Genomic DNA, 57,177 nt, shown 5'->3' on the forward strand with positions numbered 1-57,177 from the left:
GATCTCCGCCGTTGGCGTTCAGGGCAATATCGAAAATCTCGGCCTCGAAGCGCTCGGCATCAAGACCGACCGCGGCTGCGTCGTCGCCGACGGTTACGGCAAGACCAATGTCGCCGGCATCTATGCGATCGGCGACGTTGCCGGCCCGCCGATGCTGGCGCACAAGGCCGAGCATGAGGGCGTCGTCTGCGTCGAGAAGATCGCCGGCCTGCCGAACGTTCATCCCACAGACAAGGGCAAGGTCCCGGGCTGCACCTATTGCAACCCGCAGGTCGCCTCCGTCGGTCTCACCGAAGCCAAGGCCAAGGAGCTGGGCCGTGACATCCGCGTCGGCCGCTTCTCCTTCGCCGCCAACGGCAAGGCGATCGCACTCGGCGAAGACCAGGGCATGGTCAAGGTGATCTTCGACAAGAAGACCGGCGAGCTGCTCGGCGCCCATATGGTCGGCGCCGAAGTCACCGAGCTCATCCAGGGTTTTGTCGTCGCGATGAACCTCGAAACGACAGAGGAAGAACTGATGCACACGATCTTCCCGCATCCCACAGTCTCCGAAACGATGAAGGAAGCGGTGCTCGATGCCTATGGCCGCGTGCTGAACGCTTGATAATTTCCAAGGCCGCCCTTTATCCCGGGTGGCGTATGCCATCCCCCAGGGCGGCTAAGCCATCTTCCGGGGTGGCCTAGGCCATCCCTCGGGGGCTGGAAAAAACGAAAGGAAATCATCATGTCTATGGAGACGCAGGCGTTGCTGGTGTTTTTGCTGATCGGCCTGGTCGCAGGCTTCCTCGCCAGTCTGGTCGTCGGTGGCGGCGGTTTGATCAGATGCCTGCTGAGCGGCATCATCGGCGCCTTCGTCGGCGGTTATCTGTTCAGCGCCCTCGGCATTTCGCTGGGCATCGACAATGCGCTGGTGGTGCAGATCATCCACGCCACCGTCGGCGCCATTATCGTGGTGCTGATCGCCAGGGCGGTCGCTTAAGGGTAGGGCAGGCATGGAAGGCGTGGGCTTAATTTCGTCAATCATCATCGGCGGCCTTGCGGGCTGGCTCGCCGGCAAGCTGATGGAGGCGCGATACGGGATTTTCCTGAACATCGTGCTCGGCATCGTCGGCTCGGTCGTCGCCACCGCCATCCTCGCCCAATTCCATGTCCAGCTCGCCGGCGGACGGCTCGGTTATTTCGTCACGGGTTTCCTTGGCGCCTGCCTGCTGATATTCCTTGCGCGGCTGGTGCGGCGCTAGATCAAGAGATGATGCCGCTTTAAGGGCGGCGGAAGGCTGATACTGCAATGGTGACTATCCTCGACACGATCAATCCCGACGCCAAGCGCGTACGCCATCCCGAGAAGGCGCATCGGCCGGATACGGAAGTCATGCGCAAGCCGGACTGGATTCGCGTCAAGGCGCCGACCTCCAAGGGTTATGCCGAGACGCGCGCGATTGTGAAGGAGCACAAGCTCGTCACCGTCTGCGAGGAGGCCGGCTGCCCGAATATCGGCGAGTGCTGGGACAAGAAGCACGCCACCTTCATGATCATGGGCGAGATCTGTACCCGCGCCTGCGCCTTCTGCAATGTCGCCACCGGCAAGCCGAACGCCCTCGATATGGCCGAGCCCGAGAACGTCGCCAAAGCGGTCAAGGAAATGGGCCTCAGCCACGTCGTCATCACCTCGGTCGACCGCGACGACCTGGAGGATGGCGGCGCCGAACATTTCGAAAAGGTGATCTGGGCGATCCGCGCCGCTTCGCCGGCAACGACAATCGAAATCCTGACGCCGGACTTCCTGAAGAAGCCGGGCGCCTTGGAGCGTGTCGTCGCCGCCAAGCCCGACGTCTTCAACCACAATATGGAGACGGTCCCCGGCAATTATCTGACGGTTCGCCCCGGCGCCCGCTATTTCCACTCCATCCGTCTGCTGCAGCGGGTGAAGGAACTCGATCCGACCATGTTCACCAAGTCGGGCATCATGGTCGGCCTCGGCGAGGAGCGCAACGAGGTGCTGCAGCTGATGGACGACCTGCGGACCGCCGATGTCGACTTCCTGACGATCGGCCAGTACCTGCAGCCGACCCGCAAGCACCACAAGGTCGAAAGCTTCGTCACCCCGGACGAGTTCAAGTCCTACGAGACGGTCGCCTACAGCAAGGGCTTCCTGATGGTCGCCTCCAGCCCGCTGACCCGCTCCTCCCACCATGCCGGCGATGATTTTGCCCGGCTGCGTGCGGCGCGCGAAAAGAAGCTGGTGATGGCGGCTGAGTAAGGGTTCGCAACCTTTTGCTGCACGTCAGACTGCTCCAATCTCCCTTTCGTCATGCTCGGGCTTGTCCCGAGCATCTGCGACGGGTGATGCGCAGCAGATCCTCGGCACAAGGCCGAGGACGCCGCCGAGTAGGGCGCGACGTTCGTTAACAAACTGACCGCAGTGGTTTTCATCGCGGTTTTCTTTGGGCTGCCGGCGATGAAAGGCACATCCGGTTTGAAATCGATGCGTGCGGCCGACCGCATCCTGGTGATCGGCTGCCCCGGCAGCGGCAAGAGCACGCTCGCAAAGCGGCTTTCGCGAGCGCTCGGACTTCGCTACATCTCCATGGACCGTGACTTCTACTGGCTGCCCGGCTGGAGAAAGAGGCCGCGCGATGAGATCGATCGCCTTATCGCCAAGGTCGTGGAGGAAGAGCGCTGGATCATGGACGGAACCGGCCTCAGTTCTTTCCATCTTCGCCTGCCGCGCGCTCAGGCGGTCATTTGGCTTCGCCCGCCAAGATATGCCTGCCTGTCCGGTGCCATCTCAAGAGCATTGCGTTATTTCGGGCGTAACCGTCCCGAATTGCCTGCCGGCTGCCCTGAAAGCCTCTCGCTGGATGCGCTTTCCTATATCTGGAACTTCGAGCGCCATGTCGTCCCCTTAATCCAGGCGGCACTTCGGGATCATGCCGGCGGGATCGCCGAGCGCGGCTCTGACATACCGGTACTCCAACTAAAATCCCGTCGTGAGATGCGCGAGCTTCTTGATCTTCTCGGCCGGCCCGCTTAATTGCCGCCTATGCCGCAATTCGAAACCCATCGTCCCGTCCCGCACACGCCCGAACAGATGTTTGACCTCGTTGCCGATGTCGAGCGCTATCCCGAATTTCTGCCGCTCTGCGAGGCGCTTGCCATCAGGAGCCGCAAGGAGCGCGACGGCAAGATCCTTCTCGTCGCCGATATGACTGTGGGATACAAGGCGATCCGCGAGACCTTTACGACCCAGGTGCTGCTGAACCGCGCCGAGCGCGTCATCGAGGTCAAATATATCGACGGGCCGTTCAGATATCTCGACAACCGCTGGCATTTCACGGAGACGCCGACCGGCGGCTGCACCGTCGATTTCTTCATCGACTACGAGTTCAAGAGCCGCATTTTGGGCGCGCTGATGGGCTCGATGTTCGACCGCGCCTTCCGCATGTTCACGGAAGCCTTCGAGACGCGCGCGAGCAAGATCTACGCTGCCGCGTGACGGGCGGCTGCAGGCACCATCAGTGCGTGAGGAGCGAGCGCACCATCTCCAGTGCCGTCCGGACCGTTGCCAGCCGAACCTCGCTGCGGCCGATGTCGCCATAGAGCATTTTACGATGGAGGAGCGCGCCGCTGCGTGATTTGGCGGCGAGATGCACGAGGCCGACCGGTTTCTCCGCCGATCCGCCGCCGGGGCCGGCAATGCCGGTGACGGCGATGGCGATGTCGGCGCGCGAGCGGAAGAGGGCGCCATGCACCATCTGCCGCGCCGTTTCCTCGGAGACCGCCCCGAAACCCAGCAGCGTTGCCTCCTGCACGCCAAGCAGCTCGATCTTGGCGGTATTGGTATAGGTGACGAAGCCGCGGTCGACGACCGCCGACGATCCCGATATCTCGGTCAGCGCGCCTGATATCAGCCCGCCGGTGCAGGATTCTGCGGTCGAGATCAGCAGCCCCGCGGACGTGAAGTCACCGATGATTGTCTGCGCCGCCGACTGAATGTCCTCGGGAAAAAGGCTCATCGTTTCCCCCCGCGATAGACGACGGTCGCCGTGGCGATCGCAGCGATGCCTTCGCGCCGGCCGACGAAGCCGATCGTCTCGTTGGTCGTCGCCTTGACCGAGCAGCGCTCGATCTCGATGCCGAGATACTCCGACAATTTCGCCCGCATGGCCTCGCGATGCGGGCCGACCTTCGGCGCCTCGGCGATCAGCGAGACATCGGCATTCATGATCGTGCCGCCGCGCTCTCGCACGATCCGCGCGGCATGCTCGATGAAGATGCGCGACGCCGCCCCCTTCCATTGCGGATCGGAGGGCGGGAAATGGTCACCGATATCGCCGGCGCCGCAGGTGGCGAGCAACGCATCTGTCAGCGCATGCAGCGCTACGTCGGCATCCGAATGGCCTTTCAGCTTTTGGTCGTGCGGAATGAACACGCCGCAGAGCGTCACGCCATCGCCTGCTACGAGCTGATGCACGTCGTAGCCATTGCCGGTGCGCACATCGGGAAGCAGCGACGTCGACAGTTTGTCGTCGGCCATGGCGATATCCTTCTTCACCGTCAGTTTGACATTATCGGCCGTGCCCTCGACGATCGTCACCGGAATGCCCGCCCATTCCGCGATCGAGGCATCGTCGGTGAAATCGCTGCGCCCGCTCGCCGCTGCCTTTTCATGCGCGTCGAGGATCGTTTCGAAAGCGAAGGATTGCGGCGTCTGCGCGGCATAGAGGTGCTCGCGCGACACCGTCGTCAACACGGCGCCGATGCTGTCGGCGCGTTTCAGCGTGTCGGTCACGGGTGTCGCCGGCAGGACAGCGGCCGCGCCGTCGCCAAGGTTCTCGGCGATGCGGTCGAGAAGCACATGGTCGAAGAACGGCCGCACAGCGTCATGGATCAGCACATGGCTGATTTGCTTGTCCTTGAGATGTCGCAGCCCCGCCAGCACGGATTGCTGCCGGGTCGCGCCGCCATGCACCGTTTCGATCGGCGTTGCCGAGACGATGTGGCGCAACGCCTTTGCAAACAGTGCCTCGTCATCAGGATGAATAACGACGACGATATCGGTCGCCGGCCCCCACGTCATGAAGTTTTCAAGCGTATGGGCGATAACCGGCTTGCCGCCGATCAGGCGATATTGCTTCGGGCCTTCCTCGGAGGAGCCTGCACGCTCGCCGCGGCCGGCGGCGACGATGACAATTCCAGCCGATATCGGTTGCTTAGAAGGCATTTGCAGCATAAATCCCCTAAATTATGCGGAATTGACCCGAGTGCTCTAACGTCTTGCTTTGGCCTTTTCCAGCATCTGCCCGAAAAATATCGATTTCGATCTGAGCCCCCTTGGCAAGCCGGGGAACAATGGCTAAAAATCATGCAGTTCCACAGTGTGCCCGAAAGATAATCATTTGATTTCCAAGGACCTCGCAGCGCCTTTCCGAATAGGACCTGTATCGGTGCGCAACCGTGTCGTGCTGGCGCCGATGTCCGGCGTCACGGACATGCCTTTCCGCGAGCTCGCCTGGCGCTTCGGCGCCGGCCTCGTCGTCACCGAAATGGTGGCGAGCCGCGAATTGGTCAACGACACGGCCGAATCCTGGTCGCGGCTCAAGGCCGCAGGCTTCCGTCCGCATATGGTGCAGCTCGCCGGCCGCGAGGCGCACTGGATGGCGGAGGCGGCGAAGATCGCTGCCGATCATGGCGCCGATATCATCGACATCAACATGGGCTGCCCGGCAAAGAAGGTGATCGGCGGTTACTCCGGCTCAGCACTGATGCGCGATCCCGATCACGCGCTCGGCCTCATCGAGGCGACGGTCAAGGCCGTCGATATTCCCGTGACGCTGAAGATGCGCCTCGGCTGGGACGAGAATTCGATCAACGCGCCCGAGATTGCGCGCCGCGCCGAGGCGGCCGGCATTCAGCTGGTGACCATTCATGGGCGCACCCGCATGCAGTTTTATGAAGGCCGTGCCGATTGGGACGCGATCCGTCCCGTTCGCGAGGTAATCTCGGTTCCGCTGATCGCCAATGGCGATGTCGAAACTTCAGAGGACGCGCAGGAAATATTGCGCCGTTCCGGCGCCGATGCCGTGATGATCGGCCGGGGCTGCCAGGGCAGGCCGTGGCATGCCGGCGTCATATCAGGTGCCGCCGCGCCGCGCCGCGAGGCGATCGCCGATATCGCTGTCGAACATTACGCGATGATGCTGGATTTCTACGGCGAGGCCGTGGCGATCCGCCATGCTCGCAAGCATCTCGGCTGGTATCTCGAGCGTTTCGCCCCTGATCTCGCCGGCGGTGATAAAGCTGCGATCATGACCTCCCGCGATCCACGCGAGGTGGCCGCACGCCTTTATCAGGCCCTTTATCAGGCATTGGCATCGGGTGTTGTCGACAGCCGGGAGGCGGCATGACGAAGGATACGACTTCTCCGCCCGATCCTGCCGGCGGAACCGTCGCCATGGCCGTGCTCAACGCCATCCAGAACCCCGTCGTCATGGTCGACGAATCCGGCTTCGTCGTTTTCGCCAATTGGGAGGCGGAGGCCTTCTTCGGCGCCAGCGCCCCGCATCTGGCGCGTTATCGCATCTCGACGTTCATTCCCTTCGGCAGCCCGCTGCTCGCCCTGATCGACCAGGTGCGCGAGCGCAAGGCGCCGGTCAACGAATATCGCGTCGACCTGAGTTCGCCCCGCCTCGGCCAGGACAAGCTCGTCGATCTCTACGTCGCCCCGGTGCTCAGCGAGCCCGGCGCCGTCGTCATCGTCTTTCAGGAACGCTCGATGGCCGACAAGATCGACCGGCAGCTGACGCATCGCGCCGCCGCCCGCTCGGTCACCGGTCTCGCCTCGATGCTGGCGCATGAGATCAAGAACCCGCTCTCCGGAATCCGCGGCGCCGCCCAGCTGCTCGAACAATCCGCGGTCGACGACGACCGGGCGCTGACCCGGCTGATCTGCGACGAGACCGACCGCATCGTCTCGCTGGTCGATCGCATGGAAGTCTTTTCCGACGAGCGCCCGGTCGACCGCATGCCGGTCAACATCCATTCCGTGCTCGATCACGTGAAGGCCGTCGCCAAGGCGGGTTTTGCCCGCAACATCCGCGTGACCGAGAGTTACGATCCGTCGCTGCCGGCCGTATATGCCAATCGCGACCAGCTCGTGCAGGTCTTCCTCAATCTGGTCAAGAACGCCGCCGAAGCGGTCGGCGATCGGCCGGACGGCGAGATTCTGCTGACCACGGCCTATCGCCCCGGCATCCGTCTCTCCGTCGCCGGCACCCGTGAAAAAATCTCGCTGCCGCTGGAATTCTGCGTCCACGACAACGGCCCCGGCGTTCCCACCGATCTGCTGCCGCATCTCTTCGATCCCTTCATCACCACCAAGACCAACGGCAGCGGCCTCGGCCTGGCGCTGGTCGCCAAGATCATCGGCGATCACGGCGGCATCATCGAATGCGACAGCCAGAACAGCCGCACGACATTCCGCGTTCTCATGCCGGCGTCGAAGGACGCCTCGCTTGAAGACGCCTCTTCCGCAAGCTCGACAGGACCTTCTCGATGACAGCTACGATCCTCGTTGCAGATGATGATGCGGCCATCCGGACCGTGCTCAACCAGGCTTTGAGCCGCGCCGGTTATGACGTTCGCATCACCTCCAACGCCGCTACTCTCTGGCGCTGGATCTCGGCGGGCGAGGGCGATCTTGTCGTCACCGACGTGGTGATGCCGGATGAAAACGCCTTCGACCTCTTGCCGCGCATCAAGAAGGCGCGCCCCGATCTGCCGGTTCTTGTCATGAGCGCGCAGAACACCTTCATGACCGCCATCAAGGCCTCCGAGAAGGGCGCCTACGATTATCTGCCGAAGCCCTTCGACCTGACCGAGCTGATAGGCATCATCGGCCGCGCGCTTGCCGAGCCGAAGCGCAAACCGGCCAAGCTCGAAGAGGACATGCAGGACGGCATGCCGCTCGTCGGCCGCTCGGCGGCGATGCAGGAAATCTACCGCGTGCTCGCCCGCTTGATGCAGACGGACCTGACGCTGATGATCACCGGCGAATCCGGCACCGGCAAGGAGCTCGTCGCCCGGGCGCTGCATGATTACGGCAAGCGCCGCAACGGCCCGTTCGTCGCCATCAACATGGCGGCGATTCCGCGCGACCTGATCGAATCGGAACTCTTTGGCCACGAGAAGGGCGCCTTCACCGGCGCGCAGACCCGCTCGACCGGCCGCTTCGAACAGGCCGAAGGCGGCACGCTCTTCCTCGACGAGATCGGCGATATGCCGATGGACGCCCAGACCCGGCTTCTGCGCGTGCTGCAGCAGGGCGAATACACAACCGTTGGCGGCCGCACGCCGATCCGCACGGATGTGCGCATCGTCGCCGCCACCAACAAGGATCTGAAGCAGGCGATCAACCAGGGCCTGTTCCGCGAGGATCTCTATTATCGCCTCAACGTCGTGCCGCTGCGCCTGCCGCCGCTGCGCGACCGCGCCGAGGACATTCCCGATCTCGTGCGCCATTTCATCCAGCAGGCCGAAAAGGAAGGCCTCGGCTCCAAGCGCTTCGATCAGGAAGCGCTGGAACTGATGAAGGCCTATGCCTGGCCGGGCAATGTCCGCGAGCTGGAAAATCTCATCCGCCGGCTGATGGCGCTCTATCCGCAGGATGTCATCACCCGCGAGATCATCGACGCGGAACTGCGCTCCGACGTGCCCGACAGCCCGATCGACAAGGGTCCGGTCCGCAGCGGCTCGATGACGATCGCGCAAGCGGTCGAGGAGAACATGCGCACCTATTTCTCAGGCTTCGGCGAAAACCTGCCGCCGCCCGGCCTCTATGACCGCGTGCTGACGGAAATGGAATATCCGCTGATCCTCGCGGCGCTCACGGCAACGCGCGGCAACCAGATCAAGGCGGCCGATCTTCTCGGCCTCAACCGCAACACCCTGCGCAAGAAGATCAGGGAACTCGGTGTCTCGGTCTATAGAAGCTCCCGCACTGCCTGAATCAGAACTGGCTGAATGAAAAGAGAGCGGCGGGCCCTCATGTTGCCCACCGCCCACTTCCTCCCGGCGTCCGCCGCCACGGTCGGGAAGAGCATTGAATCTAGCCGAGCCGGGTTGCGGTTTATATCCGGGCGGACAAACAAAAGCGCAGTGTCATTCAACGGTCACATCGCGTTTGCGCGGTGCGGTTTGCCGCCGGGCGAATGTCATTGAAGTTGCTGCGGTCGCCGCCACCGCGCCTGTGGATAAGCTGTGGATAACAGGTGGATGGCGCGCGGTGATCGGCGGGCGATAACGTCCCGCTTCCGCTCGGATGTTGCTAATCCGTTCCAAATCGCGTGATCGGCCGTTGCTTCTTTCGGCTAATGGCAGGGTGCCATTTGGGGGCGATACCAAGCATCGAGTTAGGAAATATTGCGACGATCTCGCAAGTGACCAGCACTTAGCTAGCCAGCATTGGAATTAACGTCTTCAGTCACCTCGGTTTCTAAGTTTCGTACAATGCATCGAAAACCCAAGTGGCTCGTCGACGTGTCGACCGGCTCAGGATGTCGTGCGGCGGGACGATAACGGCGGCAATAGTTGGGCGCGCAAAGGTGCGATCCGCCCTTAATGACTTTCCGGGGAATTCTGATTTCGGGCATGCAAGGATCATAGCTGTCACTTTCAGATGCACCGCGCGGATTTTGTGGAATGCAGCAGGCTTTGGACGCGTCGCCCTTATTCCGTGTTGAATACCAATCGGTTGTCCATTCCCACACATTGCCGATCATGTCGTACACGCCATAGCCATTCGCCGGAAATGCCCTGACTGGAGACGTCCGCTCGAAGCCGTCGTCCGCACTATTTTCGTGTGGGAATTGTCCTTGCCAGGTGTTTGCCATGTGTCTGCCTCCAGGGGTGAGTTCGTCACCCCAGGCATATTCGGCACCATCAAGGCCGCCACGGGCCGCGAACTCCCATTCAGCTTCCGTCGGAAGCGATTTGCCGGCCCAGGCCGCATAGGCTGCGGCGTCCTGATACGCGACATGCACGACAGGGTGATCGTCCAGTTTACGGATCGAACTGCCCTTTCCATACGGATGACGCCAGTTCGCGCCGAAAGCGAATGTCCACCACTTCGAAATGTCACGAAGGTCAACCGGGTGGTTCGGAGGCAAGAATACTGCGGAGCCGGCCTTGAGAAGATGTGGGGGTGCGCCAGGATAATCTCTTGGATCAGGAGCGATCTCGGCAAAAGTCACCGGTGGCTTCGACGAATTCTCGAAATTGGCGGTTTGTAACCGGTGTCCGATCTACCCAAAAGCCATCGACGGTCACGCGATGCATGGGCGCTTCCTCAGGATAATACTTGTCTGAGCCCATCCGAAATGTGCCGCCGGGAATGTAGGCCATAGTCAATTCCTGGAGATGCGCAGCCCTCACGGCTGGCTTGCTCAAGGGCGTCTCGCCTCGTTGAAGCATCGAAGCCTTGGATCTTTTTTGCCTTGGAAACTCGTGCTTTGTTGCTCGCAGCACCGCGACCTCCAATCGTCCGCCGATTGCTCCTTGGCCTTTGGTGCCAGCGCATACTGTCGCCGGAGCCGAAAGGCCGACTTGAGCATCCATTCACAGCCACTGCGGAAAGTCTCCGGCGAAGATCTCGCACAGCCTTGGATTGTTGATTCGAAACCGCGAAGTCAATCAGAGGTCACGGCTTCACGCCTTGACCGAAGTTTATTTTCGAATCATACCATTGAATGGTAAGATGATGCTAATATAATTATCGGCGACCGGCTGCGGCGGGGGGCTCGTATTATCTCGGTTAAGTACCTGATCAGCATATATTTCCGAACTACAGCTGTCGCGGCCACAGGCCGTGCTGAATGGCTTTACGCTCCGCGATAGTCGCTGAGCGAATGATAGCTCTATGCAAGCATGATCTGAAATCGCCGCGAAGGGGCGGCGGATCTCTTGGGGGGATAAGAACATGAAATACTACGTTGGGTATGCCGCCATCCTTTTAGGCGCAATGACAGTTTGCGGCTCACTCGAGGCGGCGGATATGACGTCGCTCTTGAACCCGGAGGCAAAACCTATAGAGACCCGGAGTGGATGGACTTTTACGTCTGCCCCTTATTTCTGGGGTGCTAGCATGTCCGGAGACATGGCGCAGTTTGGCCTTCCTCAGGTTCATGTCGACGCAAGCTTCGGCGACATCTTTGAGAACCTCGATTTTGCGATGATGGCCATTGGCGAAGCGCGCTACGATCGCTTCAGCATCTTCGGCGACATCATGTACACCAAGCTCTCCAATGACGCCGACACGCCAAAGGGTATCATCGTGAACAACGTCGAGGTTACCTCCAAGACTTTTGCCGGTCTGCTTGGCGTGGGCTATTCGGTCCTTGACGGTCCCGACGGCCGTCTCGATGTCGTGGGTGGTGCCAGGCTCTGGTCCGTTGACACCAACATATCTTTCAACGGCGGCATTCTTGACGGGGTCTCCGAGGACGACAGCGCCACATGGGTGGATGCCCTGGCCGGCATCAAAGGCACCTACTTTTTCACACCGAAAGTCTACCTGACGGGCTGGGGACTTGTCGGCGGCGGCGGTGCAGACATCGATTGGGACGTTATGGCAGGGCTCGGCTACAAGTTTAACGAAACCATCTCCGCCGTCGCGGGCTATCGCGCCCTCGGCGTCAACTATCGCAATGACGGCTTCGTATTCGATGCCGTCCAGCAAGGCCCGATTCTGGGCCTTGCGATCCGGTTCTAGCGGGTTTCCTCTGACAGGAGAGATCCATCCGGAATTTCTTTGGCTGCAGTTTTCGAATCAGTCGGCTATTGCGCCGCCAGAGGAGATGCTGTGCTTGCCTTGGTGACCGGCGGTGGGTTCCATCTGCCGGTCAGAGCATCGGGCTTTGGTGCATAGAGCCGCATTGTCAGGTTGTACCGCCCTTGGGGTGCTGGCAACCAGTTCCATTCCATGTCCTTGCCGGGGCTCTCGTTCTGGAAATAGAGATCGAGCGAGCCGTCGGCGTTGTACTTGAACGGCATCCAACTGCTGACTGCGAAGCGGTTGAGGGAATTGGCAACCTGGAATCCTTCGTCGTCATATAACGTCACAGACCAGAAGGCTTGGACCGGTGGAATTTGATCCTTGTCAAAGTGGATCGCGTAGTTGTTTCCGCCATCAAGCGGCTGACCGTTTTCGTCGGCAAGATTAAGCGGATAGATGGCGTCTTCGGGCAGGTTGGCGCCGAGACCTTGCTGTGCAATGATGGCGCGTTTTAGATAGTAATTGCCATATACGCCCATCGTGTCGGTATTCATCGACCAGCCGTTGGCGACGCGTGCCAGTGTCTTCACCTTCCAAGCCATCAGCGCCTGAGCGTCCTGTGGAACTGTCTCGAGCGCCTTTTGGACGACCGCGTCTGCTTTGGAAAGATCGAAACTCTTGCCTGGTTCAATGCCGATCCTTTGCATTCGGGCAAGTAAGGGCTGATCGGTAATGTGCGGCGGATGAAGTTTCAGGAGCTCAGCAGCATAGGCGAAATAAGCTCCGGCCGAGGCGGTATCGACCTGGGTCTTGGGTGGGGTCTTCATATCCACCGACGGGTCGATTTTCACCGGTACCGGTTTTGCCTCCTTTCCCCACTCCGAAAGCAATGTGACGGTGTAACCGTCCTGGACCTTATGAACGGCGTCATAGTCAGGCGGTCCATCGGTCTTTGTCCGTCCGATGACCCATACATAGGGCGTCGGTGCATTGATCCGTTGGGTTCCCGCCGGCAGTTTGAACTCATCGAACCCTTCACTGAGATCCGGCCGCCAGCCGGGAGGGGTAATCAGGAAATGGCCGGCCGCAGTTCCGGTGGTCCGCCAGCCCGGTGCCGCGAATACGTCCGTCCACATGTCGAGCATGGGCAGCAGGTAGAAACGTCCGCCGGTGTCGGGGGCCGAAACCACGACCGGTTCTTTCGTCAAATTAAGCCAGGCGCTCGAATATAGAGTGTCGAAATTCGGTCGGACCACGACTTTCATGTCCGCCGGCGGAAACTCGAGGATGTTGTTGAACTGATTGGACGGGCCGCCGATCGCACCCTTCTTGGCATCGACGTTGGTCAATTGCTTCCGGGTGATGTCCATAGATAGCAGTGGATAGAAATAAACGTACGCTTCCACGCCTATCGCATGCGCCTCTTCTTCGCTGATGGAGTTCGCAGCTGCCGCGCCGATCGAAAAAGCCGCGAGGCCAAGAGCGAGAAAAGCTGCAGATCTTAATTTGCAGAGTAGGTTTCCGTCATCATTCGTCAGTGCACGCATTGCTTCCTCCTGTTGTTAAGATCAGGTGAAATGCGAATGGATCTATTGATGTATCCCCTGGGCACATAGCGCTCTGTGGCTGCGTACCGGGTGGAATTATAAATAGAAAGCTAAACTAGGGATAGTTACACCAATACCGGAGGCAACTAACTCATATGGGTGCAACCAATAATGGGAGTGATTGAGACAGCCATGGAGAGAAGATCGCAGCTTGCGACCGGACGGGAAGGCCATCATGCATCAGCATTATCGCTGATGTGGTGCTCGCGAAATCTTTGGCACACCAAGGGGCATCCCCGTCATCCTAAAAGACTAATTGAAACGGTGCGTCATTGAGACGAACATGATGACAAGGAAGCAGATCGTCGCGCGCTCGGACATGACAATTGATTGCGATTACATCGACCGCACATTGCCCAGACATGCCAACTCGTCTGGCGCTGAGAGCCGCGCCCATTTCAGCGGATATCGGCCTGCAGTGGTACGCGTCAGGCTACATCACAAAGTTGCCCGTCGACTGCTCTGCCGATCTATCCTGAGATCCGGAAGCCTGAGCGTTCATGCACTCGCTTTATCCCTGCCGGTGGAGGCTTGATCATCAACGGACTGTTCTTGCGCAAAATGCCGGACAAAACCGGTGAGCAAAGGGGAGGCAGAACTGATGGACGAGGACACTGATAACAAGATCGGTCCAAAAAAGTTTACGCGCCGGACAATGCTTACGACTGGCGGTTCGCTGGCGGCGGCGCAAATCGCTGGTAGGATTGGCGTGCGCGGATTGGCCGCCACGCTTGCTTCCGGAACGGCGACTTTGGCACAGTCGACCAAGCCGAACATTGTTTTTATCCTCGCCGACGATTTGGGTTGGAAGGATGTCGGGTTTCATGGCTCTGACATAAAGACGCCAAACATCGACCAACTGGCGGAAAATGGGGTCCGGCTTGAGCAATTCTACGCCCAGCCGATGTGCACACCGACCCGGGCGGCGTTCATGACGGGGCGTTATCCGTTCCGCTACGGCATGCAGACCGCCGTCATTCCCCAGGGCGGCACCTACGGCTTGGCGCTCGATGACTATCTCTTGCCGGAAATGCTCAAGGAAGCAGGCTACGCCACCGCTGCGAGCGGCAAATGGCATCTCGGCCACGCCAAAACGGCATTCTGGCCGCGCCAGCGCGGCTTCGATTCATTCTATGGCGCTTTGCTTGGCGAGATCGATCACTTCACGCATAAGTCGGCAAACGGCAACGCTGATTGGTACCGGAATAACGAAGCCATCGAGGAGGAAGGCTTCGACAATGTCCTGTTCGCTACCGAAGCCGTGCGAGTGATCAATGAACACGATCAGTCGAAACCTTTGTTCCTGTATCTGGCCTTCACGTCGCCGCATACGCCCTTCCAGGCGCCAAAGGAATATCTTGAACGTAACAGCCACATCGCCGACGAGAGCCGTCGAGGCTACGCAGCGATGATCTCGGTGATGGATGATGGCATCGGCAGGGTCGTCGAAGCTCTCGAAACGCGCGGCATGCGCGAGAATACGCTCATTCTCTTTCACAGCGACAACGGCGGCGTGGTCGATGCCTTCTTTGCGGGGGAAAGCGATGTCAAGGGCAAGCTTCCGGCCGACAACGGTCCTTACCGGCAGGGCAAGGGGACGACATATGAAGGAGGCACCCGCGTCGCCGGCCTGATCAACTGGCCGGGAACGATCGAGCCGAGCTCGGCCGACGGAATGATGCATGTGGTTGACATGTACCCGACCTTGGCAGCTCTGGCCGACGCTAAACTCGACAAGAATAAGCCGCTCGATGGGATGGACATGTGGCCGATGCTTGGCGAAGGCAAACCATCGCCACGCACCGAGATCGTCTACAACATCGAACCAATGACTGCCGCCGTGCGGCAGGGCGATTGGAAGCTTGTGTGGAAGACGACGTTACCGCCGAAGGTCGAACTCTTCGATCTTTCGAAAGATAGGTCCGAGACCACAAACCTTGCCGATCAAAACCCCGAGATGGTGAAGAAACTGCAAGCGCGAGTGATCGAGCTCGCCTCACAGATGTCTCCCCCCTTGATCATGCAGGACGCCGTGCGATTGCTCTTGCATTCGGACACGGTGCTGCCCGACGCGGCAGAAATGTTTAATGTTGGAGATTGAGTGATTTGGCGGCTCATCCCGAGGACGAGCGGTTTGGAATTTTGTCGGCCGGGCTCTCTCGTTCCAAAGCTCGCACCAGCGCCGCCGAACCGCCGGCCAGTCGAAGCGACTTTCCCCGCTGTTCGGCAGGGCGATACCTTTACGGTCCTTCCCGCGACATTCGCTCGAATGTCACATCGCCATCATTGTTTTGCGAGAACGACGGGAGCCCCAGTTCCAGAACGAGCTCGGCTGTCTTTCTCTGGGCTGGTTTAAGCAGCTTGTTGCGCCGAGGCTCGCATATCGTCGTTCATGCCATAGATTAAGCCGATCGGTCGTTGATCGATCGTGTGATGTCGAGGCCGGTTACCGGCCGGCACATGTTCATAATTTGCGGGAGCTGCATGATGGAATATCGTCGTTTGGGAAAGTCGGGCCTGCAGGTGAGCGAGTTCTCCTTCGGCTCATGGGTCACTTTCGGCAAGCAGGTGAACGGCGGCGACGCCGTCGACCTCATGAGACTTGCCTACGATAACGGGGTGAATTTCTTCGACAATGCCGAAGGCTATGAAAGCGGCAAGTCCGAGATCGTCATGGGGGAGGCGCTGAAATCGCTTGGTTGGAGCCGCGACAGCTTCGTCGTCTCGAGCAAGGTTTTCTGGGGAGGCCAGAAGCCGACGCAGCGCGGCCTGTCGCGCAAGCATGTGACCGACGCCTGCCATGCTGCGTTGAAGCGGCTTCAGGTCGACTATCTCGACCTCTACTTCTGCCATCGCCCGGATGTCGACACGCCGATCGAGGAAACGGTCCGGGCGATGCACGATCTCGTCGCCCAGGGCAAGGTGCTCTATTGGGGCACGTCGGAATGGTCGGCGCAGCAACTGACGGAAGCCTATGCCGTGGCCCGCGATCTGCGCATCACGCCGCCGACCATGGAGCAGCCGCAGTACAATATCTTCGAACGCCAGAAGGTCGAATCCGACTATCTGCCGCTCTACGACCTCATCGGCCTCGGCACCACGATCTGGTCGCCGCTCGCCTCGGGCGTCCTGACCGGCAAATACAATAACGGCGTGCCGGCCGACAGCCGCATGAACTTGCCCGGCTATGAATGGCTGAAAGAGAAGTGGTCGAGCGACGCCGGCCGCGCCCAGCTCAAACAGGTTGGCGAACTTGCGAAACTCGCGGACGAGATTGGCCTGTCGATCACCCATCTCGCCTTGTTATGGTGCCTCGCCAATCGCAACGTCTCCACAGTCATTCTCGGCGCCTCGCGCGCCAGCCAGCTGCAGGACAATCTCGCGGCCCTTTCACACAGACAGAAGATGACGCCTGAGGTGCTGGACCGGATCGACGGGATCGTCGGAAACAAACCGGAAGGCCCGCGCCGATTCTGAAGCCGTCGCGCGCGACTTCGCGCTGACGACCTGCATGAAAACAGAAACCTGAAGGCTGCGGCATCAGGTCGACAGGCGCGGATCGTTCCCGACCCGCGCCTGTGGCACCATTGGGGCAGGCGGGACTAAGCGAGGGCTTCCGCCTGATGGAGGAAGTTCTGGAACTGCTCCTCCGGGACGAACGAGCCGCCTGTCGTCCAGAGGATGTGCGTCGCCCGCGACATCTTCTTTTCCTCGATGCCCTGTTCGGCCTGGAAACGCCGGCCTTCGCTGTGGCGCAAGAGGAAGTCGGGCCCGAGCAAGGCGGCGGCGGCCGAAGGCTCCAGCTTCTGCCTTTGGGTAATCCACGCCATGCGAAGCAGCTTGAACAGATCGTTGTCGGCGGCCGTGTAGACGCCGGCGAGCATCTCGCGCATCACCTTGGCCACGAAGGCCGACATGCGGGCGACGGCCATGCCGTCGGCTTCGGTCTTGTTGGTCAGGCCGACGTCGTAGACCGATACCAGCTCCTGCGAACCCGACATCATGTGGACGAGGGCGCAGGGCGACTGAACCGGCTCGACGAAGAAGGCGTGCACATTGTCGCCGAAGATCGCCTTGGCGCCGAAGGCGACGCCGCCCGGTGCGCCGCCGATGCCGCAGGGCAGGTAGAGAAACAGCGGATTTTCCTCATCGATCGTGATCCCCCGCTCGTCGAGCTGCGTTGCCAGCTCCGACGCCGCTGCGCTGTACCCGAGGAACAGGTGCCGCGATTGTTCGTCGTCGACGAAATAGATCGTCGGATCGGCGTCGGCGATGTCGCGGGCGTTTTCGACGGCGGTTGTGTAGTCCGCCTCGTGCTGGATGACATCGACGCCGAGCTTCCGCAGGCGCTCGACCTTCCACGCCTTGGCGTCGGACGACATGTGAACCGTGGCCTTGAAGCCGAGCGCGCGCGCGGCGATGCCGACGCTCAAGCCGAGATTTCCGGTGCTGCCCACCGCCACGGTATAGCCGGAGAATAAGGAGCGGGCCTCTTCGGTTGCCAGCTTCCGGATATCCTCGCCGTCAGCGAGCAGTCCGTTCTGACGGGCGAGACTTTCGGCAAAGAGGAAAACCTCGTAGACGCCGCCGCGCGCCTTGATGGAGCCGGCAACCGGCAGGTGGCTGTCGGCCTTGATGAAGACGTTGCCGAACTCTCGCGTTCGATAGCCGAGCGCCTCGCGGAGTTCCTTGAGTTCCACCAGTTCGGAGCGGATCTCGCCGCCCGTATCCTTCAGTTCCGGAAAGCATTCGGCAAGAAGCGGCGCCAAGCGCTGCCAGTTCTGGCGCGCGCTCTGCACATCGGCCGGTGAAACCGGCAGGTCCGAGGCATCGATCGCCTGTTTCCGGTAGGACGGATTGAGCCAGAGGGTCGGTCGGCCCGCGAGAACATCATCGCGAGCGGGATCACTGGGCAGTATCGTGTTCATGGACATTTCCATTCGTGAGCCGGGCTGGTCAGTGTCTTAGGACGCGGGCGAGGAAAGAGCGAGCCCGGTCGTTTTTCGGATTGTCGAAGAACTCGTCCGGCTTCCCGATCTCGATGATTGAGCCCTGGTCGATGTAGACGACGCGGTCGGCGACCTCTCTTGCGAACCCCATTTCATGCGTCACGACCATCATCGTCATGCCTTCGGCGGCCAGTTCCCGCATGACGTCGAGGACTTCACCAACCATTTCGGGGTCAAGCGCGCTCGTGGGCTCGTCGAACAGCATCAGATGCGGTTCCATGGCGAGCGAGCGGGCGATGGCCACGCGCTGCTGCTGGCCGCCGGACAGCTGGCCCGGATATTTGTGCGCATGCGCCTTGAGGCCGACGCGGTCGAGGAGCTTCATGGCGGTGGCTTCGGCCTCTTCCCGCGACTTTTTGCGGACCCGCATCGGCGCGATGGTGATATTGTCCAGCACTGTTTTGTGCGGGAACAGGCCGAATTGCTGGAAGACCATGCCGACGCCCTTGCGGATCGCCGCGAGTTCGCGTTCGCCGCCAAGCTTCCGGTCGGCCTCGACGGGCATTTCATAGCCGTCCACGACGAGGCTGCCGTTCTGGTACATTTCGAGGCCGTTGACGCAGCGGATGAGGGTCGACTTTCCTGAGCCGCTGGCCCCGAGAATGACCATGACTTCGCCGCGTGTGACGGCGAGATCGATGTCCTTGAGCACATGGTGGGCGCCGTAGAACTTGTTCATGCTTTTCATTTCGACGATGGCGTTCATCGTGATGTCTCCGTGTTGGAACAGCTCAGCGGGCACTCGTTGCCATATGGTCTTCGAGCTTTCTGGCGGCATAGGTGATCATCGAGCCGACCAGAAAATAGGTGACGAGCAGGAACGAGAGGACTTCGAAAGTCCGGTCGCCATATTGTGGGTTCGCCAGGATCATCTGCCCCGCGCGGAGAAAATCCGTCAGTCCGATGATGAAGACGAGCGGCGCGGAGTTGAAGATGTCGAGCACGTTGCCGACCAGCGGCGCCACCACGACCCGGAGCGCTTGTGGCAGAACGATCGAGCGGTTGATGTCGAATTCGCTGATGCCGAGAGACCTTGCCGCCTCGGTCTGGGCGCGCGGAACTGCCTGAAGCCCGCTTCGGACATATTCGGCGACATAGGCGGAGTAGAAGATCGTGAAGCCGATCATGCCGCGCGCGACGTCGGCCAGTCCCCACTGCGGCGCAAGGACCGGCATGAGGATCCAGATCCAGTAGACGACGAGGATGAGCGGCACCGAGCGCATGACCTCGATGTACCAGGTGCAGATGATCCTGAGACTTGAGAGCCGGCTCTGCCGTCCGAAGGCGAGCAGGATGCCGATCGGCAGAGACAGGACCGACGTCACCAGCGTCAGCAGGACGCTGAGAAGAAGTCCGCCCCAGAGCCCCACGCCCGGAGGGGCCATGACCGCCACGACGACGATGAAGCCCGTAAACGCCGCAGCCGGCATCGCCTTCCTGGACAATGGCACATACGACGTCAGCGCCCATCCCAGCGCGGTTGCGGCCACGACGCCTGCCGCAGACAGGGCGTTCTGCGGATCGCCATGATCGGCGATCAAAATCAACAAGGGGACGAGGACGAGAACCAGCCCATGGTGAGGCTTGAACGAAAACACGCAGCCGAGACCGGCGCCGAGGATCGCTGCGATGATCGCTGACGCCGTCCATGCGCGCCACGCCTGATCGGCTGGAAAAACGCCGATCATCAACACCCGCAGGCTCTGCACGATGATATCCCACCTTGCCGTGGTGAGCGCCCAGTCAAGGATCGAATAGGCGAGCCAGAGCGCGCCAGGAATGACCAGCAGCGACAGGGCGACGTCGAAAGGCTTTCCGAACAGGTTGTGGCGGGTCCACTTTATTGAGGTGGCGATCATTGCGACACTCCCATAGGGTTAAGACGGCGGTTCGCCCAGTACACGGACGAACTGATGATCCAGCTGAGGATCAGGTAGGACGCCATGACGATGATGATGCCTTCAAGGCTGTGGCCGGTCTGATTGGCGATCGTCCCGTAAATGTTGAAGAGATCCGGATATCCGACCGCGATCCCGAGCGCGGTGTTCTTGGTCAGGCTGATATACTGATTGCCGAAGGAGGGGAGAACGACGCGGAACACTTGCGGAAGGATGATGTCGTTGACGGTGTCGCGCCGGCTGAGCCCCAGCGATCCCGCGGCCTCCCATTGGGCCTTCGGAAGAGCGTCGATCGCGCCGCGGACGGTTTCAGCGATGAAGGAAGCGCTGCTCACGACGATGGCAAGCAAAAGGGCTGCCATCTCCGGGCTGATGCTGGTTCCCCCGCTGGCCTTGAACTTGTTGGCGACGGGGAAATTCACGGTCATCCCGCCGGTCGCGACCAGCAGCCCGAGGCAGACGACCGCCGCGCCGACGCATATCCGCCGCGCTCCACGGATGGGGTCGAATATTGCGCCGAGCGCCGACACTCCTGTGGCGGTGACCAGGATCAGCGAAAGGGTGGATGCGTCGCCGGTCCAGGACAGCGTGGGGACGTATATGCCTTGCTGGCTGACGATAAGGCCGCCGTAGAGCTTTGCTGCAGACGCCATTGGCGGAAAGTGCAGGACGACCGCGAAATACCAGAAGACAAGCTGTATGAGCAGCGGCGTGTTGCGGACGAACTCGACGATCCAGAAACAGAGGTTTCTCACCAGCCAGTTCGTGGAGAGACGGCCGACGCCGAGCATCGTTCCGAGGATCGTGCTGAGGATGATTGCCAGCAGTGCGATCTTGGCGGTGTTGAAGATGCCTGTGACGAAAGCCGACGCGATCGACATCTCCGAAGAGAACTGGGTGAGGTTGGGGACGAAGCCTTCACCAGATGTCAGCGTCCATCCTTCGCTGATATCGAAGCCGGCGGTGTTGGCAAGAAACGAGAAGCTGAACCGTATGCCTTTCTCGGCAAGGCCCGCCTTGACCGCATATGCCAGCATGCCGAGCAGCACGACGACCAGAGCGACGATTCCGAGCTGGATCGCTTCGTGCCGGATGCGATTGCGCAGGCGCCGCGACCTCAGTCTATCACTCTCTGCCATGCCGCGGATCGCACTCGTTTCGTGGATTGTCATGTTCAGGCTCCAAGAGCTTGGGGGGCGAAACGTTGTGGTTCCGACCCCCGGAAGGCATCAGTTCCAGAGCGGCGAGTAGATTGCGCCACCCTGCGTCCACAAGGCGTTCGGCGTGCCCTTGCGGTCGAGATACATCTTGGTCTTCGGACCGAGGTTACGATCGTAGGCCTCGCCGTAGTTGCCGACGGCCTTGATCGCCTGAGCAATGAAATCGTCGGAGAGGCCGAAGTCCTTGCCGTAGCCGCCGCCGACGCCGAGGAACTTCTGAATGAAGGGATCTTCGCTCTTCAGCTTTTCAGCCAGATTGGCTTGGGTGATCTCGGACTCCTCGGCCTGGAAGAGGCCGTATTCGATCCAGCGCAGCGCGTTGCGCCACTTGGAGTCGTTGGCAGCCACGAAGCCGCCGAACGGGGACTTGTCCAGCGTATCCGGGAGGATCAGATAGTCGGCTGGCTTCGGTGCATTCCCCGCCCAGGCGGCAAGGGCTGATTTGTCGGTGCTCATCGCATTGCAACGACCCGAGTTGAGAGCGGAGAAAAGCTTCTCGAGGTTTTCATAGGTCAGGACCTTGGAGTCCTTCCAGCCACGCGCCTTGAAGGCAGCAGCCAGAACGGTCTCGGTAGCCGATCCCTGGGTGGTGCAGATCGTTGCGCCATCGAGGTCGGCGAATTCCTTGATCCCGGCATCGGTTTTCACCATGAGGCCGGTACCGTCGTAGAAGTTGATCGGCAGGAAATCGATCGCGATCGACGATTCGCGCGCCGGTTTGATCGTGGTGTGGGCGAAGACGACATCGACCTGGCCGGTAAGGACTGCGTCAAAGCGGCTCTTGTCGGTCACGGTGATGAACTTGACCTTGGAGGCGTCGCCGAGAACGCCGGCGGCAACCGCTTTGCAGAAGTCGACGTCGAGCCCTTCCATCTGTCCGGTCGTGGTGTTGAGATAGCCGAAGCCGGGAGCGGTGTTGTCGGTGCCGCAGTTGAGCACACCGCGTTGCTTGACCGTGTCGAGAACGGAGGCGGAAGCATTGGCCGCCGTGAACGCAACGCCTGCGAAAACGCCGGCAGTCAGGATTTTGAGTAGTTTCATCGAGGTTCCCCTTTCGGATCGCATAGTGACGGTGACGCCAAATCAATGAGCGATGGCTCGATCGAAAGTCCGGTAAGACGCTGGAGGCGTTATCGCCTTTCTGACTGCGTCGTTCCCACTATTGGCCAAGGTCTGCGTGCGATCCTCGCTCCCAGTCCCATCAATTGGCAGATGGAGAGTAGGAGTGGGGTCTCTTCAAATCTACTTAATTCTCCTGAGGTGATACATTAGGAAATCTGTTGTTTTGTGGCCTCGACGCCGCGTTGAGTTGGTCGGCATGGGGCTTGTTGCGCCAGCACCCGGCGTCAAGACAGCGGCGGCTTCTCGGCCATTCGGTCAAGGAACACCTGAAGGGCCGGACTGCGCTTTTCCTCTTTGCGGAAGGCGATAAATATTCTCCGGCGGATTTCCGGAACGAGCCTGCAGACCCAGACGTCTTCGAGATCGTAGCTGGCGCGCAGGCCAGGCAGGATCGAGATGCCGTAATTCTGCCGGATCAGTGCGATGGTCACTTCGAATCCTTTGCACCTCGCCACGATGTTGGGCTTGAAGCCCTCTTCCTGACAGGCTTCCACCAGCATCCTCGTATAAGTGTCGGACGCGGTGTCGATCGCCCACCGGTCCTCCCGAAGCTCATGCAGGCCGACGGTTGGCCGCTCCGACAGCCTGTGATCTTTGGAGACCATGACGTTGAACACGTCCTCCATCAGGAAGATCGTCTCGATATTGGGATCGAGCGCGCCGGTCGATATATTCAAGTCATCGATAATCGCGACATCCGTCTGCCAGCTTCGCAGCGCGGCAACGCTTTCGCCCGGCTCCATTTCTTCGAACTGGACGGTGAGGTGAGGGTGCCGTTCGGCAAGGTCGTAGACGACCTTCGGAATGACGGCGGCCGCCACGGAAGGAAACGCCGCCACTCGAAGTTCGCCGGAAACGACGCTTTTCAATTCGGCAATGTCGGCTTTCGCCGATTCGATTTCGATCAGGATCTTCTCTGCCCGCAGCACCAGCTGCTGGCCGGCGGGCGTCATGACAACGCCCCGCCCGCGTCGCTCGACGAGCCGTATGCCCACCTCTTCTTCAAGAAGCGCAATTTGCTGCGACACGGCCGACGGCGAGACGTGTAAGGCTTCTGCCACCGCCGCCATGGTCTTGCGGATCGACAGTTCACGCAGTGCCCGCAGACGTCCGACATCCATAACGACCTCCTTGCAGTCCCTAAATCATTAGCATGACTGAACGTATAAGCAAATATTATTAACTTTTTCTGGTGTTTCGATCGATCTAGGGTCCGCCTCACGAATTCGAGGAATTGGAGAACTCAGATGACCAACGCTGCAAGGGTGCATTTCAACACCACCGTCCAGGAGGCTGATCCACTCGTCGCCGATGCCCTCGCGTCCGAGCGGGCCCGACAGCAGAACCAGATTGAGCTCATCGCTTCGGAGAATATCGTCAGCCGTGCGGTTCTCGACGCCTTGGGGCACGAGATCACCAATAAGACACTCGAAGGCTATCCGGGCAATCGTTTTCACGGTGGCGGGCAGTTCGTCGACATTGCCGAGCAGGCCGCGATCGACCGCGCCAAGCAGTTGTTCAATTGCGGCTACGCCAACGTCCAGCCGCACTCGGGGACGCAGGCCAACCTGGCCGTCTTCTTCCTGCTCCTGAAGCCAGGCGAAAAGGTGCTTTCGCTCGACCTTGCGGCCGGCGGCCACCTGTCGCACGGCATGAAGGCGAACCTGTCGGGCCGCTGGTTCGACGCCAACAATTACAGCGTCAACCCGCAGAACGAGGTCATCGACCTTGATGAGATGGAACGCATCGCCGAAGAAATCCGCCCGAAGCTGCTGATAACAGGTGGTTCGGCATATCCGCGCGAACTCGACTTCGAGCGCATGTCGAAGATCGCAAAGAAGGTCGGCGCCCACTTCCTGGTGGATATGGCCCACATCGCCGGCCTCGTTGCCGGTGGTGTCCATCCTTCGCCATTCCCGCATGCCGACATCGTGACCTGCACCACGACCAAGACCCTGCGCGGTCCGCGTGGCGGCCTGATCCTCACGAACAACGAGGAATGGTACAAGAAGCTGCAAGCGGCAGTGTTTCCCGGCGTCCAGGGATCGCTGCACAGCAACGTCCTGGCCGCCAAGGCGATCTGCCTGGGTGAAGCCCTCCGCGACGATTTCAAGCTCTATGCCCGCCAGGTCGTTGCCAACGCGAAGGTTCTCGCCGAAACGCTGGCGGATCGTGGCGTTCGCATCGTTTCCGGCGGCACCGATACCCACATCATCCTGCTCGATCTGTCGAGCAAGGGACTGCTTGGAAAGCAGGCCGAGACGCTGCTCGCCAAGGCGAACATCACATCCAACAAGAACCCGATCCCCGGCGACAGCCCTCGTCCTCCGGAGTGGGTCGGCATGCGCCTTGGCTCCTCCGCTGCGACGACACGTGGCTTGAAGGAGGAGGAATTCCGGGTTCTCGGCCATGTCATCGCGGATCTCATCGACGCCGAGACAGAGGGCAGGACCGACGAGATCGTCGGAACTGCCAGGGCGAAGATCGCGGAACTGACCGAGAAGTTCCCGGTCTACGGCCACTAAGGCAACGTACCCAGGATGCGGAAATGCCCCGCCCACATCTCCGGGCGCGGCATCTTGCTGGTTCGAGCTTGGATGTAATGGAGCACCCCATGGGAATGGACAGATTCACACGCGCCGCAAACATCGATGGCAAAGATTACGCAGCAGGGCTCCTGCAGCGCATCAAGGCCGATGTCGAAACGCTGGAGGCAACGACTGGAGCCGTTCCCGGTCTGGCCGTCGTTCTGGTGGGGCACGACCCGGCAAGCGCAATTTATGTGGCTTCAAAGCACCGTCAGACGGTTGCCGCCGGAATGAAGTCCTTCGAATACCGGCTTGCTCAGGAAACCACGCAGGGCGAACTTCTAGACCTCGTGCATCACCTTAACAATGATGCAGAAGTGCATGGAATTCTTGTTCAGTTGCCGCTGCCGGCGCATTTGGATCCGAACGCCGTGATCCAGGCCATCAATCCCGACAAGGATGTCGACGGCTTCCATGTGTCAAATGCGGGCCGCCTTGCAACGGGCAACCCGGCTTTGGTTCCCTGCACCCCTCTCGGCTGCATGATGCTCATCAAGGATACGCTCGGCGAGAACCTCTCCGGCCTTCATGCCGTCATCGTCGGCAAGTCCAACATCGTTGGAAAACCGATGGCGCAGATGCTGATGAACGCTCATTGCACCGTCACGGTCGTTCACTCGCAGACAAGGAACGCCGCGGAGCTCTGTCGGGCGGCCGACATTCTTGTCGTTGCAGCCGGTCGGGCGGGCCTGGTTCGGGGTGACTGGATCAAGCCCGGCGCCGTCGTGATCGACGTCGGCATCAACCGGATACAGGACGGCGAAAAATCGCGGATCGTCGGCGACGTGGCATATGGCGAAGCCGGCCACGCGCGCGCCATCACGCCGGTGCCGGGCGGCGTCGGCCCGATGACGATCGCATGCCTGCTGTCCAACACGCTCACCGCATTCCGCCGCCACCACGCGATGATCGCCGCGGCCTGAGACGACGAACAAGGAGATAGACATGACCATCACGGCCCCTCGCTACGCTCTGCGTGTCGCATGCCCGTCGATCCGCGGCGTGACGGCCGCCATCGCCGGCTATCTCTCCCAGAACGGCTGCAACATCTCCGACAGCGCGCAATTCGACGACGCTGACACCGGACGCTATTTCATGCGGATCAGTTTCCAGCCGTACGACGGCCATACGCTTGACCAGCTTCGTCAAGGCTTCGAGCCGATCGCCGACAAGTTCGAGGCGAAGGCCGAATTTTTCGATGAGACCGAAAAGAAGAAGGTGATCCTGATGGTGAGCCGCTTCGGACACTGCCTCAACGATCTCCTCTATCGCTGGCGCATCGGGGCGCTGCCGATCGACATCGTCGGCGTGATCTCCAACCATACGGATTACCAGCGGGTCGTCGTGAACCACGACATCCCGTTCCACTGCATCAAGGTGACTAGGGAAAACAAGCCGGAGGCCGAGGCGAAGCAGATGCAGATCGTCGAGGAGTCAGGCGCCGAACTCATCGTGCTGGCCCGCTACATGCAGGTCCTGTCCGACGACATGTGCCGCAGGATGTCCGGCAGGATCATCAACATCCACCATTCGTTCCTGCCGAGCTTCAAGGGCGCCAATCCCTATAAGCAGGCATTCGAACGGGGCGTGAAGCTCATCGGCGCGACCTCGCACTACGTCACCGCAGACCTCGACGAAGGCCCGATCATCGAGCAGGACATCGTCCGCGTCACCCATGCGCAGAGCGGCGAGGACTATGTGAGCCTCGGCCGCGACGTCGAAAGCCAGGTGCTCGCCCGAGCCATCCACGCCCACATCCATGGCCGGGTGTTCATCAACGGCAACAAGACCGTCGTCTTCCCGGCGTCACCCGGCTCCTACGCGTCGGAGCGCATGGGCTGATTGCCATGCTTACGCCTCAGACTTGGCTCCAAGGGCATGATTGAGCAGCGTCCGATATGACGCCATTCAGTCGCCTCCCGGCCATTCAGGTGACCGACGAAATGGATGTTCGGGTCCGCCGCTGATCGGAGCAGGGAGAGGTTTTGTGTCCGCGGCAACCTTGCTCAGGACCTTTGCGTCAACCGAGGCGTCCGCGATCTGCGCCCCCCCATATGGGGGCGAATCAGATGAGGTTTGAGGTTATCTCGCGTCACAGACCTTAAGCAGCGACTGAACGATGCCCATGGTTCAAGGCACTCTCTACCATGGCGCAATGTGACGCACATATTGCGCCACAATGCTTCGCAAATCGAGTTCATGCGAAATTGTTCGTGCTATTGCTGAAAGGCATCATCCGGCCCCAGCGCCTGTTTTGCTCACCCCTGGCCTGGCTTGGACGAGTGTAAAATCTTAAACGAATTCAGGACGTACCGATGGGAAGTCTCCTTTCTATAGCGCGCGGGCTTGCCAGTGAAACCAAGGGCAACGTCGCGATGGTTTTTGCGCTGCTGCTCGTTCCGCTGATTGCGCTGGGCGGCGGCGGTATCGATCTTGCTCGCTACGAGATGATCCGCGTCGAAATGCAGGATGGGCTCGATCGCGGTGTGCTGGCGGCTGCCTCGCTCTCTCAGAAGGAGCACCCCGAGGACACGCTGCGCGGCTTCATGAAGAACCTCGATTATGCGCAGGACATCACCGTCAACCTCACCGCAACGAAAGGGCCGAATTCGCGGAAGATAGAGGCCAGCGCCGCCTATGTGATGAACACCGCGTTCATTCACCTCGTCGGTGTGCGCCAATTGACTGTTTCGGTAGTCTCGACAGCGGAGGAAGCGAAGCAGAACATCGAGATGTCGCTGATGCTCGATATGTCCGGTTCGATGAGCGGCAATCGCATCAAGAATCTTAAGAAGGCAGCCCAGCAGTTCATCGACCAAGTGCTGACCGACGAGAACAAGGCCGACACGACCATCACGATCGTGCCCTATGCCGGTCACGTGAATATCGGCGCGGCGATATTCGACAAGCTCGGCGCCAAGCGCGACCACTCGAACTCTTCCTGTGTCGAACTCAGCACCGGAAGCTTTGGCGGCGGCAGCGTGCCGAGCCTCAAGGACGCCGCCCAGGTTCCGCAGTTCACGCAATGGAACTATGGGCGTACCGATCTGAAGCCCTGGTGGTGCCCGGTGGAATCGACGGCGATCACCTATTTCTCCAATGATGCAACCTATCTGAAGAGCCGCATCAACCAGCTTGAGCTTCACGATGGCACCGGCACGCAAAACGCCATGCAATGGGGCTACATGCTGCTCAATCCGGGGGCAAAGGCAATCGTCAACGCGGCGATCGATGCCAAGCTGATGGACGCAAAATTCGCCAACCGTCCGGCATCCTTCAAAGACCCGGATACGATGAAGGTGATCGTGCTAATGACCGACGGTGCGATCACCGAGCAATACCGGCCGAAGGACTACAGCCGGCCGGTGACGCAGGCGCCCGACAACAAGCAGATCATAAACGCGACGGATACGGCCAAGATGCTTTCCTCCGTCTGTACTGCAGCCAAGGCGAGCGGCATCACGGTGTTCACCATTGGCTTCGAGGTGAGCGGCAACGCGACGACACAGATGACCAACTGCGCCACCAGCCCGGGCCACTATTATCCTGCCTCGGGATCGGGTTTGGGTGAGGCTTTCAAGTCAATCTCGACCTCGATCAAGAAGCTTAGGCTGACGCAATGACCGGCATTCTGAAGCGCTTCCGGCGTGAACGTTCCGGGGTGGCAGCCATCGAGTTCGCCATCCTCGCGCCGATCGTCCTCGTGCTGGTGTTCTCCATCCTTGAGGCCGGCTGGATCATGACCCAGTCAATCATGCTCGACCGCGCCGTCAGCCGCGGCTCGCGCGCGCTGCAGGTTGCCAGTTCGAATTTCACCTATGAGGATTTGAAGAAGAAAGTCTGCGACGAGGCAATCATCCTCACCAATTGCGTCAAGCTGATCCGTTTGGAATTCACGCCGATCAGCAAGCCGAGTGATTTTCCAGAATCGGATACCTCGTGTGTCGACCGCAGCCTCAATATCGATCCGGTCACCACCTACAGGGGCGGCCAGCGCTCTCAAATCGTCTTTGTGCGTGCCTGCTATGTTGTCGATCCGGTGTTTCCGGGACTTGGCTATGGGCTGGCGCTTCCTAAGGACAATACAGGCGGCGTGCGCCTAACCTCACGCTTTGCCTTCGTAAATGAGCCAGGCTGATGATCCGCATTCTGAAAAAACTCCTGAAAAACCGCTCTGGAGCTTCGGCCATTGAGTTTTGCTTCGTCGCGCCCCTGATGATCTTCTTCTTCATCGGCAGCGTCGCGATCTTTGATATGTTCCGTACCTATCAGAACATCGTCGGCGCGAATGGCGTTGTGGGCGACGTTATCTCGCGACAAACGTCTATCGACGCGACGTTCGTCACCAATATCTATGGGGTATTCCTGCATCTGCAGCAGCACAGCACCGTACCGAGCGCGCTTCGAATTTCGAGCATCAGGAATACCGGCGGGATCTACAAGCTCGATTGGGAGAAGGAGAGTGGCGCCACCAGTCTTCTGAAAGCGCAGGTTCTCGACAGCTCGACGCTGCCACAGATCACCGATGGCGACTCGATCATTTATGTGGAAGGCGCCGCGACCTACACGATGCTATCCAATATCCTCGGCTTCGGACAGGTGACCTTCGTCCAGCGGACCTTTACGAGGCCGCGCTTCATCAGCGCGGTCGTGTTCAACTGAGCGCAGTGAAATCGGCTCGTCATGATGAGAGTGAACGAGGCGGCAGTTTTATTCTGGCCCGGCCTAATTTTTAGCGAAGTCATCCGAATGTCACAAAACGATGCCTCCGAGTTTTGTCCGCGCTTTCAAGGTTCGGATTTCGATGAAATGGTCGATACCTTTAAACGACATTTCGGCCCGTTCGATGCATCTCCCAGCGGCTCTGCAGAACCCTTCAATTGGAAAGCCGATTATTGGAGCAGAGGCCCAATGAGCTTGATCAGCGGGCAATACCATGGCAGCTGGCAGGTGCGCGCGGAGCCGGAAACAGCTGAATGGCTATCCATCCTTCTGCCCCGCGAGGGCGCCCTGGATATATCGCTAGGCCGGGATACAATCGAAGGAACGCCCGGTAAATTGGTCCTGGTCAACAATCATGAGGTCGAGCGCTGTCAGGTGCGGGGAGCCCCGCATGACTCGGATATATTGCGTTTGGATTGGGCAATCATTGCACAAGCGGTGGCTGGACACGTCGACATTTCCCCGCCCGGTAGCCTCGGACTATCATCCATAATTGACCTTTCAAATACCGACGGACGGCTTATTGGCAGTCTGGCGCAAACAATCGTGACCGGCATGCGACACAATGGGCCATTGCTTCGCTCGCCCATCGCCATGTCGAATTTGAGCCATGCACTGGCCGATCTGGTCGTGCAGTCGGTTCCCCATCGGTTGTCACACCTCATTGGCAGGAAAACTTTCTTTATCGCGCCTTGGCATGTTCGTGACGCCATCAACTTCATGCATGTCAACATGGCCCGTCCCATCACCATATCGATGGTGGCGGAAGCCGTCGGTATTTCCACTCGCTCACTCGAAACCGGCTTCCGCTCCTTCAGGGAAACAACACCTTCTGCTTTTCTGCGCAAGATCCGCCTTCGCGCGGCGCGCGAAGATCTTCTCGACGCTTCAAATCCGGAATCGGTGAAAGACATATGCCTGAAATGGGGCTTCTTTCACCTGGGGCGCTTCTCCGCCGCCTATCGCGACGCCTATGGGGAAAGGCCGTCGGATACGAAACGGCGACAGGCAAGAACCTAATCCGCCAAGTCTCCAAGGTATTGTCCGTATTCCGCGTCCTTAGCCACGCTGAGGTGGCCAAGGTTAGGCTCGTTGCCACCGGCCTGAAGAAGCTCGATTGCGACAGCCTGCGCAACATCATAACTCGCCAAGCTCCTTGCCCGATCGAATCCCGTTAATCCGATATCCGCAGTCGAGTATCCAGCTGGCGCATTATTTAGATAATCGTCGCTCGAGAGCTGTTTTTCTTAATAACGTGACGACGGGTTCCTGCGATCAAGTTCGTGACAACGCAGTAGTTCATCTCATTTTCTCAACGAGACTTATCGTCGAAGCTGGAGGTTTTATGGCAATCAAAACAAAAATTTTGGCATCTATATCGGCTCTCATTCTTGTCATGGCCGTCACTTCGATATTTTCGGTCTATGTGTCGGAAAAGGAAAAGGAGATCGCAGAGTCCATTGTTTCTCAAGATGTTCTTCCGATGGAGGAACTGAAGATCATAGCCGACAGCTACGCCGTCGATATTGTAGATACCGTGCACAAGGTGCGCTCAGGAGCGATGACTGCCGCCGATGGCGCAAAGAGCGTTGATCGGGCTCTGTCGACAATCGACATCAGGTGGAACCACTACACCTCCGGGACGCTCACCGCGGAGGCAAAGGCGGTTGCGGGCAAATTCCAGAGCCTTCGGGAAGCTGCCGCCAAGCACGTCATCGAAATGCGCAATTTGCTCGCAAGCAACGACATGCAAGGCCTCGCTGCCTTTGCAAACACGAAACTTTATCCGACGATTGACCCGCTTGGCGCAGAAGTTTCGAAGTTGATTGACCTGCATATAGATCTTGCGCAACACAGCCTTGAGAAGGGCAAGATGCTGCAAACCGAGTTGGCGATTGTCATGACGGCGCTTACCGTTATCGGCGCTGCAACAGCCATATTCTCGATCTGGATGGTCATCCGCGGGGTAATCCGCCCATTGAACGCGATCAACGGTGCGATGAGGGCGCTTGCAGATGGCAAGCTGGACGTCACGATTTATGGAGACGGCCGCCGCGACGAAATCGGCGCCATGGCTGCGACCGTCGTGACCTTCCGCGACAATGCCAGAAAGCGCCGCGAACTCGAGGCGCAGGCCGTCGAAAATGGCTGCAAACTCGCAGCGATTTCCCGAGCCCAGGCGGTTATCGAATTCACCCTGAAGGGCGATGTTCTCACAGCCAACGAAAATTTCCTCCAGACACTCGGTTACCAACTGTCCGAGATACAGGGCAAGCACCACTCCATGTTCTGCGAGCCGAGCTTCACCAACAGCGAAGACTATCGCCAGTTCTGGGCCAAGCTGGCAAACGGAGAGCTTGTTTCGGATGAGTTCATGCGGGTCGGCAAAGGCGGAAAGAAGGTCTACATCCAAGCCTCTTATAACCCGATCATCGACGTGAACGGCAAAGTGTTCAAAGTGGTCAAGTTTGCCACCGACGTCACCGCACGCGTGAACAACGTCGACCGGCTCGCAGGCGCCCTCCAAGCGCTGTCGACAGGCGACCTGACCCAGACGATCGCCACGCCGTTCCTGCCAACGCTTGAGAAACTCCGGTCGGACTTCAACGAAACATCCTCGAAACTTCGCGGCACGCTGAAGACGATCTCGCAGAACGCCAGCGCCATCGCGGCTGCGTCTCAGCAGATCCAGTCGGCTTCCAATGATCTTTCGAAGCGGACCGAGCAGCAGGCAGCCTCCGTCGAGGAGACGGCAGCCGCTCTTGAGGAAATAACCACGACGGTCAGCGACTCCAGCCATCGCGCTCAGGAAGCAGGCCGGCTTGTGCGCAAGACCAAGGAGAATGCCGAGCAGTCCGGTGACATCGTCGGGCAGGCCGTCGACGCCATGGGCAAAATCGAGAAGTCGGCAGGCGAAATCGGCAACATTATCGGTGTCATCGACGAAATTGCCTTCCAGACCAACCTCCTCGCTCTGAACGCCGGCGTCGAAGCCGCCCGCGCTGGCGATGCGGGCAAGGGTTTTGCCGTTGTCGCCCAGGAGGTCCGGGAACTGGCCCAGCGTTCGGCAAAGGCTGCGAAAGAGATCAAAGAACTGATCAACGCATCGAATGGGCACGTGAAGAACGGGGTCGCATTGGTTGGCGATACCGGTAGGGCGCTGAAGGAAATCGTCACCCAGGTCGTGCAGGTGGATGGCAATGTCAACGCGATCGTCGAGGCGGCCAAGGAACAGGCGATCGGCCTCAAGGAAATAAACATAGCCGTCAACACCGTGGACCAGGGAACGCAGCAAAACACCGCGATGGTTGAGGAAACGACGGCCGCTGCAAACAGCCTGGCGCGGGAAGCGGACCAACTGTTCCAACTTCTGGAGCAGTTCAACATCGGCACTAAATCCGACATCGGAACAGGAGCCACGGATCGGCGCGTTGCGCCGACCGCCGCTACCCGGCAGTCCCGACCTGTCGCGTCCCCGGCTCACCGTATGGCAGCCAAGGTGGCGCAGGCGTTCAACGGCAACGCTGCTTTGAAGGGCACCGAAAGCTGGGAGGAATTCTAGCATTCTGGTCGGCGACCGAGCCTTGGATCGGTCGCCACGACTGTCTGAGGAGAACCCCGGGCGGAGGCTGTTGACGAAGGTGCTAAACGATGCGCGATTACGAGCGCGGCATGCTCTAGCGGAGGGCGCTTTCCTTCGCGGAGAACTGCGGGCTGCACATCGTCCAGGTCGCACCGACCATCTTGCGAGCCGCCGCCCGGCTGCATGCCGCCAACATCAGGAGTTTTGCGTGGTCAAAATCGTCAACCTGTCCGACGCCGCAGGCGAGCGGAGGGACGAGATAGCATCGCATATTCTTTCCAAGCCACGCAGAACCTGCGAACGGGGACTGGCAAGGTTGAGGCGTATTCGCTGTCTGCCATTTTCGACGAACATTTCTCCGCCTTCGAGAATGACGCCGGCGGTTTCGATGAAAAACCTGGTGAGATTGAGGGAGGCTGGCAGATAAGCGGAAAGATCGACCCAGGCGAGATAGGTCGCATCGGGAATTTGGAAGTCGGCCTGCGGCAGGCGCCACCGTAGGAACTCGCTAACCAACGCAAAATTGCCGTCGAGATAATCGCGCAACTCCTCCAGCCATGGCTCGCCGTTGCGATAGACGCCGATCGCAGCTGCCAGGCTGATCGGGTTCACGAATGGGTAGTGGTGTTTTCTCCAAACGGCGCGTAGATCGGCATCGGGGATGACGACCGTCGCGATCATCATGCCCGCCAGATTGAAGGTCTTGCTCACAGCCATGCAGGTGATGATGTCCCTGCAGCCGGGAAAAAGCTTGGTCAGGGGCGTGTGGCGGCGATCCTTGCGCAGCAGGTCGCAGTGAATCTCGTCCGAAACGATCTTGACCCCGTTGGCGATGCAGATCTCTCCGAGCCGTCGCAGCTCTTCGTCCGTCCATACGCGCCCCGTCGGGTTGTGTGGGTGGCACAGAAAGAACAACTTGACGGCCGGGTCACTGGCCTTCTGTTCGAAATCGCAAAAATCGATGGCGTAGCTTCCATCAACCTCGAGCAGTGGCGAGGTCACCAATGTCCTGCCACGCTGGTTCGCCGCGTGTTTGAAATAGCCATAGGCGGGCGTGAGGGTGAGTACCCCTTCGTTCGGCGCACATATGTAGTCGACTAGGCTGAACAGGGCCGGAATAACGCCGAGGGAGACTTGCATCTCCTCCCGCTCAACCCGCCAGTCGTATCTTTTCAGACACCAGTCCCCGAAGACGTCGTAAAGCCCGTCGTCGAAATTCATGGTGTAGCCGAAGATCGGGTGCTTCAGCCGCTCAGTCATCGCATCGATGGCCGCCGGGGGCACGGCAAACTGCATATCCGCGACCCACATCGAGATGAGATCAGACCTCGGGACAGAGACGACCGCCGCATTCTCGCCGCCACCGAACAAATAGCTCTCAAACCCTTCCGCCGATAGGGCGTTGGTGCCGTGGCGGGAGATTATGCGGTCAAAGTCGAAGCTCATAAACGTCAGACCTTTGCGGGTTGAGGCAGGTTCGTGTGCCGGCTTGTCCGATCGAACCGACAATGTCGCCGACCGTACACGCAATTCGACGCTTGATGCTTCTAAAGTCTCCCAGCATACTCAGATAAGATGGAAGATTCTGCTACGGTTGAATGATATGGATCAGATTGATTTCAAGATTATCCGCGAATTGCAGAAGGATGGACGCCTGTCCAATCAGGAGCTGAGTGAAAGGATCAATCTCTCGCCGTCACCGTGCCACCGGCGCGTTCGCATACTCGAAGAGTCGGGCGTGATCGAAGGCTACACCGCACGTATCAGCCACCGCGCACTTGGAATGCCGGTCATCGCCTTCATAACGGTTCGTCTTGCATCCCAGAGCAAGAACTCGATGGCCAGATTCGAGGAAGGAGTGGGTCGAACCAGCGAGATCACGGCATGCTATCTCATGTCGGGGCGTCAGGATTATCTCCTCCAGGTCTTTACGGCATCACTTGATACCTATGAGGAGTTCGTCCGCGAAAAACTGGCGGAATTGCCTGGAATCGGCTCATGGGAAACCAATTTCGTTTTTGGCGAAATCAAGAAGGGATACATTGTCCCAGATATCCGAGTGAGCACCTCATAGCCTGTCGCAGAACTCCCGGTTAAAGCGACCATCTCGGATGCGAAGTTGCAGACTAAGGTTTCTGCAGCTTCGCAAAGGCCTGTGAGACTTCCTCGGTCCAAGGCGTTTCACATAGCCTCGTCGGTCATGCCGAATACCGCTTGGCCGAAGTCGCGCTCCGCGAAGACGGCGGGTGGCTGGATGATGACGGTGCGCGGACGCCGCAGGGCGAGTGGAATGACAATATGCCTGGGCAACGCTCCATTGTGTCGGTCCCAGAGCTTGGCGTGGCTTGACAATGTGAAGGAGGGCGTTGCATTTTCGCCACAATGCGTTGCTTAAAGGTCACGCAAGGGTTTTGGACTTCGCTCCCGATCGAGTCGTTGCAGCGCTGGCTTTCTTGAGCCGGCGTTCTTTGGTTTCGATCGGCTGGCGAGGGCGGTGGGTGCCGCCTGAAGAGAGGCCGAATGACGCAGGATGGGGTATCGCCGGCAGCGGCGGGCGAGGCGGTGACGACGGTGACCGATCGCCGTGCCCTTTTTGCCGTGCCGGGCCTGGTGCTTGCCGGCGGCGCGCTTCTCTGCGCCACGGCCACACTTTTCGTGCTGCTTGGTCTCACCCCGATCGCGCCGAGTTCGCATGTCGTCATCACCTCGGTGATCGTCAACTCCTTCTTCGTCCTGACGCTGCTGGCGCTGATAGCCCGCGAGGTGGCAAGGCTGCTCAAAGCGCGCACCCGGGGCAGGGCGGCGGCACGCCTGCATATCCGCATCGTCGTGCTCTTCTCGATCGTCGCGATCACGCCGGCGATTCTCGTCGCCATCTTTGCCAGCATCACGCTGAATGCCGGCCTCGACCGCTGGTTTGCCCTGCGCACCCAGTCGATCGTCAGTTCGTCGCGCAATATCGGCCAGGCCTATATGATGGAAAACGCCAGCTACCTGCAGGGGCAGACGGTTTCCATGGCCAATGACCTGGAGCGCAACCGTGCACTCTACAGCCTCGACCGGACGGGCTTTGCCGACCTGATGACCCGCCAGGCGAGGGGCCGCGGCCTGCTCGGTTCCTTTCTCGTCGAGCGCGACGGCTCGGTGATCGTTCAGGCCGACATCGCCACCGAAAAGCCGTTGCCGGCAATTCCGCAGGACGCGCTGGAGAAGGCCGCTGCCGGCCAGCCGACGCTGATTCCGCCTGGTGTTACCAACCTCGTCGGCGCCATCATCAAGCTCGATGCCATCCAGGGCACCTTCCTTTATACGGTGCGCGCCGTCGATCCCAAGGTCATGGGCGCCATGCGCATGATGGAGGAGAACGCCACCGAATACCGGTCGATGGAAGCCAACCGCTTCTCGCTGCAGATCGCCTTCGCCGTGCTCTATATCGGCTTCGCGCTGATCGTGCTGCTCGCGGCGATCTGGACGGCGATCGCGGTTGCCGACCGCATCGTCCGGCCGATCCGGCTCTTGATCACCGCGGCCGACAGCGTGGCATCGGGCAATATGGATATCGTCGTGCCGGTGCACGCCGTCGATGGCGACGTCGCCAATCTGTCGCGCACCTTCAACAAGATGATCTCGGAAATCCGCACCCAGCGCGACGAGATCCTCGAGGCCAAGGACGAAGTCGACGACCGCCGCCGCTTCATCGAGGCGGTTCTGTCGGGTGTGACCGCCGCCGTCATCGGCGTCGAGCACGACCGCCGTATCGCCATCGTCAACAGTTCGGCCGAGACGCTGATGTCGCTGTCGGCCGATGAGATGCTCGGCAAGCAGCTGGCCGACATCGCGCCCGAGGTCGATCAGGTGCTGAGCGAGGCTGCGTCGCGTCATCGCGGCGATTTCCGCAAGCAGATCGCGCTCGTGCGCGGCGGCACGGTGCGCACACTGAGCGTGCAGGTCACCCGCGAGGAAGTGCGCGATATGAGCGAATCCTATGTGATCACGCTCGACGACATCACCGATCTCGTCATCGCCCAGCGCTCGACCGCCTGGGGCGACGTGGCAAGGCGCATCGCCCATGAGATCAAGAACCCGCTGACGCCGATCCAGCTGTCCGCCGAGCGCATCCAGCGCCGTTACGGCAAGCAGATCGACCCGGACGACCGAACCGTCTTCGATCAGTGCACGGATACGATCATCCGCCAGGTCGGCGATATCGGCCGCATGGTCGACGAATTCTCCGCCTTCGCCCGCATGCCGAAGCCGACCAAGGAGCCGAGCGACCTGCGCGATATCCTGCGTGATGCGATCTTCCTGCGCGAGATGGGCAACAATCACGTCACCTTCGGGCAGGATTTCGGCGACCAGCCGCTGGAAGGCCTGTTCGACAGCCGCATGCTCGGCCAGGCTTTCGGAAATCTGATCAAGAATGCCGTTGAGGCGATCGAGGCCGTGCCGAGCGACGAACGGGACGAGCGCAAGATTCTGGTGCGCGCCGCCTTCGACGCCGGCCGCGACCGCTTCACCGTCGACGTGATCGACAATGGCCGTGGTCTGCCGGTGGAGAACCGACACAGCATTCTGGAACCCTATATGACGATGCGCGAGAAGGGCACCGGCCTCGGCCTCGCCATCGTCAAGAAGATCATCGAAGAACATGGCGGGCAGCTCGAGCTGCACGATGCGCCCGCCGATTTTGACCGGGGAAGAGGGGCCATGATCCGCGTGCATCTGCCACGCCGGGATCCGACGCCCGCCTCTCCCGCAGCCAATGACAAGGAAAGCGTTTATGGCCTCTGATATTCTCGTCGTCGACGACGAGCACGATATTCGCGAGATCGTTTCCGGCATTCTCTCCGACGAGGGACACGAAACGCGCACGGCCCATGACAGCGACAGCGCGCTGGCGGCGATATCAGACCGGGTGCCGCGGCTGATCTTCCTCGATATCTGGATGCAGGGCAGCAAGCTCGATGGCCTGTCGCTGCTCGACGAGATCAAGACCCGCCATCCGGATCTGCCGGTGGTGATGATCTCGGGCCATGGCAACATCGAGACCGCCGTCTCGGCGATCAAGCGCGGCGCCTTCGATTTTATCGAAAAGCCTTTCAAGGCCGACCGGCTGATCCTGATCGCCGAACGGGCGCTTGAGAATTCCAAGCTGAAGCGCGAGGTCTCCGAGCTGAAGCGCCGCACCGGCGACGCGTTGGAGCTGATCGGCACCTCGGTCGCCGTGTCGCAGCTGCGCCAGACCATCGAGAAGGTCTCGCCGACCAACAGCCGCATCATGATCCTCGGCGCATCCGGCTCCGGCAAGGAGCTGGTGGCGCGGATGATCCACAAGAAGTCGACCCGCGCCAACGGTCCCTTCGTGGCGATCAACGCTGCCAACATCACGCCGGATCGCATGGAAGTGGCGCTGTTCGGCACCGAGGGCACGCCCGGCCAGGCGCGCAAGATCGGCGCGCTCGAGGAAGCCCATCGCGGCATCCTCTATCTCGACGAAGTCGGCGAGATGCCGCGCGAAACGCAGAACAAGATCCTGCGCGTGCTTGTGGATCAGCAGTTCGAGCGCGTCGGCGGCTCCAAGCGCGTCAAGGTCGATGTCCGCATCATCTCCTCCACAGCCTATAATCTCGAAAGCCGTATCGCCGAAGGGTGGTTCCGCGAGGATCTCTACCATCGCCTCGCCGTCGTGCCGGTGCGGGTGCCGGCGCTGGCCGAGCGACGCGAGGACATTCCCTTCCTCGTCGACCAGCTGATGCGTCAGATTTCCGAGCAGGCCGGCATCCGTCCACGCCGCATCGGCGACGACGCCATGGCCGTGCTGCAGGCGCACGACTGGCCTGGTAATATCCGCCAGCTGCGCAACAATATCGAGCGGCTGATGATCCTTGCCCGCACCGACGGGCCGGATGCGCCGATCACCGCCGACATGCTGCCGACCGATCTCGGCGACATGCTGCCCAAGGTCTCGGCCAAGAACGACTATCACATCATGACGCTGCCGTTGCGCGAAGCCCGCGAGATGTTCGAGAAGGATTACCTGATCGCCCAGATCAACCGCTTCGGCGGCAATATCTCACGCACCGCCGAGTTCGTCGGCATGGAGCGTTCGGCGCTGCATCGCAAGCTGAAGTCGCTCGGCGTCTGATCTTTCCGGCGCGGCCATTGCCACGCCGCATTCCCTTATAGCTTTCTGCAAGACCAGGTTTCCCATGCCGAGAATTGCCTATGTGAATGGCCGTTACGTCAAGCATTCCGATGCCAGCGTGCATATCGAGGACCGCGGTTACCAGTTCGCCGATGGCGTCTACGAGGTCTGCGAGGTGCGTCACGGCTATATCGTCGACCTCACGCGCCATCTGAACCGTCTCGACCGTTCGCTCGGTGAACTCAGCATTGCCTGGCCGATGAGCCGGGCGGCGCTGACGCAGGTCATCCGCGAGACGTTGCGCCGCAATCATGTCCGCAACGGGCTTTTCTATATGCAGGTGACGCGCGGCGTGGCGCGCCGCGATCATGTCTTCCCGGCCGAGGGAACGCCGCCGTCGCTTGTCATCACCGCCAAGAGCACCGATCCCAAAATCATCGCCGCCAAGAATGCCAACGGCATCAGGGCGATCACCGTTACCGACAATCGCTGGGACCGCGTCGACATCAAATCCGTCGGCCTGCTGCCGAATGCCATGGCCCGCCAGCAGGCCAAGGAGGCCGGCGCCCAGGAGGCGATCTATGTCGATGGCGACGGCATGGTGAAGGAAGGGGCGGCGACCAATATCTGGATCGTCGATTCCGAGGGAACGCTGGTGACGCGGCCGGCCGAACACGGCATCCTGCGCGGCATTACCCGCACCACATTGATGGATGTCGCAGCCAAGCTCGGCTTGAAGATCACCGAGCGGAACTTCTCGGTTTCCGAGATGCTCGCCGCCCGCGAGGTCTTCCTGACCGCAGCCACAAGTATTTGTTTTCCGGTCGTTTCCGTCGATGGCCAGACGATCGCCAACGGTCATCCCGGCAGTGTCTCGCAGAAAGTCCGCGAAGCCTTTTTCGACGTTGCGGAAAAGATTGCGATTTGATACCAAGATTTGCTGGACGGGTGGAATGAGGGTGCCACCGGTCTTGCATGGTGAGGTTGATTGATACTCCACCGGCCAACTCAGGTCGGCAATAAAGAAAGAAGCGGCGCGATGGCGGAACGTTCTCAGAATCTTCAGGATCTATTTCTCAATACTGTTCGCAAGCAAAAGATTTCCCTGACAATCTTTTTGATCAACGGCGTGAAACTCACGGGCGTTGTTACCTCTTTCGACAATTTCTGTGTTCTTCTTCGCCGTGACGGCCATTCGCAGCTCGTGTATAAACATGCGATCTCGACGATCATGCCGGGCCAGCCCATGCAGATGTTCGAGAGCGAAGAAGCAGCGTCCTAACAGGATCAGCCGTCATTTCGACACGCGATACCAAGAACGATTCGATCATCCCTGAGGCCGCCAAGCACAGGGACGATATGCGCGCGACCGTCGTCGTGCCGGTTCTGAAGTCGCGCAGCCGCGGCGGCCAGAGCGAATCGGCCTCGACCCGCACGCCGGAAAGCCGGCTGGAAGAAGCGACCGGTCTTGCCCAGGCGATCGACCTCGACGTGGTCAACGGCCAGGTCGTGCCGGTCAACGATCCGAGACCGGCGACATTGCTCGGCACCGGCAAGATCGAGGAGATCAAGGCGCTGCTCGACGAGCGCGATTCCGGTCTCGTCATCGTCGATCATCCACTGACCCCGGTGCAGCAGCGCAATCTCGAAAAGGAATGGAACGCCAAGGTCATCGACCGGACGGGCCTCATCCTCGAAATCTTCGGCCGCCGCGCCTCCACCAAGGAAGGCACGCTGCAGGTCGATCTCGCCCATCTGAATTACCAGAAGGGCCGGCTGGTCAGAAGCTGGACCCACCTTGAACGCCAGCGCGGCGGCGGCGGCTTCATGGGCGGCCCGGGCGAAACCCAGATCGAAGCCGACCGGCGGATGCTGCAGGACCGCATCATCAAGCTCGAACGCGAGTTGGAGCAGGTGGTGCGCACCCGCCAGCTCCACCGCGCCAAGCGCCGCAAGGTGCCGCACCCGATCGTGGCGCTCGTCGGTTATACCAATGCCGGCAAATCGACGCTGTTCAACCGCATCACCGGCGCCGGCGTGCTGGCCGAAGACATGCTCTTTGCCACGCTTGACCCGACGCTGCGCCGCATGAAGCTGCCGCACGGCCGCACCGTCATCCTGTCCGACACTGTCGGCTTCATCTCCGACCTGCCGACCCATCTGGTCGCCGCCTTCCGGGCGACGCTGGAAGAGGTGCTGGAAGCCGATCTCATCCTGCATGTCCGCGACATGTCCGATGCCGACAACCAGGCGCAGAGCTCCGACGTGATGCGCATTCTCGGCGACCTCGGCATCGACGAAGCCGAAGCCGATAAGCGGCTGATCGAGGTCTGGAACAAGATCGACCGGCTGGAGCCCGAGGTCCACGACGCCATGATGCAGAAATCAACAGGCGCCAGCAACGTCGTCGCCGTTTCGGCCGTCAGCGGCGAGGGCGTCGACACGCTGATGGACGAGATCAGCCGCCGGCTCTCCGGCGTCATGACCGAAACCACCGTCCGCCTTCCCGTCGACAAGCTGGCGCTGCTGCCCTGGCTCTACGACCACGCGATCGTCGACGGCCGCGAAGACAACGAAGACGGCTCGATCACACTCGACCTGCGCCTCTCCGAAACCGAAGCCGCCGAACTCGAACGCCGCATCGGAAATGGGCCGAAGCCGCCGCGCGAGGATTGGGAGCGGTGAGCGGGCCTTCGGGCGCGCGCTTTCCTCCATCCTCTTAAGCGGCGGATCGGACAGCTCAGCAAGGGCCGAATGGCTCGATTGAGTGAGAGGAAGCAGGGACGTTGCCACATCTCTCTTCTCCCCAGCGGGGAGAAGATGCCGGCAGGCAGATGAGGGCGTGAGCGGCAAAGCCGCGAATGCGCTGAGCGCAAGCGAAGGGCAATGAATGGTGGGCCGTGTGGCCCCCTCATCCGACCCTTCGGCCCACCTTCTCCTCGCTGGGGAGAAGTGGGGAGAAGGGGAGAAAGCTCACTCAGCCCCAGCCATCACAGCCCGCTCAATCGCCTTCGCCGCCTGCCAGATCTCTTCCATCCGCTCAAGGCTAGCCGCCTCCAGCGTCTCGCCTTCTGCATCAAGAACATTCTCTATGTGGCTGAACCGACGCCGGAATTTCGTATTCGTTCCACGCAGCGCCTGTTCCGGATCGGTCTTCACATGCCGGCCGATATTGACGACCGCGAAGATCAGGTCGCCGAGTTCGTCGCTGACCTTTGCGCGGTCGCCGTCTCGCAGTGCCGCCCGCAATTCGTCGATCTCCTCCTCGATCTTGTCGAGGATCGGCTCGGGGGCCGACCAGTCGAAGCCGACCTTGGCGGCGCGTTCCTGCAGTTTTAGCGCTTCCGTCAAAGCCGGGAAGCTGCGCTGCACGGAGCCGAGGAACCCGCCCTTGAAATCCTCGGTAATCCCGCGCTTTGACCGGCGCTCAGTGCGCTCGCGTTTTTCCGCCTGCTTGATCTCGTCCCACTGGATCTTTACCGCATCCGGCGTGTCGGCCGCCGAGCGGGCGAAGACGTGCGGGTGGCGGCGGATCATCTTGGTGGTGATGGCGTTGACGACGTCGCCGAAGGAAAATTCGCCTGCCTCCTCGGCCATGCGCGCATGGAAGACCACTTGCAGCAGCAGGTCGCCCAGCTCGTCGCAGAGATCGTCCATATCGCCGCGCTCGATCGCATCGGAAACCTCATAGGCCTCCTCGATCGTATAGGGCTTGATCGTCTCGAAGCTCTGCTCGATGTCCCAGGGGCAGCCGGTTTCAGGATGGCGCAGCGCCGCCATGATCTCGATCAGCCGCGAAATATCTTTGGAAGGTTCCATGGTGCCTCGGTTCAGCTGCCTCAGTTGAGCGGAATATCGTTGGCGCTCTTCGACGACTGGTAGGTGGTGGAAAGCGCATTGTAGCGCGCCTTGATGCGGGCAGTCTGCGCCTTCAGCGCCTCTCCCAGCCGGGCCTCTTCGGTCTCGACGAGATCGGCGACGGCAAAGCTGTTCCAGAAGGCGTTTTGCCTGCGATAGCCGCCGGGTTCAAGCCCGAAGACCTCCTTGAGGATCTTCAGATCGTGCGGAATGGCGAAGGCATCGCGGGAATCCTCGTGGCTGAAGAAATAATAGAAATTGTCGAAGCCTGCCCAAGTGATCGCCGACATGCACATGGTGCAGGGCTCGTGCGTCGACAGGAAGATCAAATCCTTGGTCGCCGGCTTGTCGCCAAGCTCGTAGAAGCGCTTCAGCGTATGCACCTCGCCGTGCCAGAGCGGATTGTCGAGTTCGTTGTTGGTTTCGGCGACGACGAGCGAGAGATCGGATTTGCGCAGGATCGCCGCGCCGAACACCTTATTCCCAAGCGATACGCCGCGCTCGGTCAGCGGCAGGATATCGTTTTCGATGACCGAAAGCAGGCGGGCGGCGATGGTCTTGTCAGGCATTGGCGTCTCCGGTTTCCCTCAGTCTATCGCCTCGGCGGCGCAAGTGAAATGCGCCAAACGCCGGTGGACGCTGTTTGTCACAGGCTTTATAATGCGCTGCAGCAAATGCGCTGACATGTGCTGTTTTGGTCAGCATGGGTGACTTTTCTCAAATCGCTGATGCTACGAGCAAAAGAATACGCACTTGCTGGAGCTTTCGAATTTATGTTCCTTTAAACCCTTGTCGATCAAGGGCATATTCCGGCAACTTCGAAGTGGATTGATGATGTCTCCCAGGACCGAACAGCTTTCGGTATTTCCCGCCTTCTTTCGCGTGGAAGGCCAGAAGACGGCTGTCTTCGGCAATGGCGACGAAGCTTTCGCCAAGGTGCGGCTGCTGCTCAACACGCGGGCGCGGATCGTCGCCTATGCCGACAGGCCGGAAGCCGATTATCATGCCTTCCTGATTGCCAACCGCATCGAGACCGTGCGCGCCGGCTTTTCCGCCGACCAGGTCGAGGGGGCAGCCCTCGTTTTTGCCGCCACCGGCAATGAAGCCGACGACCGCGAGATCGTCGATGCTGCCCGCGCCGCAAGCATTCCGGCCAATGCCGTCGATCAGCCCGACTACTGCGATTTCTTCACCCCGGCGCTGGTCAATCGCGCCCCGGTCGCCGTTGCGATCGGCACCGAAGGGGCAGGGCCGGTTCTGGCGCAGATGATCCGCGCACAGATCGACCAGCTTCTTTCGCCCTCGCTCGGGCGCCTCGCAGCACTGGCGACGAGCTACCGCAAGGCCGTCGAACAGCTCGTGCCCCGCGGCGTTTCCCGCCGCGTCTTCTGGCGCCGCTTCTTCTCCGGCGCCGTCGCCGATGCGGTTGCCAACGGCAACCTGCCGCAGGCCCGCCAGGCCGCCGACCGGCTGCTGGGCTCAATGGACAGGGTTGCGGGCCATGTCTGGCTGGTCGGCGCCGGTCCGGGCGCCGAGGATCTGCTGACGCTGCGCGCCCAGCGCGTGATGATGGAAGCCGATGTCATCGTCTTTGACGCGCTTGTGCCGCAGGCGATCGTCGATATGGGCCGCCGCGACGCCGAGCGGCTTTCCGTCGGCAAGCGTAAGGGCTGCCATTCGAAGTCGCAGGAAGAGATCAACGACCTCCTGGTCGATCTCGGCCGCCAGGGCAAACGTGTCGTCCGCCTCAAGTCGGGCGATCCGCTGGTCTATGGTCGGGCAGGGGAAGAGATGGCGGCATTGCGCGCCGCCGGCATCACCTATGAGGTCGTGCCCGGTATTACCTCGGCTTTCGCCGCCGCCGCCGATTTCGAGTTGCCGCTGACATTGCGCGGCGTCGCGTCCTCGCTGGTCTTCACGACGGGCCATGATCTCACCGGCGACGTGCTGCCCGATTGGGCAAGCCTTGCCGTTTCCGGCGCGACGATCGCCGTCTATATGGGCCGCACGGTTGCCGCCTCCGTCGCCGAGCGGCTGATGCAGGCCGGCATTCCCTCCGAGACGACCGTCGCCGTCATCGAAAATGCCAGCCGTCCCGAGCGCCGCCTGCTGCATGGCACGCTTGCAGATCTTCCCGATCTGCAGCACCGCGATGAGTTGACCGGGCCGGTCATGGTCATTATCGGCGATGCGGTCGCTGGCGCCAATTTCGAACTGTCCGAGCCGCTGGTGCGTGCGAACGCCCGGCTCGAGGAACTTGCAAGGAGCTGAATATGGTAGACAAGGTTCTGACGGCCAACCGGCTGACGGACGGCATTGCCGTCTGGCTGGATGCGAACGGGAAATGGTCGACCTCGCTGCAGGAAGCGCTTGTCGCCCGTCACAACGAAGCCGTCGAAGCGCTGGAGGCGATCGGCAAGAAATCCTATGCCGACAACGAGGTGGTTGACGTCGCCGTCGTCGAAGTTCAGGAAACCAACGGCATTCTCTGGCCGCTGCGCCTTCGCGAGCGTATCCGCGCCCAGGGCCCGACCATGGAATACGCACCGGGCTACGCTCCCGCCGATCCCGAATTCATTGCAGTCTGAGGAAGACGATGTACCGTTACGACGAATTTGACCATGCCTTTGTCAGCGAGCGCGTCGAGCAGTTCCGCGACCAGGTCCAGCGCCGCCTTGCCGGCGAGCTCGCCGAGGACGCGTTCAAGCCGCTGCGCCTGATGAACGGCGTCTACCTGCAGCTGCACGCCTATATGCTGCGCATCGCCATTCCCTATGGCACGCTGAGCGCGCGCCAGATGCGCATGCTCGCCCATATCGCCCGCACCTATGACCGCGGCTATGGCCATTTCACCACGCGGCAGAACCTGCAGTTCAACTGGCCGAAGCTGTCGGAAATCCCCGATGCGCTAGCCGATCTTGCAAGCGTCGAGATGCATGCGTTGCAGACCTCGGGCAACTGCATCAGAAACGTGACGGCCGATCACTTTGCGGGTGCAGCCGCCGACGAGATCGCCGATCCCAGGCCCTACGCCGAAATCCTGCGCCAGTGGTCGTCGGTCCATCCGGAATTCTCCTTCCTGCCGCGCAAGTTCAAGATCGCCGTCACCGGCGCCGAGCGCGACCGTGCCGCCATCCAGGTCCATGATATCGGCCTGCATCTGAAGAAGAACGACAAGGGCGAGATCGGCTTTGCCGTCTATGTCGGCGGTGGCCAGGGCCGCACGCCGATGATCGCCAAGCTGATCCGCGACTTCCTGCCCGAGGAAGACCTGCTCTCCTACACCACATCAATCGTGCGCGTGTACAATCTGCATGGCCGCCGCGACAACAAGTACAAGGCCCGCATCAAGATCCTGGTGCACGAAACCGGCGCCGAGGAACTGACGCGCCAGGTCGAGGCCGAATTCGCCTCGCTGAGGGATAGCGAACTGAAGCTGCCGGAACAGGATGTCGAGGCGATCGCCGCCTATTTCGCGCTGCCCGATCTGCCTCAGCGCGCCGAGGGCTGGGAAAACCTTGCCCGCTGGAAGAAGGCCGATCCGGCTTTCGCCCGCTGGGTCCAGCAGAATGTGCAGCCGCACAAGAACCCCGATTACGGCATGGTGACGATCTCGCTGAAGCCGATCGGCGGCATTCCGGGCGACGCCACCGACGCGCAGATGGACGCAATCGCCGATCTCGCCGAGGAATATGCCTTCGACGAAATCCGCGTCAGCCATGAGCAGAACTTGATCCTGCCGCATGTGGCGCTGGCCGATCTCGAAGCCGTCTATCGCGGCCTCGTCGCCATCGATCTGGCCGAAGCCAATGCCGGCCTGATCACCGATATCATTGCCTGTCCGGGGCTCGACTACTGTGCGCTCGCCAATGCGCGCTCCATTCCGCTGGCGCAGGAAATCTCCCGCCGCTTCGGCAGCGCCGAACGCCAGGCCGAGATCGGCGAGCTGAAGATCAAGATCTCCGGCTGCATCAATGCCTGCGGCCACCACCATGTCGGCCATATCGGCCTGCTCGGTGTGGAGAAGAAGGGTGCCGAACTCTACCAGATCACCCTCGGCGGTTCCGGCGACGAACATACCTCGATCGGCGAGATCATCGGCCGCGGCTTCGAGCCGGACCGGGTGACGGACGCGATCGAGACGATCGTCGACACCTATCTCGGCCTGCGCCTCGATCCGTCGGAGATTTTCCTTGCTGCCTATCGCCGCGTCGGGCCGCAGCCTTTCAAGGCTGCGCTCTACGGCTCGGCTGCGGAAGCGGCATAAGGAGGGGATGATGACGAAGATTTGGAGAGAAACCGGTTTTGTCGAAAACGATCCCTGGCTGATCGAGACCGACGAGGTGAAGGCTTCAGGGGAGCAGAAGCCGCTGCTCGGTCTCGACGAGTTGATCGCCAAGGCCGACGAAAGCAATGATGTCGGCCTCGGCGTGCTGATCAAGCCGGCCGACGACGTGCGGCGGCTGGAGCCCTATCTCTCTCGCCTCGACATCGTGGCCGTCGCCTTTCCGGCCTTCAACGACGGCCGCGCCTTCAGCCACGCCTCGCTGCTGCGCCAGCGGTTGGGATACACCAACGAGCTGCGCGCCGTCGGCGACGTGCTGATCGACCAGGTGCCGCTGATGCTGCGCGTCGGCATCGACAGCTTCTCGGTCAGCAACGCCACGGCGCTGAAGCGGCTTTCCGAAAACCGTCTTCCCGCCATTCCCCATCATTATCAGCCGGCGGTGCGTGACGCCGAAGCCGGCAAGGGCTATAGTTGGCGCCGTCAGGCGAAGCCGGCCGCATAAGCGACTGGTCCGCCATTTTATGATAGCGGAACGGTAGCATGAAGACATTCGAAGTGGCGGTGATCGGTGGCGGTCTCGCCGGCATGATTGCGGCAATCGCGCTCGCTCGCGGCGGCCGCAGCGTGGCGCTGGTGGCACCCCTTGCTGCAAAGGAGGACCGGCGCACCACGGCGCTGATGGATCAGTCGATCCGCTTCCTCGATCGCCTGGCGCTCTGGGATAAGCTGCGCCCTGCGACGGCACCGCTTGCCAGCATGCGCATCATCGACGGCACCGACCGGCTGCTGCGCGCGCCGACGACCACGTTTCGCGCCGCCGAAGTGGGCCTCGATGCCTTCGGCTATAATTTCCCCAACAAGATGCTGATCGACATCCTCGAAGCGGCCACGGCCGGAGAGGGCAATATCACCCGCTTCACCGATATGGCCGAATCGATCGAGATCTCGGCCGAGAAAGTGTCGATCGCGCTTGCCGGCGGCGAGACGCTTTTCGCCGATTTTGCCGTCGGCGCCGACGGCCGCGGCTCGAAGCTGCGCGAAACATCAGGGATCGGCGTGCGCAACTGGTCTTATCCGCAATCGGCCATGGTGCTGAATTTCGCCCATTCCCTGCCGCATCAGAATATCTCGAGCGAATTCCACACCAAACACGGCCCTTTCACCCAGGTGCCGCTGCCGGGGAACCGCTCCAGCCTCGTCTGGGTGCAGGATCCCACGGAAGCTGCAAGCCGCATGGAGTTGCCGCTTGCCGAACTCGGCCGTCTCGTCGAGGTGCAGATGCACTCCATGCTCGGCAAGGTCGCTGTGGAAGACGGCGTCCAGCTCTGGCCGCTGTCGGGCATGATGGCGCATCGTTTCGGCAAGGGGCGCATCGCGCTGATCGGTGAGGCTGCCCATGTCTTCCCGCCGATCGGGGCGCAGGGGCTGAACCTCAGCCTGCGCGACATCATGGCGCTGACCGACATCCTCTGCGACCGGGCCGAATTGCCGATTCCGGCCGATGCCGGCGAAAGCTTCGACCGCAAGCGCCGCGCCGACATCATGACGCGTACGGCAAGCGTCGATCTTCTCAACCGCTCGCTGCTTTCGGATTTCCTGCCGGTGCAGATGCTGCGCGCCGCCGGTCTGCATATCCTCTCGGCCATTCCGCCGCTGCGCAGCATCGTCATGCGTGAAGGCATCGAGCCTGGCCGGGGCTTCCGTGATATTCCGGATGCGCTACGGGAAAAGCTGAAGCGGAAGAAGGCCTGAGCGGATCGCGATCAGCCAGAGTGAGACGCTGACCACCGAAAGCACCGTCGTGATCAGGATCGTCGCCGAGGCGCGCTCCTGCCAGACGCCATATTGCTGGCCGATGACGAAGACATTGGTCGCCGTCGGCAGCGTGGCGAGCAGCACGGCCGCCTGGATCCACACCGGCTCGAAACCACCCACCACAGTCAGCGCGATGAAAACCACGATCGGATGCAGGATCAGCTTCGCCGGCACTATGTAGCCGATCTCGGCCGGGACCCGTTTCAGCGGCCGGAGCGCCAGCGTCACCCCCATGGCAAAGAGGGCGCAGGGCGCCGCCGCCTGGGCGAGGTAATCGACGAGGCGCTGAAACGCCAGCGGCTGGTCGATGTGGAGGGCGGCCACAGCAAAGCCTGCCGCCGTCGACAGGATGAAGGGATGCAGCGCCACCTTCCGGGCAATATCGGCGGCAAGCCGGCCCGCGGAACGCTTGTCGTCGCCGGCCGCCGCCATCAGCGCCGGCGCGACGATGAAATGCAGTGCGTTCTCGAAACAGATGATCAGCGCCACCGGCACTGCCGCCTTTTCGCCGAGCGCCAGAAGCGCCAGGCCCGGCCCCATATAGCCGATATTGCCATAGGCGCCGGCAAAGGACTGGATGGTGCAATCGGCAAGCGAATTGCCGCGCACGAGGCGGCCGATAGCAAACAGCAGGATGAACACCGCATAGGTCGCGGCAATATCGGTGACGATGAAATCGATGCGCGTCAGCTCTTCGATCGGCGTGCGCGAGACGAGCTTGAAGAACAGAGCGGGCAGGGCGGCATAGATGATGAAGGTATTCAGCCATCCGAGCGCGTCAGCCGGCTGCTTCGTCGCCTTGGCGGCGGCATAGCCGATGAGGATCAGGCCGAAGAACGGCAGGAGCAGGCTGACGATATCGGCCAAGAGGTTTTCCAGTGCGCGGGGATCGGCGGGTCAGGATCTGACTTACGCAATTCCAGCGAAACTGTGTAGCTGTTTAGCCTCGGGAGTTGTGCAAAAAATCGATAGAGCGTTTTCGTCATTCGAGGGAAAGACGGAAACGCTCTACGGGCGGGACGCCCCTTGGTGCAGGCCTAACCAAGCCGTCAGTAATCCCAGAAGACTGGCACCCAGCGGAAGGCATCGCCGTCAACCGCCACATGGCAGACGGAGGGGAAGGGCAGGTGAGTGGCGACCAGCAGCTCGCCGGTCGCGGCCAGTTCCCGCAGGAGGCCGACCCGGACGCGAGCCGCCTCCTCGGGGTCGTGCTCGAAGCCGTTATGCCAGTCGGGTTGGTCGAAGCCGACCGCGAACACCGCGTCGCCGGCAAATGTCAGCCGGTCGCCGCCGGAGGCCAGGCGGATCACGCTGTGTCCGGGGGTGTGGCCGCCGGTGCGGCGGGCGACTACCCCTGGCGCCACTTCGCACTCGTCGTCGAACAGCCGCAGGTGGCTGCGGTACTCGTTCACGAACCGCTTGGCGGTGGCCCGAAGCGCATCCGGGAAGCCCGGCGGCATGCGGGTCCGGGAGAAATCGGGCGCTTCCCAGAACTTCACCTCGGCGGCCGCCAGGTGGATTCTTAGGTCGGGGCGCAGCCGCTCCTTCACCCCGTCGACGAGAAGCCCGCCGATGTGGTCCATGTGCAGGTGGGTCAGCACCACGTCGGTCACGGATGCAAGATCGACGCCGGCGGAGTCCAGTCGGCCGATCAATTGCCCGGCCCGCGGCAGGTGCAAATCCGGATCCAGGCCAAGCCCGGCATCGAGAAGTATGGTCTGCCCGCCGCTACGCGCCACCACCACGTTCAGCGGCCAATCCAGCGAGTCCGGCGGCAGGAACATGTGGTTCAGCCAGGCTTGCCGGACCGCGGGCTCGGCGTTGTGCGCCAACATCGTGGTCGGGAGCGGCAGCACGCCGTCGCTGATGATCATCACCTCGATCTCGCCGATCTGCACTGCATAGCGCGAGGGAACCAGTTCGCCGGGCCCTGGTCCACCGGGATGAGAGGCGTCTTCCAGGCTCATATTTGTCGCGAGGCTCATGTTTGTCTCCTTCTGACCGCCGCTTGAACACGGCACCGACGACGCTACATCGAGGCGTGTTTTCGATCGATTGGGTCGAAGGTCAGGGCGAATGGGTCGAGGGACAGGGCGAGCTATACCACGGCATAGGTCCCGTCATGCAAGTTGCCGGGGCGTCGGACAACCGGCGCGGATCGACCGACCGGCCGCGCTTTAGCCGATCTGCATCAGGATCGGGAAGGTCTGCTGAAACCAGATCGCCACATCGCTGACCCATCCGAACAGGAAGGCGAGGCCGGTCAGCACGAGGAAGACACCCATCACCTTCTCCACCGTGCCGAGATGGCGGCGGAAGCGCGACAGGAAGCGCATGAAGGCGCCGGAAAAACCGGCGGCGATCCAGAAGGGGATGGCAAGGCCGAGCGAATAGACGGCGAGCAGCCCGGCGCCGGAGCCGACCGTCTCGCGCGAGGCGGCGACGCCGAGAATCGCGCCGAGCACCGGCCCGATGCAGGGTGTCCAGCCGAAGGCGAAGGCAAGGCCCATGACATAGGCCCCCGTCAGCGTCGCCGGCTTGCCGCCGCCCTGGAAACGCGCCTCGCGGGCAAGGATCCCTAACCGGAAGAGGCCGAGGAAATTCAATCCCATGACGATGATGATCAGCCCGCCGAGCTTCGACAACAGGTCGAGATGCTGGCGAAGCGCCATGCCGATGCTGGAAGCGCCGGCGCCGAGCGCCACGAAGACGGTGGCAAAGCCGAGCGTGAAGAGCAGGGCGGAGAACAGCACGCCGCGCCTGATATCGGGCGCGACCGCAACCGCACCGCCGCCGCGGAACTGCTCGACTGAAATGCCGGCCATGTAACAGAGATAGGGCGGGACGAGGGGAAGCACGCAAGGCGAAAGAAAGGAAAGCGCCCCTGCTATCAACGCGCTCCATAGCGAAATATCGGCAATCGACACACATTATCTCCGGCTGCAATCTGCGCCCTGTTCCTAGCTTTGCGAGGCCGGGATTGCCAATCACCTTTTTGCGTTTGGATAGCGGCCTGCCCGGATCGTGCGATCAGAAGCGACAGGCCGCTGTAGGTCGCAGAAAATCGCCAAGGATTGGCTGACAAGCTCGCCGCCGATTTCTCGTCATGTGCGTCGCGCGCGCAAGGTATGTGCCTTACGCTCGCAAAGCATATGCCTTTGCGCTCGCAAGGCATGTGGCTTGCGTCCGCAAGAAATGTGCCGACTGCCGGAAAAAGCTGAATTTTTCGGTTGACCGCAATGGGTCGCCTGCCTATGTTCCGCCCACTTCCAGCCGGGGTGCTTCACCCGCGGAGCGGGAGAGCGTAGCTCAGCCGGTAGAGCAACTGACTTTTAATCAGTAGGTCTCGGGTTCGAACCCCGACGCTCTCACCATAAAATCAATAACTTACCGGAAATTTGTGAGATTTGTGACCGCAAAAAAGTCACACGCGTCACACGGCCGTTTTAGTTGGTCGACCGCTTCTGCGTCGCCTCGATCCGCTGCAGAATCTCTTTCACCACGCGCAGGTCGCCGGTCGAGCGCGGCTCGTTGTCATGAATATCCGCCAAAAGCCAAGAGAAGTGCGCCAACCGCAATCACAGCCATGGCTGGCCAATTTTGCGATACGCCGAGGAACCTCAGGCCTTGGTGCCGCGGTTCGAGGGTGCTGCCGCCTTGCGGCATCTGGTGCGGGTCACTCGGCCTTCGGCTGAGCGTCGACCGAAAGAGAAAAACGAGCCCTCCAATTATGAGGGTCGCACCGATCAGGATTGCCCACATCGTCGCCTCCGCTAGGGACCAGGGTGTAGGCTAAACCAGATCCGGATCTGATTGTTCCCGCCTCACCACCGCTACGCGATTGTTCATGAAATCGACCCGCACCATCGGGTCTCGCGTCGCCCAATATCATCGGAACACTTACCCTTCATCCCCGTTCCTCTATTCCAACGATAGGAGGAAATACCCATGGATTGGAATCGCGTTGAAGGTAACTGGAAGCAGATGAAGGGCAAGGTGAAGGAGCAGTGGGGCAAGCTCACTGACGATGACCTTGACGTCATCGATGGCAAGCGCGATCAGCTCGAAGGCAAGATCCAGGAGCGCTACGGCTACGAAAAAGACCGTGCGAAGAGAGACATCGACGACTGGTATGGCCGCCAGCCCTGGTAATCCCAGCCCTGGTAGTCAGAGAGACATCGCCTGTTCAAGCCGCCGGCATTTGGTCGGCGGCTTATGTGTGCTGGTCGCGGCTTCGATGAAGTGCAACCCGGCATGTGGGAAAAGCGATCATGGACAGACTTCCATACTCGGGACCGGAAGCGCTCGCAGTGAATTTGCGCACTGAGCAATCTTGGAGATCCTCATGGACAGGACACCGAAACGGCAATCCGTGGGATGATGTTGTACGTACTCGCTCTTCTCGTCCTGGGCGTTCTGGCGGGGGCCGTTTACACCATCTATGGCCATCCCGCCGATCCGTCCGAGCAGCCGGCGGCCGAGACGATTCCGCAAAAGGCGCCGCCGCCGCAGTGAGGCTGTAGCAAATATTCGAATGATCGCTTTCGAGCACGAAGGGTGATTCCGGGAAGCGCTTGCCGCATCCGCGCCCACCCGGTCAGGTCGTGTTGAAAAGCCTGGATTCTCCGGCAGGAAAGCAGCAAGCGGCAATCAATATGGCTTCGAAAAGCAAAGGGGAAATTCCTGTCGCAACTCCTTCCAACAAGTAGAGATCTCTATTTATAGGGAGAACAACCTGCGACAGGCAAAATCGTCACCCGGCAGGCCGGGTCAATTTGGCGCTCCGCAGTGGTTGGGCGTTTCTTGGAGTTCTGAGATATCGGCCTCGGGACTGAGGAGTTTTCAGATGAGAGAACATGCCGTCGTGATTGCCGGAGGAGGGCCGACGGGGCTGATGCTGGCGGGCGAATTGGCTCTGGCAGGTGTCGATGTCGCGCTCGTCGAGCGCCGGCCGAACCAGGAAGTCGTCGGTTCGCGCGCCGGTGGGCTGAGCGCGCGCACGCTCGAGGTTCTCGATCAGCGGGGCGTGGTCGACCGGTTTCTCGCGGCAGGGCAGATCGCCCAGGTCACCGGGTTTGCCGTCACGCGGCTCGATATCAGCGATTTTCCGACACGGCACAATTACGGGCTGGCGCTGCGGCAGAAGCATATCGAGCGCATTCTGGCCGGATGGGTCGGCGAACTGCCGGTGACGATTTATCGTGGCCGCGAGCTGACCGGATTTGCGCAGGACGATACCGGCGTCACCATCGAACTCTCCGATGGTTTCCAGCTCAGGGCAGGCTACCTCGTCGGCTGCGATGGCGGCCGCAGTCTGGTTCGCAAGATCGCGGGCATTGAATTTCCGGGATGGGATGCGACGACCAGCAATATTCTGGCCGAGGCCGAGATGGAGGAGGAGCCGCCGCTCGGCGTCCATCGCACGGCGCTCGGCATGCATGCCTTCGGCCGCGAGGAATATGAAATCCGCGACGGCAAGGTCGTCTTTGCCAGTGAAGGTCCGATCAACGTCATGGTGACGGAAAAGACTGCCGGCGCTACTACAAGCGAACCGACGCTCGGCGACCTCAGGCAAACCCTGATCGAGTCATGCGGAACGGATTTTGGAATCCACAGCTTAAGGTGGATTTCCAGGTTCACCGACATGTCGCGGCAGGCGGCGGCTTACCGCAACGGCCGCATCTTCCTGGCCGGCGATGCCGCGCATGTGCATTCTCCGGTGGGCGGGCAGGGCCTCAATACCGGCGTGCAGGATGCCGTCAATCTCGGCTGGAAGCTGGCGCAGGTGGTGAAAGGAATATCGCCGGAAAGCTTGCTCGACACCTATCACGCCGAGCGGCATCCGGTGGCCGCCCGCGTGTTGCGCACGACGATGGCGCAGGTCGCCTTGCAACGGACCGATGACCGCACCGAAGCCTTGCGGGAGATCGTCCTGGAACTCCTCGCGATCGACGAGCCCCGCAAAAAGATCGCCGCCGAAATGTCCGGACTGGCCATCCATTACGAATTCGGCGAGGGGCATCCGCTGCTCGGCCGCCGCATGCCCGACCTCGACCTCACCACGCCCGATGGCCCGCTCCGCGTCTATGTGCTGCTCCAAAATGCGCGGCCAGTGCTGTTGAATCTCGGCGCACCCGGCAGCCTCGACATCACGCCATGGTCAGCCCGCGTCCAGTTGGTTGACGCCAGCTATGACGGTGCGTGGGAGCTGCCGGTGCTGGGCGCAGTCTCCGCCCCAATCGCAGTGCTGATCCGGCCCGACGGCTATGTGGCGTGGGTGGGCGAGGGCAAGCCGGATGGTCTCCACAAGGCGATGACGACCTGGTTCGGACCACCGGCCAATGCCGAAAAGACTCCGGCCTAAGCGGCCAGCGGCATCGAACCGCAATCCGATATCGCCTCGGCCCCCGGCATGGGTTTGCCGCGGCGCTCCCATGTCCGGCGGCTGATGCCGAGAGCGTCCCAGGGGCGGGCCTGGCTGAAGGAATTGGCGAGATAGTCGGCTCTGGGAAGCGCGCCGGCGGCGCGGCGTTGCTCCTCTTTCCGGCTTCGGTCGCGCTTGCGCCGCTTTTCCTTTTGTAGCCTTGCTCTTTTCGCCTTCGGCACATCGAAGGCGCCGATCGTGCGGATATCGAGGGCGCACCGTTCGGCGTAGCTCACATGCAGCGCATGGCCGAGCGCGTCGGCCGACAAGGCGGAAAAACGCACCTTCGTCCGCTCGTAGATGATCTCCTCCACGTCGGCTTTCCCAGCCCAGGGAAGCCATCGCGCCGCCCAGCCGAGAACCACGTCGACGAAGTCTTGTCCGAATTCGACAAGGGCGAGGCTGGCGATCACCTCGACATAGATCAATGCGTCGTCCGCCTCGGGTACGATGTCGCCATGGCGATGCCGGATCAATTTTTCGATCTCGCGCATCCGGCCGCGGAAATGGTTCCAGTGGCCGCCTCGCGCACGACGCAGCGCCGCCTTGTACCCCAGCAGGCAGTCGCCGACTTTAACAACTGAAACATCCCGGGCAGAACCGGAGTGATCGGCTTCTGCAGCCCGCTTCCTGGATTCAGTCGCTTTATGCACGCCAAGACGTTCCATCGAATTCCCTCGCGACCGGCCCCGGGGTAGGCCGAAACGCTTGACTGTAAAGGAAGTCGAGGGGGGTGATGTAGCCTATCCGAGCGTCATTCGGTGGATTATTGACGAAACGGCAATGGAGCGCGGTTCGACGCTCAGCGGACAACACGCGCAAACAGCGTTCGGCCCGCCAAAGCCGACAGAGACAAGTCGCTCCGAAGATCGGCGTCAGAGGGTCTCATCTCCATCCGATCGGCGTGGAGAGAGGGCCCATCGCCACAATTTACATCAATCAGCGAAAGCCAAAGAAGCTCAAAATCGCGAGCACGATGACGACAGCGCCGACAAGCCAGATCAAATTGTTCATTGGGAACCGTTCTCCTGTTTGAATTGAGCCAACCGTGACCCGTTGACTTAACTGCGGGGCGAGCTTGCGGTTCCCTAACCACTCCTATTGCTGTAACGCGCTTCCTCTCGCGAC

51 protein-coding genes, 1 tRNA gene and 1 pseudogene are annotated in these 57,177 nt (G+C 60.9%); 35 read left to right on the top strand and 18 right to left on the bottom strand.

Going from position 1 to position 57,177, the window contains the following annotated elements:
* The 6 genes from BBJ66_RS09455 to BBJ66_RS09480 form a co-directional block, all read left to right on the top strand.
* Positions 1-604, top strand: a 604-nt coding sequence (locus tag BBJ66_RS09455; RefSeq protein ID WP_161492672.1) for an FAD-dependent oxidoreductase, incomplete at its 5' end; no start/stop codon positions are given.
* A gap of 120 nt (positions 605-724) precedes the next feature.
* Complete coding sequence (locus BBJ66_RS09460; protein ID WP_003573335.1) at positions 725-979, top strand: GlsB/YeaQ/YmgE family stress response membrane protein; 255 nt, start codon at positions 725-727, stop codon at positions 977-979.
* Between the two features lie 13 nt (positions 980-992).
* Positions 993-1,241 carry a GlsB/YeaQ/YmgE family stress response membrane protein gene (locus BBJ66_RS09465; RefSeq protein ID WP_071086575.1) on the top strand — a complete coding sequence of 83 codons (249 nt, stop codon included), beginning with the start codon at positions 993-995 and terminating at the stop codon, positions 1,239-1,241.
* A 47-nt stretch (positions 1,242-1,288) separates the two neighbouring features.
* Positions 1,289-2,260 (top strand): lipoyl synthase, encoded by a 972-nt coding sequence (lipA, locus tag BBJ66_RS09470; protein ID WP_049735613.1) that lies wholly within the window; start codon positions 1,289-1,291, stop codon positions 2,258-2,260.
* A 198-nt stretch (positions 2,261-2,458) separates the two neighbouring features.
* Positions 2,459-3,034 (top strand): AAA family ATPase, encoded by a 576-nt coding sequence (locus tag BBJ66_RS09475; protein ID WP_071086820.1) that lies wholly within the window; start codon positions 2,459-2,461, stop codon positions 3,032-3,034.
* Between the two features lie 9 nt (positions 3,035-3,043).
* Positions 3,044-3,496 carry a type II toxin-antitoxin system RatA family toxin gene (locus BBJ66_RS09480; RefSeq protein ID WP_071086576.1) on the top strand — a complete coding sequence of 151 codons (453 nt, stop codon included), beginning with the start codon at positions 3,044-3,046 and terminating at the stop codon, positions 3,494-3,496.
* Positions 3,497-3,515: 19 nt separating this feature from the next.
* Here BBJ66_RS09480 and BBJ66_RS09485 read toward each other — a convergent pair whose 3' ends face one another.
* On the bottom strand, positions 3,516-4,016 hold the full coding sequence (locus BBJ66_RS09485; protein WP_071086578.1) for a CinA family protein: 501 nt from the start codon (positions 4,014-4,016) through the stop codon (positions 3,516-3,518).
* Positions 4,013-5,233, bottom strand: coding sequence for a bifunctional 2-C-methyl-D-erythritol 4-phosphate cytidylyltransferase/2-C-methyl-D-erythritol 2,4-cyclodiphosphate synthase (locus tag BBJ66_RS09490; RefSeq protein WP_071086581.1), 1,221 nt, complete (start codon positions 5,231-5,233; stop codon positions 4,013-4,015). Before BBJ66_RS09490 ends, BBJ66_RS09485 begins: the two co-directional genes overlap by 4 nt.
* A 145-nt stretch (positions 5,234-5,378) precedes the next feature.
* On the opposite strand from BBJ66_RS09490, the gene dusB reads away from it, so the two are divergent.
* From dusB to ntrC, 3 genes are read left to right on the top strand one after another with little or no spacing between them, the layout of a single operon-like run.
* Complete coding sequence (gene dusB / locus BBJ66_RS09495) at positions 5,379-6,407, top strand: tRNA dihydrouridine synthase DusB (protein ID WP_071086585.1); 1,029 nt, start codon at positions 5,379-5,381, stop codon at positions 6,405-6,407.
* Positions 6,404-7,558 carry a two-component system sensor histidine kinase NtrB gene (locus BBJ66_RS09500; protein WP_071086588.1) on the top strand — a complete coding sequence of 385 codons (1,155 nt, stop codon included), beginning with the start codon at positions 6,404-6,406 and terminating at the stop codon, positions 7,556-7,558. The genes dusB and BBJ66_RS09500 overlap by 4 nt, the downstream gene beginning before the upstream one ends.
* The gene (gene ntrC, locus BBJ66_RS09505) at positions 7,555-9,006 is read left to right on the top strand and encodes a nitrogen regulation protein NR(I) (RefSeq protein ID WP_049735607.1); all 1,452 of its coding nucleotides are present in this window, start codon (positions 7,555-7,557) and stop codon (positions 9,004-9,006) included. Before BBJ66_RS09500 ends, ntrC begins: the two co-directional genes overlap by 4 nt.
* Positions 9,007-9,452: 446 nt before the next feature.
* On the opposite strand, the pseudogene BBJ66_RS09510 reads toward ntrC, so the two are convergent.
* A pseudogene (locus BBJ66_RS09510) lies at positions 9,453-10,401 on the bottom strand (formylglycine-generating enzyme family protein).
* Positions 10,402-11,017: 616 nt separating this feature from the next.
* Between BBJ66_RS09510 and BBJ66_RS09515 the strand changes: the two are divergent.
* Positions 11,018-11,767, top strand: a complete 750-nt coding sequence (locus BBJ66_RS09515) for a hypothetical protein (protein ID WP_443217131.1) — start codon at positions 11,018-11,020, stop codon at positions 11,765-11,767.
* A gap of 65 nt (positions 11,768-11,832) precedes the next feature.
* Here the strand turns inward: BBJ66_RS09515 and BBJ66_RS09520 are convergent, their stop codons facing one another.
* Positions 11,833-13,317 (bottom strand): DUF1254 domain-containing protein, encoded by a 1,485-nt coding sequence (locus BBJ66_RS09520; protein ID WP_071086592.1) that lies wholly within the window; start codon positions 13,315-13,317, stop codon positions 11,833-11,835.
* A 661-nt stretch (positions 13,318-13,978) separates the two neighbouring features.
* Between BBJ66_RS09520 and BBJ66_RS09525 the strand changes: the two genes are divergently transcribed.
* Positions 13,979-15,478: an arylsulfatase B gene (locus tag BBJ66_RS09525; RefSeq protein ID WP_071086594.1), complete on the top strand. Its 1,500-nt coding sequence runs from the start codon at positions 13,979-13,981 to the stop codon at positions 15,476-15,478.
* Between the two features lie 386 nt (positions 15,479-15,864).
* Entirely contained in the window at positions 15,865-16,854 is a 990-nt protein-coding gene (locus BBJ66_RS09530; protein ID WP_071086596.1) for a potassium channel beta subunit family protein, read from the top strand.
* A gap of 125 nt (positions 16,855-16,979) precedes the next feature.
* Here the strand turns inward: BBJ66_RS09530 and BBJ66_RS09535 are convergent, their stop codons facing one another.
* From BBJ66_RS09535 to BBJ66_RS09560, 6 genes are all read right to left on the bottom strand, one after another.
* Positions 16,980-18,305 carry a D-serine ammonia-lyase gene (locus BBJ66_RS09535; RefSeq protein ID WP_071086598.1) on the bottom strand — a complete coding sequence of 442 codons (1,326 nt, stop codon included), beginning with the start codon at positions 18,303-18,305 and terminating at the stop codon, positions 16,980-16,982.
* A gap of 28 nt (positions 18,306-18,333) precedes the next feature.
* The gene (locus tag BBJ66_RS09540; RefSeq protein ID WP_071086600.1) at positions 18,334-19,092 is read right to left on the bottom strand and encodes an amino acid ABC transporter ATP-binding protein; all 759 of its coding nucleotides are present in this window, start codon (positions 19,090-19,092) and stop codon (positions 18,334-18,336) included.
* A 25-nt stretch (positions 19,093-19,117) separates the two neighbouring features.
* Complete coding sequence (locus BBJ66_RS09545) at positions 19,118-20,245, bottom strand: amino acid ABC transporter permease (protein WP_071086602.1); 1,128 nt, start codon at positions 20,243-20,245, stop codon at positions 19,118-19,120.
* On the bottom strand, positions 20,242-21,456 hold the full coding sequence (locus BBJ66_RS09550) for an ABC transporter permease subunit (RefSeq protein ID WP_071086604.1): 1,215 nt from the start codon (positions 21,454-21,456) through the stop codon (positions 20,242-20,244). The genes BBJ66_RS09545 and BBJ66_RS09550 overlap by 4 nt, the downstream gene beginning before the upstream one ends.
* 57 nt (positions 21,457-21,513) lie before the next feature.
* Positions 21,514-22,545: a transporter substrate-binding domain-containing protein gene (locus BBJ66_RS09555; protein ID WP_071086606.1), complete on the bottom strand. Its 1,032-nt coding sequence runs from the start codon at positions 22,543-22,545 to the stop codon at positions 21,514-21,516.
* Positions 22,546-22,850: 305 nt separating this feature from the next.
* On the bottom strand, positions 22,851-23,747 hold the full coding sequence (locus BBJ66_RS09560; RefSeq protein ID WP_071086608.1) for a LysR family transcriptional regulator: 897 nt from the start codon (positions 23,745-23,747) through the stop codon (positions 22,851-22,853).
* Between the two features lie 126 nt (positions 23,748-23,873).
* On the opposite strand from BBJ66_RS09560, the gene glyA reads away from it, so the two are divergent.
* The 8 genes from glyA (at position 23,874) to BBJ66_RS09600 (ending at position 33,498) form a co-directional block, all read left to right on the top strand.
* The gene (gene glyA / locus BBJ66_RS09565) at positions 23,874-25,151 is read left to right on the top strand and encodes a serine hydroxymethyltransferase (protein WP_071086610.1); all 1,278 of its coding nucleotides are present in this window, start codon (positions 23,874-23,876) and stop codon (positions 25,149-25,151) included.
* 89 nt (positions 25,152-25,240) lie between these two features.
* Positions 25,241-26,137 (top strand): bifunctional methylenetetrahydrofolate dehydrogenase/methenyltetrahydrofolate cyclohydrolase FolD, encoded by an 897-nt coding sequence (gene folD / locus BBJ66_RS09570; protein ID WP_071086612.1) that lies wholly within the window; start codon positions 25,241-25,243, stop codon positions 26,135-26,137.
* Positions 26,138-26,159: 22 nt separating this feature from the next.
* The gene (gene purU / locus BBJ66_RS09575; protein WP_071086614.1) at positions 26,160-27,056 is read left to right on the top strand and encodes a formyltetrahydrofolate deformylase; all 897 of its coding nucleotides are present in this window, start codon (positions 26,160-26,162) and stop codon (positions 27,054-27,056) included.
* Positions 27,057-27,529: 473 nt separating this feature from the next.
* A complete protein-coding gene (locus BBJ66_RS09580; RefSeq protein ID WP_083335543.1) occupies positions 27,530-28,837 on the top strand; it encodes a TadE/TadG family type IV pilus assembly protein in 1,308 nt (435 codons plus the stop codon).
* The gene (locus BBJ66_RS09585) at positions 28,834-29,352 is read left to right on the top strand and encodes a TadE/TadG family type IV pilus assembly protein (RefSeq protein ID WP_071086618.1); all 519 of its coding nucleotides are present in this window, start codon (positions 28,834-28,836) and stop codon (positions 29,350-29,352) included. The genes BBJ66_RS09580 and BBJ66_RS09585 overlap by 4 nt, the downstream gene beginning before the upstream one ends.
* A complete protein-coding gene (locus BBJ66_RS09590; RefSeq protein WP_071086620.1) occupies positions 29,352-29,876 on the top strand; it encodes a TadE/TadG family type IV pilus assembly protein in 525 nt (174 codons plus the stop codon). Before BBJ66_RS09585 ends, BBJ66_RS09590 begins: the two co-directional genes overlap by 1 nt.
* A gap of 87 nt (positions 29,877-29,963) precedes the next feature.
* Positions 29,964-30,956, top strand: coding sequence for an AraC family transcriptional regulator (locus tag BBJ66_RS09595; RefSeq protein WP_071086821.1), 993 nt, complete (start codon positions 29,964-29,966; stop codon positions 30,954-30,956).
* A 325-nt stretch (positions 30,957-31,281) separates the two neighbouring features.
* Positions 31,282-33,498 carry a methyl-accepting chemotaxis protein gene (locus tag BBJ66_RS09600; protein WP_083335544.1) on the top strand — a complete coding sequence of 739 codons (2,217 nt, stop codon included), beginning with the start codon at positions 31,282-31,284 and terminating at the stop codon, positions 33,496-33,498.
* 216 nt (positions 33,499-33,714) lie between these two features.
* Here BBJ66_RS09600 and BBJ66_RS09605 read toward each other — a convergent pair whose 3' ends face one another.
* Complete coding sequence (locus BBJ66_RS09605) at positions 33,715-34,965, bottom strand: MalY/PatB family protein (RefSeq protein WP_071086622.1); 1,251 nt, start codon at positions 34,963-34,965, stop codon at positions 33,715-33,717.
* A 157-nt stretch (positions 34,966-35,122) separates the two neighbouring features.
* Between BBJ66_RS09605 and BBJ66_RS09610 the strand changes: the two genes are divergently transcribed.
* The 6 genes from BBJ66_RS09610 (at position 35,123) to hflX (ending at position 42,349) form a co-directional block, all read left to right on the top strand.
* Complete coding sequence (locus tag BBJ66_RS09610) at positions 35,123-35,593, top strand: Lrp/AsnC family transcriptional regulator (RefSeq protein ID WP_049735595.1); 471 nt, start codon at positions 35,123-35,125, stop codon at positions 35,591-35,593.
* Positions 35,594-36,039: 446 nt separating this feature from the next.
* Positions 36,040-38,310, top strand: coding sequence for a sensor histidine kinase NtrY-like (locus BBJ66_RS09615; protein ID WP_049735593.1), 2,271 nt, complete (start codon positions 36,040-36,042; stop codon positions 38,308-38,310).
* On the top strand, positions 38,300-39,664 hold the full coding sequence (ntrX, locus tag BBJ66_RS09620) for a nitrogen assimilation response regulator NtrX (protein ID WP_049735592.1): 1,365 nt from the start codon (positions 38,300-38,302) through the stop codon (positions 39,662-39,664). Before BBJ66_RS09615 ends, ntrX begins: the two co-directional genes overlap by 11 nt.
* 64 nt (positions 39,665-39,728) lie before the next feature.
* A complete protein-coding gene (locus BBJ66_RS09625) occupies positions 39,729-40,592 on the top strand; it encodes a D-amino-acid transaminase (protein ID WP_049735591.1) in 864 nt (287 codons plus the stop codon).
* A 111-nt stretch (positions 40,593-40,703) separates the two neighbouring features.
* Positions 40,704-40,946 (top strand): RNA chaperone Hfq, encoded by a 243-nt coding sequence (gene hfq / locus BBJ66_RS09630; RefSeq protein WP_003539403.1) that lies wholly within the window; start codon positions 40,704-40,706, stop codon positions 40,944-40,946.
* A 77-nt stretch (positions 40,947-41,023) separates the two neighbouring features.
* Positions 41,024-42,349 carry a GTPase HflX gene (hflX, locus tag BBJ66_RS09635; protein ID WP_071086624.1) on the top strand — a complete coding sequence of 442 codons (1,326 nt, stop codon included), beginning with the start codon at positions 41,024-41,026 and terminating at the stop codon, positions 42,347-42,349.
* Positions 42,350-42,637: 288 nt separating this feature from the next.
* Here hflX and mazG read toward each other — a convergent pair whose 3' ends face one another.
* Together mazG and BBJ66_RS09645 are read right to left on the bottom strand one after the other, a co-directional pair.
* Positions 42,638-43,483 carry a nucleoside triphosphate pyrophosphohydrolase gene (gene mazG / locus BBJ66_RS09640; RefSeq protein WP_049735589.1) on the bottom strand — a complete coding sequence of 282 codons (846 nt, stop codon included), beginning with the start codon at positions 43,481-43,483 and terminating at the stop codon, positions 42,638-42,640.
* Between the two features lie 20 nt (positions 43,484-43,503).
* Positions 43,504-44,091, bottom strand: coding sequence for a deaminase (locus BBJ66_RS09645; RefSeq protein WP_071086626.1), 588 nt, complete (start codon positions 44,089-44,091; stop codon positions 43,504-43,506).
* Between the two features lie 265 nt (positions 44,092-44,356).
* Between BBJ66_RS09645 and cysG the strand changes: the two genes are divergently transcribed.
* Genes cysG through BBJ66_RS09670 form a run of 5 tightly spaced genes read left to right on the top strand, consistent with a single transcriptional unit; the run spans position 44,357 to position 49,562 of the window.
* Positions 44,357-45,793 carry a siroheme synthase CysG gene (gene cysG, locus BBJ66_RS09650; RefSeq protein ID WP_071086823.1) on the top strand — a complete coding sequence of 479 codons (1,437 nt, stop codon included), beginning with the start codon at positions 44,357-44,359 and terminating at the stop codon, positions 45,791-45,793.
* Between the two features lie 2 nt (positions 45,794-45,795).
* Positions 45,796-46,110, top strand: a complete 315-nt coding sequence (locus BBJ66_RS09655) for a DUF2849 domain-containing protein (protein ID WP_049735587.1) — start codon at positions 45,796-45,798, stop codon at positions 46,108-46,110.
* A gap of 8 nt (positions 46,111-46,118) precedes the next feature.
* The gene (locus BBJ66_RS09660; RefSeq protein ID WP_049735586.1) at positions 46,119-47,789 is read left to right on the top strand and encodes a nitrite/sulfite reductase; all 1,671 of its coding nucleotides are present in this window, start codon (positions 46,119-46,121) and stop codon (positions 47,787-47,789) included.
* A 10-nt stretch (positions 47,790-47,799) separates the two neighbouring features.
* On the top strand, positions 47,800-48,312 hold the full coding sequence (locus BBJ66_RS09665; RefSeq protein ID WP_049735585.1) for a DUF934 domain-containing protein: 513 nt from the start codon (positions 47,800-47,802) through the stop codon (positions 48,310-48,312).
* A gap of 38 nt (positions 48,313-48,350) precedes the next feature.
* Complete coding sequence (locus tag BBJ66_RS09670; protein ID WP_071086629.1) at positions 48,351-49,562, top strand: UbiH/UbiF family hydroxylase; 1,212 nt, start codon at positions 48,351-48,353, stop codon at positions 49,560-49,562.
* On the opposite strand, the gene BBJ66_RS09675 is transcribed toward BBJ66_RS09670, so the two are convergent.
* From BBJ66_RS09675 to BBJ66_RS09685, 3 genes are all read right to left on the bottom strand, one after another.
* The gene (locus BBJ66_RS09675; protein WP_049735583.1) at positions 49,530-50,492 is read right to left on the bottom strand and encodes an AEC family transporter; all 963 of its coding nucleotides are present in this window, start codon (positions 50,490-50,492) and stop codon (positions 49,530-49,532) included. The two genes, BBJ66_RS09670 and BBJ66_RS09675, sit on opposite strands and share 33 nt — an antisense overlap.
* 182 nt (positions 50,493-50,674) lie before the next feature.
* Positions 50,675-51,610 carry an MBL fold metallo-hydrolase gene (locus BBJ66_RS09680; RefSeq protein ID WP_071086631.1) on the bottom strand — a complete coding sequence of 312 codons (936 nt, stop codon included), beginning with the start codon at positions 51,608-51,610 and terminating at the stop codon, positions 50,675-50,677.
* A 192-nt stretch (positions 51,611-51,802) separates the two neighbouring features.
* On the bottom strand, positions 51,803-52,552 hold the full coding sequence (locus BBJ66_RS09685; RefSeq protein ID WP_071086633.1) for a cytochrome c biogenesis CcdA family protein: 750 nt from the start codon (positions 52,550-52,552) through the stop codon (positions 51,803-51,805).
* 371 nt (positions 52,553-52,923) lie between these two features.
* On the opposite strand from BBJ66_RS09685, the gene BBJ66_RS09690 reads away from it, so the two are divergent.
* A tRNA-Lys gene (locus BBJ66_RS09690) sits at positions 52,924-52,999 on the top strand.
* A gap of 160 nt (positions 53,000-53,159) precedes the next feature.
* Here the strand turns inward: BBJ66_RS09690 and BBJ66_RS35245 are convergent.
* On the bottom strand, positions 53,160-53,387 hold the full coding sequence (locus tag BBJ66_RS35245) for a hypothetical protein (RefSeq protein WP_071086635.1): 228 nt from the start codon (positions 53,385-53,387) through the stop codon (positions 53,160-53,162).
* A 186-nt stretch (positions 53,388-53,573) separates the two neighbouring features.
* Between BBJ66_RS35245 and BBJ66_RS09700 the strand changes: the two genes are divergently transcribed.
* The 3 genes from BBJ66_RS09700 to BBJ66_RS09705 all read left to right on the top strand — a co-directional run bounded on the left by BBJ66_RS09700 (position 53,574) and on the right by BBJ66_RS09705 (position 55,989).
* On the top strand, positions 53,574-53,777 hold the full coding sequence (locus tag BBJ66_RS09700; RefSeq protein WP_049735567.1) for a CsbD family protein: 204 nt from the start codon (positions 53,574-53,576) through the stop codon (positions 53,775-53,777).
* 225 nt (positions 53,778-54,002) lie between these two features.
* Positions 54,003-54,140 carry a hypothetical protein gene (locus BBJ66_RS34925; protein ID WP_190238076.1) on the top strand — a complete coding sequence of 46 codons (138 nt, stop codon included), beginning with the start codon at positions 54,003-54,005 and terminating at the stop codon, positions 54,138-54,140.
* Between the two features lie 331 nt (positions 54,141-54,471).
* Positions 54,472-55,989, top strand: coding sequence for an FAD-dependent monooxygenase (locus BBJ66_RS09705; protein ID WP_071086637.1), 1,518 nt, complete (start codon positions 54,472-54,474; stop codon positions 55,987-55,989).
* Here the strand turns inward: BBJ66_RS09705 and BBJ66_RS09710 are convergent.
* The gene (locus BBJ66_RS09710; protein ID WP_071086639.1) at positions 55,986-56,717 is read right to left on the bottom strand and encodes a hypothetical protein; all 732 of its coding nucleotides are present in this window, start codon (positions 56,715-56,717) and stop codon (positions 55,986-55,988) included. The genes BBJ66_RS09705 and BBJ66_RS09710 overlap by 4 nt on opposite strands.
* Positions 56,718-57,177 lie beyond the last annotated feature (460 nt).

Origin of the sequence: Rhizobium sp. RSm-3, assembly GCF_001854685.1 — a bacterium.
In the GTDB taxonomy this organism is placed as follows: Bacteria; Pseudomonadota; Alphaproteobacteria; order Rhizobiales; family Rhizobiaceae; genus Rhizobium; species Rhizobium ecuadorense.

Coding starts and splice junctions, on each gene's coding strand:
- folD (WP_071086612.1), top strand. CDS start 25,241: ATGGGAATGGACAGATTCACACGCGCCGCAAACATCGATGGCAAAGAT.
- BBJ66_RS09475 (WP_071086820.1), top strand. CDS start 2,459: ATGAAAGGCACATCCGGTTTGAAATCGATGCGTGCGGCCGACCGCATC.
- BBJ66_RS09665 (WP_049735585.1), top strand. CDS start 47,800: ATGACGAAGATTTGGAGAGAAACCGGTTTTGTCGAAAACGATCCCTGG.
- BBJ66_RS09610 (WP_049735595.1), top strand. CDS start 35,123: ATGGATCAGATTGATTTCAAGATTATCCGCGAATTGCAGAAGGATGGA.
- BBJ66_RS09700 (WP_049735567.1), top strand. CDS start 53,574: ATGGATTGGAATCGCGTTGAAGGTAACTGGAAGCAGATGAAGGGCAAG.
- BBJ66_RS09600 (WP_083335544.1), top strand. CDS start 31,282: ATGGCAATCAAAACAAAAATTTTGGCATCTATATCGGCTCTCATTCTT.
- BBJ66_RS09550 (WP_071086604.1), bottom strand. CDS start 21,456: ATGACAATCCACGAAACGAGTGCGATCCGCGGCATGGCAGAGAGTGAT.
- BBJ66_RS09595 (WP_071086821.1), top strand. CDS start 29,964: ATGTCACAAAACGATGCCTCCGAGTTTTGTCCGCGCTTTCAAGGTTCG.
- BBJ66_RS09670 (WP_071086629.1), top strand. CDS start 48,351: ATGAAGACATTCGAAGTGGCGGTGATCGGTGGCGGTCTCGCCGGCATG.
- BBJ66_RS09500 (WP_071086588.1), top strand. CDS start 6,404: ATGACGAAGGATACGACTTCTCCGCCCGATCCTGCCGGCGGAACCGTC.
- BBJ66_RS09515 (WP_443217131.1), top strand. CDS start 11,018: ATGACAGTTTGCGGCTCACTCGAGGCGGCGGATATGACGTCGCTCTTG.
- cysG (WP_071086823.1), top strand. CDS start 44,357: ATGTCTCCCAGGACCGAACAGCTTTCGGTATTTCCCGCCTTCTTTCGC.
- BBJ66_RS09615 (WP_049735593.1), top strand. CDS start 36,040: ATGACGCAGGATGGGGTATCGCCGGCAGCGGCGGGCGAGGCGGTGACG.
- BBJ66_RS09485 (WP_071086578.1), bottom strand. CDS start 4,016: ATGAGCCTTTTTCCCGAGGACATTCAGTCGGCGGCGCAGACAATCATC.
- BBJ66_RS09535 (WP_071086598.1), bottom strand. CDS start 18,305: ATGAACACGATACTGCCCAGTGATCCCGCTCGCGATGATGTTCTCGCG.
- purU (WP_071086614.1), top strand. CDS start 26,160: ATGACCATCACGGCCCCTCGCTACGCTCTGCGTGTCGCATGCCCGTCG.
- BBJ66_RS34925 (WP_190238076.1), top strand. CDS start 54,003: ATGATGTTGTACGTACTCGCTCTTCTCGTCCTGGGCGTTCTGGCGGGG.
- BBJ66_RS09625 (WP_049735591.1), top strand. CDS start 39,729: ATGCCGAGAATTGCCTATGTGAATGGCCGTTACGTCAAGCATTCCGAT.
- BBJ66_RS09655 (WP_049735587.1), top strand. CDS start 45,796: ATGGTAGACAAGGTTCTGACGGCCAACCGGCTGACGGACGGCATTGCC.
- BBJ66_RS09605 (WP_071086622.1), bottom strand. CDS start 34,965: ATGAGCTTCGACTTTGACCGCATAATCTCCCGCCACGGCACCAACGCC.
- BBJ66_RS09490 (WP_071086581.1), bottom strand. CDS start 5,233: ATGCTGCAAATGCCTTCTAAGCAACCGATATCGGCTGGAATTGTCATC.
- BBJ66_RS35245 (WP_071086635.1), bottom strand. CDS start 53,387: ATGTGGGCAATCCTGATCGGTGCGACCCTCATAATTGGAGGGCTCGTT.
- BBJ66_RS09480 (WP_071086576.1), top strand. CDS start 3,044: ATGCCGCAATTCGAAACCCATCGTCCCGTCCCGCACACGCCCGAACAG.
- BBJ66_RS09680 (WP_071086631.1), bottom strand. CDS start 51,610: ATGAGCCTCGCGACAAATATGAGCCTGGAAGACGCCTCTCATCCCGGT.
- BBJ66_RS09585 (WP_071086618.1), top strand. CDS start 28,834: ATGACCGGCATTCTGAAGCGCTTCCGGCGTGAACGTTCCGGGGTGGCA.
- BBJ66_RS09520 (WP_071086592.1), bottom strand. CDS start 13,317: ATGCGTGCACTGACGAATGATGACGGAAACCTACTCTGCAAATTAAGA.
- mazG (WP_049735589.1), bottom strand. CDS start 43,483: ATGGAACCTTCCAAAGATATTTCGCGGCTGATCGAGATCATGGCGGCG.
- BBJ66_RS09660 (WP_049735586.1), top strand. CDS start 46,119: ATGTACCGTTACGACGAATTTGACCATGCCTTTGTCAGCGAGCGCGTC.
- BBJ66_RS09545 (WP_071086602.1), bottom strand. CDS start 20,245: ATGATCGCCACCTCAATAAAGTGGACCCGCCACAACCTGTTCGGAAAG.
- BBJ66_RS09645 (WP_071086626.1), bottom strand. CDS start 44,091: ATGCCTGACAAGACCATCGCCGCCCGCCTGCTTTCGGTCATCGAAAAC.
- glyA (WP_071086610.1), top strand. CDS start 23,874: ATGACCAACGCTGCAAGGGTGCATTTCAACACCACCGTCCAGGAGGCT.
- BBJ66_RS09560 (WP_071086608.1), bottom strand. CDS start 23,747: ATGGATGTCGGACGTCTGCGGGCACTGCGTGAACTGTCGATCCGCAAG.
- lipA (WP_049735613.1), top strand. CDS start 1,289: ATGGTGACTATCCTCGACACGATCAATCCCGACGCCAAGCGCGTACGC.
- BBJ66_RS09465 (WP_071086575.1), top strand. CDS start 993: ATGGAAGGCGTGGGCTTAATTTCGTCAATCATCATCGGCGGCCTTGCG.
- BBJ66_RS09590 (WP_071086620.1), top strand. CDS start 29,352: ATGATCCGCATTCTGAAAAAACTCCTGAAAAACCGCTCTGGAGCTTCG.
- hflX (WP_071086624.1), top strand. CDS start 41,024: ATGCGCGCGACCGTCGTCGTGCCGGTTCTGAAGTCGCGCAGCCGCGGC.
- ntrC (WP_049735607.1), top strand. CDS start 7,555: ATGACAGCTACGATCCTCGTTGCAGATGATGATGCGGCCATCCGGACC.
- BBJ66_RS09530 (WP_071086596.1), top strand. CDS start 15,865: ATGGAATATCGTCGTTTGGGAAAGTCGGGCCTGCAGGTGAGCGAGTTC.
- hfq (WP_003539403.1), top strand. CDS start 40,704: ATGGCGGAACGTTCTCAGAATCTTCAGGATCTATTTCTCAATACTGTT.
- BBJ66_RS09580 (WP_083335543.1), top strand. CDS start 27,530: ATGGGAAGTCTCCTTTCTATAGCGCGCGGGCTTGCCAGTGAAACCAAG.
- BBJ66_RS09460 (WP_003573335.1), top strand. CDS start 725: ATGTCTATGGAGACGCAGGCGTTGCTGGTGTTTTTGCTGATCGGCCTG.
- BBJ66_RS09540 (WP_071086600.1), bottom strand. CDS start 19,092: ATGAACGCCATCGTCGAAATGAAAAGCATGAACAAGTTCTACGGCGCC.
- ntrX (WP_049735592.1), top strand. CDS start 38,300: ATGGCCTCTGATATTCTCGTCGTCGACGACGAGCACGATATTCGCGAG.
- BBJ66_RS09710 (WP_071086639.1), bottom strand. CDS start 56,717: ATGGAACGTCTTGGCGTGCATAAAGCGACTGAATCCAGGAAGCGGGCT.
- BBJ66_RS09705 (WP_071086637.1), top strand. CDS start 54,472: ATGAGAGAACATGCCGTCGTGATTGCCGGAGGAGGGCCGACGGGGCTG.
- BBJ66_RS09525 (WP_071086594.1), top strand. CDS start 13,979: ATGGACGAGGACACTGATAACAAGATCGGTCCAAAAAAGTTTACGCGC.
- BBJ66_RS09555 (WP_071086606.1), bottom strand. CDS start 22,545: ATGAAACTACTCAAAATCCTGACTGCCGGCGTTTTCGCAGGCGTTGCG.